Source organism: Bacillus sp. V26 (genome assembly GCF_034296245.1).
Classification (GTDB): Bacteria; Bacillota; Bacilli; order Bacillales; family Bacillaceae; genus Bacillus; species Bacillus halotolerans.
This window is the reverse complement of the sequence record NZ_JAXKQF010000009.1, coordinates 1-57,039: the sequence shown is the minus strand read 5'-3', so window position 1 is coordinate 57,039 and position 57,039 is coordinate 1. Positions and strand designations below refer to the sequence as shown.

Genomic DNA, 57,039 nt, shown 5'->3' with positions numbered 1-57,039 from the left:
CACTCTATTTTTTCATTATACGGAGGACGCAGGTTATTTAAATACCCGTAAACCACCGGCACAAATACCGCCGCACTGATACCGAAAGAAATGAGTCCCGAGACTAAAAACATTCTGCATTGAACCCATTTTTTCACTTCATGATCTTCCAGCTTGATCAGCCATCTGAACAAAATATAAATTCCAATAAAAATCAGATTTATGTATGCAAAGTAAAAATTGTTGATTAAGCTCAGTGAGCAAGCAATGATAAACCATGCCGGACGCCGCTCCCTGATGATTTTTTCCGCTCCGAGCACGAGAAGCGGGAGCCAAATCATTGTATCGGTGAAAAATTCCCAATACGCTTCGTGGCGAAAGTAAATAATCGATACTCCGTATAGTACAGCACCCGTAAACGCTGCTGCTCTGCGTTTGAGCAAATAGCTGAAAACACAAGCTGCTGTAAAAATAATCAGACTCAGCTTAATAATGCTGATAAAAACGGCTGACTGCGCCCAAAAAAGCGTGTCCGCCTCACCGATGAGATGAACGGATTGCAGCAGCCATACTGCGGCGGCTGTCGCAAGAAAAAGGAAAGAAGCAGAAAAATAATAGCCAAGCTGACTGAATGTGCCGCCGCCGAGTCCGAATGAATAATCATAGAAAAAGTTTCCTTGCGTGTATTGTTCATATAATAATTTCTTAAATACGATCATTTGCGCCAGTCCGTCACCCGGACCTGTCATATATCTACCTTCCGCCCATTCTTTCACAAAAAAAGCGTGCGCAAGAACGGCTATGAACAGACTGGCCGCATAAATCATGACATGTTTTCTTTTTTTCATAAGGATTCTCCAGTCTTGCCGTTAACTGTAAGCATGCAAAAAAGCACTGCCAATGGCAATTGATTCATTTCAGTGCAGTTTGGTCAGGCGCCGCATGTTTTTCAATTCGTTCGTTTCAGGCAGATCTTTGCTCGGGATATTTGCTTCTTTGATCAAATAATGCGGACGTTTTTTTGTTTCGTAATAGATTCTGCCGATGTATTCTCCTATGATGCCAAGGCTTAACAGCTGAACCCCGCCAAGGAATAAGACCGCAGATATAATTGTGAAATATCCGGGTACAGAAATACCGTTTGTAAGAATTTTGACGAACGTGGCTATGATATAAATAAGAGAGAGCAGCAATACAAAAATGCCGGTGTAAAAGCATATTCTCAGCGGTTTATGGTTAAAGGAGACAACGCCGTCCATTCCGTAATTAAAAAGGCTGCTGAATGACCATTTTGATGTGCCGTTTTTTCTTTCGACATTTTCGTAAAAAACAATTTTCTGTTCGAAGCCTATCCAGCAAAACAGGCCTTTTGAAAAGCGGTTGCCTTCGCTCAATTTCAAAAGTGCATCCACAGCTTGGCGGCTTAACAGCCGAAAGTCTCCGACACCGTCACGCAAATCAACTTCCACCGCTTTATTAATGAACTTGTAGTAAAGGGACGAAAGAAGCGAACGCACGGGGTTATCCCCTTTTCTGTTCCTTTGGGCAATGACTTGATCATAGCCCTCCTCGTAGCCTTTGATAAAGTCCTTCAGCAAATAGGTCGGATGCTGCAAATCGGCGTCCATCACGACAACTGCCTCACCTTGAACATGTTCAAATCCGGCCAAGATCGCGGCTTCTTTTCCAAAGTTCCGCGAAAATGAAATGTATTTCACTCGGCTGCATTTGGATGCCAGGTCTTTGATCTGCTGAAGCGTGTCATCAATACTTCCGTCGTTAATGAAGAATATTTCATAATCATAATGAATGCTTTTGAATTCCTTTTTTAAAGATTCATGAATGAGTTTGACATTATAACCTTCATTGTAAGACGGGATAATAATCGAGATTAATCCTTGCTTCATTAAGGCACCTTCTTTTTATTATTCTTTTTTTGCCTTAGGGGAATTGTACACAAATCTTCAGTAAGGCTATTCCTTTTTTTAAAGTCGTTTAAACCTGTTTTTTGTTACATTTTTGGTATGACATTTGAGTATATGTAATGTTATTTTGTCAGGTTTAAAATAGAGTATGAAAAAAAAGCATAGAAAAAGTCTGCCATTTCGACAGACGGTGCAAAGAAAATCTGACTTATTGGTTTTCAAGATATTCTAAAATAAGCTGATTCACGATGGCCGGCTTTTCGTGGCTGATCCAATGGGACGCTTCATCCACAAATATTAAATGCCCGTTTGGACAGCGTCTTGCTGTTTCTTTTGCAAGCTTTCTGCTTAAAAAGCGGTCTTCCATTCCCCAGATCATCCGGTAAGGGGCTGTATGGCATTCGCGGGAATTTTCTGCAAGGCTGCCTTTTCTGAGGGCCCTGTACCAGTTCAGCATTGACGTCAGGGCGCCAGGCTGCTTCCACGCTTCTTTGTATTTATTGATATCCTCAGAAGAAAAAAGCTCCGGCCGATCAGATAGCCCGATGGCTTTATCTAATTTCTCATAGTCGTTTTCTGTTAACGCGGCCTCCGGTTTGTCCGGCAGCTGGAAGAAGGCAATGTATGAGCTTTTCAGCCATTGCGGAGGGTAGACTGGTGTTACGGTTTTCATGACGTGCGGATGCGGTATGTTAATGGCGATAAGCTTTTCAAGATATTCCGGACGTGTTGATGCCAAGTGCCAGGCTACTGCTCCTCCCCAGTCATGACCGATCACGATTGCTTTTTGATCAGTGAATTGCGAAATAAGCCCAATGATATCATCTCTTAATGTATCAATCCGATATGCCTCAATTCCTTCCGGTTTGTCACTGAGATTGTAACCTCGCTGATCAGGAACAATCACCCGGTACCCCGCGTCCGCAAGCGGTTTGATTTGGTTTTTCCAGCCATACCAAAACTCAGGAAATCCATGGAGCAGGACGATAAGCGGGCCGTCCTCCGGTCCTGCAGAAGCAACGTGGAGTGTGATTCCATTTGTTTTGACAAACTGGCTGTTAACTCCTTCCACTTAAATCTCCTCCTTGACTTTGCGTCATATGTTTCAGCCTTTTCTCTGTCAGTATAAAAGTGATGATACAAGCAGCAACAAGCAAGATCAGCTGAAGGATGATAAAGCTTGATCTCAGGAGCACCCCGGCCCCCAAGACAATCAAACCTGACAGGATCATGAGCGCCGCACTGTAACGGTTGGCTTCATTCCATAACTTTTGATCTGACATTGAGCGTCTCGTTCTGAATCCATATACACTGTTAATGGATTTTGGAGGGAACAATTTGATAAAAAGACCTGCAATGATCATGAGCCCTCCGCCGACTAAACATGCCATCTGATCATCTCCTCTCTCATTGTTACGTTCAGAAAGAAGAAATGTTTCAATATCCTGACAAAAAGACAAGCATGAGCCTGTCTATTTAGCGTATTTGTAAATCCTTTGTCGGAATATAGCCTTTTATCCCGCCGTGATCAACGAATGCCCAGCTGAAATCAAATCCTCCGTTTTCACTGAATCCCCAGCCGAGCAAAGTGACTTCTGTCCCCGAGGAAAGCTGCTTGGCTTTTCCATTTTCCGGTGTTGGAGAATAGAAGGCAGTCTGTTTTGCTGTTTTTGCTTGACTTGCGGTTTTCATTAAGAAGTGTGTTGAAATATATGCTTTTTTTCCTTTGAATTCAATTTGAGCCCAATCAGCATTAGCAAATCCCTTTACAGTGACTTTCTGTTCAGATGATACTGTGCCGAGAATCGCGCTTTTTTGTTTTGGCTCAGCCCGGACATTCAGTTTTCCTGCTTTAATCATATAAGAATCTGATGATGGCATAGAGACATTTATGGTCTGAAGGGTTGCAGCTTTTGCTGCGGGAGCAGTGCTACATGCTGTGAAACTCAGTCCTGCGGCGGCAGTTAAAGCGAGCAATACTTGTTTCTTTTTCATACATAGCTCCTCCTCGGATTTTGACAAGATATAAGAGGTATTCCCTGATTGCCTGGAGGATGAAACACTTTTTGTTTATTTTTTCTAACAGTTAAGGAAATTTTAAGGTTTGTAAGGTGTACATTACATTCAAATCTTTGTATGATACATTATGTAAGGTATACGTTACATAACGAGAGAGGATCAAATAAGATGAAGCACGGGGTTCGTAATTGTGTAAAAGAATACAGAAAAGCTAAAGGATGGACACAGGATCAGCTGGCAGAAAACATTCAAGTGACAAGACAGACGGTCATTGCAATTGAAAAACAAAGATATGAACCCTCGATAGGCACTGCAATTAAATTATCTTCAGTATTAGAGTGCTCATTAGATCAATTATTCTGGATAGAAGGAGACAAATAATATGAACATGACGTATCGTACCGGATTGTTTTTGCAAACTTTGCTTCCCATTTTATTGTATGTCCTTTATTGGCATTCACCTTCAACTTTAACACTTCTGTTAGCAGTCATCGGAACTGCACGAGTTCTTTATTCTGCCGCACATATTCATAGAAATAAACTCTGGGGAAACGTACACTTTCAGAATGACCAACGCACCCGCTCAAATGCTCATTTCGCGGGCTATATATCACATTGGGTGATGATTGTTATTTTGCTTATAGGTGTTGTTCTTATTCATCAATCCATGCTTCCTCTGTCCTATCTGCAGCTGATTGCATATACTGCTTTTCTTGGTTTTATGCTTAGAATGGTGATTAGTGATGTACTTAATACAAATGTGTAAAAAACAGCCTGCCGTACTTTGCCGGCAGGCTGTGTTAATGTAAAAGCCCTCTGCTTTGGTTTAAGTAATCATTCACGTCTTCACGGCCGCTTTGGAAAAGGTGGAGCTGGCCGCCATAGTTCTCAATCCACTGTGTGACGATTTTTTCGGTCATTTTTTCGCCTTGGTAGGCGTGTCCGGCTTTTGCATAGGTTGCTTCAAAGTCGCTCCATAACAATTCCACCCATGTTTTCGCCTGAATGTAGCTGATCATATCGTTTTTTTCCAGAAGCAGATTTGTCAGTTTCTCAATATACGTATTCATTTGGTGGTCTCCTTTCCTTCAGGAAAAAAATTACGCTTTAAAACTTCATGTTCTCCATATACTAACCTTACGTCTTCATCTGGCAAGACGCAACTTTTTGATCTCGAACCTAGGGGGATATGACATGGTCCGCAATAAAGAAAAAGGATTTCCTTACGAAAACGAAAACAAGTTTCAAGGTGAACCGAGAGCAAAGGACGACTATGCTTCAAAGCGTCCTGACGGGTCAATCAACCAGCATCCTCAGGAAAAAATGAGAGCCTCCGGCAAACGATAAAAGAAGAACAGCTGCACATGTGCAGCTGTTTTTTAGCCTTTATTGACTTGATACTCATAGACGCTTTTCTTTTCAGACAGATGCGCAAATGTTGAGAGCACCAGTCCGCACGCGGTCATCAGCGCTCCTCCCGCAAACAGCCAGGAATAAGAACCAGTTCCGCTTAAAATGATGCCGCCGATCCACGCGCCGAGCGCATTGGCCAGGTTAAATGCAGACACGCTCACAGCTGCGGCGATCGTTGTTCCGTTCTCAGATGAAGAAAGCACCTTTGTTTGCAAAAGAGGCGGTGTGCCGAATGCGCAAGCTCCAAATAAGAAAGTCGCGACAATGGCTGCGGCCGGATAAACGGCGATGTACGGGAATACCGCAAGTACGCCGATCAAACCGATCATGACGCCAATCATGGTCCGGGTCAGCAGAGGAAGCGGCACTTTTCCCGCAAAGAAGTTTCCCGCAACCCCTCCCAAACCATAGGCGAAGAGGGCGCCTGTAATGCCGACTGTGCTGAAACCCGCTGAATTTCTTAAAATCGGCTCGATAAACGTATACGCGATAAATACGCCTGAATAGCCTAAAATTGTAATCGCAAAGGAGTACAGCACCTGTTTGTGTTTAAATACTCCCCACTCATTCATGAGCATCGGGATGACTTTTGGTTTTCTGTTCGGCACGGTAGCCATCAGGCCTAAAAATCCGATCACTCCAAGCACCGTAATGATGGAAAACACGACTCTCCAGTTTAGGACATCACCCAAGTAGGAACCGAATGGAACACCCAGCATCAAAGCCACTGTTAAACCGCCGTTCATAGACGCAGCGGCTGCGGCGCGTTTTTCCGGCGGCACCATTTCACTAGCGAATACCATCGCAATCGCAAAGAAAGCGCCGTGAATGGAAGCAGATAAAATTCTTGAGACCGCCAATACCGCAAAATTCGGTGCCAGTGCGCTCATCAGGTTGGAAAGGATGAAAATCCCCATCAACCCAAGAAGTACCGGCTTTCTCGGGAGCTTGACAGAAAAAATCGTGACGAGCGGGCCTGTTACACAGACGCTTGCCGCATAAGCGGTGACAAGGAGTCCCGCAGAGGAAACATGTATATGAAAGTCATCGGCAATCGACGTCAAAATACCCATCACCGCATATTCTGTGTATCCAATTGAAAACGTGCAGATCATTAGAACAAAAATAATTAATTTTACTGATGGATTTTTCATACTCAACGTCATCGCCTCCTTTAATGTGAAAAAACAACGAGTTCCATCTTAAAAGAAATCCAGGGTGAATTCAATCATTTTTTCTCTAAAAATCGCCTTGAGTGTGCTCAAATAAAAAAGAGGCTGATATTCAGCCTCTCGGTTATCCCTGCTTCTTTTGCTGTAATACTGAGATTGGAAGCGCTTCTTCTTGATCGGGAGCCGATGTTCTGTATCCCCAAGCGAAAACGCCATTTAAATAGTTAATGTGAAACTCGTCCTCAGAGCCGTCCACAACATACGTTTCTCCCGGCGAGAAGTCCTCCGGGTTCAGCAAGTATGCCTTTGCCATCGCAATTTTCCGTTCGAGCACTGCCAGTTCATTTATGATTCCAAGCTGTTCCGCTTTTCTTGCTTTTTCAGAAAGTCCTGCGATTTCTGTATTGAGTTCGTGCGTTGTCATTTGACTGTATCGTTTCTCCATTTTTCAGCTACTCCTCTTCCTGCAGAAATTGATCGATTAAATCGAGTGAGAATCCTTTTCTGAATAAAAATTGTTTGACCTTCATAGCACTTTCATAGGAGCCGTCATAACGGTATTTTCTAAACGCTTTTTCCGCATGAAGACGCAGCGCTTCTTTTTCAGTATCTTCGTCATTTTCGTATTCAATCTGCTCCAGCGCCGCAGAGATGACATCAAATGAGAAGCCTTTGCGCTGCAGCTGCATCTGTGCTCGCTGTTTGATTTCTTTTGAAGAGAGTTTCTTGTCTTTCTTCAGAAGCTTTTCGATATGCTTAACTGCTTTGTCCGTCTGTTCTTCAAAGGAGAAAGAACTCAGCGTATCTTTGATGGTGTCGTCATCGATCCCCTTCGCTTTCAGCTCTCTGAACAAAACGTCAGGCCCTTTTCCGTTTGTTTTTTTGTGAGTGCTCACGTAGGCCGCCGCAAACTCTTGGTCATTTAAATAGTTGTAATCGTTCAGCTTATGAATCACTTCCGCAATGACGGGCGCCGAGGTTTCTTTTTTCTTTAAGTGGTCTTCTACCTCTTTCGTTGACCGCATTCGATAGGATAAAAAATCAATCGCACGGTTGAAGCCTTTTTTTACTTCATCTCCGTATTGAATCTCAATGATCTCGAGGTCATCAAGCTCTTTTCCCTTTGTAAGCTCAAATTTCACGAGAACATCTGCGTCAACACTGAAAGCATATTTTTCATCCAGAAAAATATTAAAGCGCTCCGTATTCTTCTTTTGCGCTGAAATCTTTGTAATAAATGGCATCTTAATCTCCCTTCTCCGGTCTCAAATGCGTTTTCTATGATCAAAATGAGGTAAAGTATAGGTATCAGAACGATGAGGAGAGATGTTTATGAATATTGCAATGACGGGCGGAACGGGTTTTCTCGGTACGCATCTGACTGGCGTCCTCACCCGCCAGGGACATCATGTTTATATTTTATCAAGAAACGCGCCAAAAACTGAACAAAAAAATATCACTTATGTCCAATGGCTGACTGAAGAAGCTGCGCCTGAACAAGAACTTCCTCATATTGATGTTTGGGTAAATCTTGCGGGAAAATCGATTTTTGGCCGCTGGAACGAAAAAACGAAGCAGCAAATTCTCTCCAGCCGGATCGATGCAACCCGGGAAGTACGGCGGCTTATTCATAAACAGGCGGAAAAACCAAAGGCGCTTATTCAAGCCAGTGCAGTGGGCATTTACGGCACTAGCCTTGAAAAAACCTTTACAGAAGACTCCCCCACGTCGGACGAGGATTTTCTCAGCCACACTGCACATATGTGGGAACGGGAAGGGCAAAATATAGAGGCGATGGGCATTCGAACGGTTTACGCGAGATTTGGCGTGATGCTCGGAGAAAAAGGCGCTCTCCCGCTGATGGTTCTGCCATATAAACTGCTGGCCGGCGGAACGATCGGGACGGGCCATCAGTGGCTGTCCTGGATTCACGTGGATGACGCCGCCCAGCTGATTGTATATGCAATCGAAAACGACAGCATCTCAGGTCCTGTTAATGTGACAGCACCTAATCCGGTTGAAATGAAGCAGTTCGGAAAAACGATTGCACGGGTGAAACACCGTCCCCACTGGCTCCCCGTTCCAGCATTCTTTTTATCAAAAGCATTGGGGGAAATGAGCCTGCTTATCGTGAAAGGACAGCGCGCTCTGCCGAAAAAAGCAATTACGTCCGGATTCCGTTTTACATATTCAGACCTTGAATTCGCCCTCTCGCAGCTGCTGACGGACCGAAAGGCTGTATAAAAACGGAAGGAAGCGTCAACCTTAAGAATAACATGGTTGAAGGAGGTCCTTTTATGGAAAAGAAGAGGGAGAAGCACCAGCAAGGAGCCAACCTGAAGAAAATGCAGGAAGTTCTTTATTCGAGTGAATTTAAAAAGGCGGAAAAAGCTGCTAAGCGGAAGTAGGGATACATAGCGCCGGAAAGCAAATACTATGTTTGTTTGATATCACTTTTTAGGGGGAATTTGATATGGGCAGAAATCATATCCACAAAAACCGTGATAAAAACAAACAAAAACTTCCTCAGGTTCCCGATGCGTTAAAACGAGAAACTGACGGCGTTTACGAGGAATATTCAAGCGAACTCGCTGATGCGGATGACCGCGAAGCGCAGGAGCGCGCAAAAGCGGCCGACAGCAGAGCGAAAAGCAAAAAACGTTAATGAAAAACCCCTTGTCTCTGCTTGAGACAGGGGGTTTTTTACAGCTCGGTGAACCGTTCCTTTATCGGTGTGCGTTTTTTCACTTCCGGCATTTCATCAGGATAGCCTGTTTGTATGATCGCGGCGAAGCGCTCGTTATCCTGTAAACCGAAGGCTTGATGTACGTCTTTATCATAGAGGATCTTTCCGCTTTTCCAAACCATGCCGATTCCTTTTTCCCAGGCAAGAAGCTGGAGGTTTTGAATCAATGAGCTGGTTGCCGCAAAATCATCATCTCTTGCTCTTTCGTTCTCATCTTCCTTAAATACAACGAGCAGAAATCCCGGCACACGGCTGAGTGTCTTTTTGAAGTTTTGGAGTTTTTCTTCCGTCATGTCCGGCTTTGATTTTTTAGAAAATGAAGCAAAGGTTTTAATCAAGCTTGCTTTTCCTGTTTCACTGGAAACGTAAATAAATCTCCAAGGCTCCGTCACTCTGTGATTTGGCGCATATTTTGCCGTTTCTAGCATGTCAAGGATGACAGCCGGAGGTACGGGATCATGTTTAAATTTACGGATTGATCTTCTGCTGCGTATGATATCCCGCAGTGCTGAATCTTGATTTATCTGTTCGGCTTGAGGCATACCGCTTCACCCTTTCTATCCAATTGAAAATGATTATCAATCATAATCATAACGGAAAGTGCAGCTTTTTGTAAACCGTCAGCCATATTAGATTTCAAGAATCCGAGTTTCTGAGTAAACAGCAGTCCCTGTCATGTTCACTTTGATGTGACCGTTATCTCCATTTATTTCAATTTCCACTCTTCCGTCTTTCCCCATCTCCTGTCCTTGTTCAATGATGAATGTACGCTGCCCGGACCGGCCGTATTGCTGCATGTAAGCTCCCATCACACCGGATGCTGTGCCAGTCACGGGATCTTCTATTGTTCCTGAATACGGCGACGAAAAGTGGCGCCCGTGCAGGTCGCTGTCAGAGTGAATCGTTTCAAAGGTAAACGGATGCACTGAGGCTTTTGGCAGATCAACTAGAACATCCGGAAATTGTTTGTTATTCGGCACCATTTTTTTAGAGGCTTCTAATGATTTGAGCGGAACGATCGCAGTCCATATGCCTGTGCTGCCAAAAACAATTGGAAGGTCCTCATGAAAGTCCTCGGCCGTAATTCCCAATGCGTCCGCGAGCTTTTCCCGGTCGCCCGTAAATGGTTTGAATTTCGGAGCAGCCTGTTCAAGTGTGATATGGATGCGCCCCTCTTTTTCAGAAATGTTTGCTGGCAGGATACCGGCTTTTGTCTGGATGCTGTACGTTTTACCAATCTCCAGCCTTCCTTTTTCACATAATGCGTATAGGGAAGCGACCGTCGCATGTCCGCATAAATTCATTTCGTGTCCAGGAGTGAAGTAACGGAGTTCAAGATCAGCCGCCTCGCTGTTCCGAATAAAGGAGGTTTCTGAGTATCCTGCGATTTCAGCTATTCTCTGCATTTCTTCTTCTGTATAATGGTCCCCGTGCAATACCACTCCCGCGGGGTTTCCTTTGTCGGGATTTTCCGTAAATGCTTCATATTTTAATACCTCTGCTTTCATTCGCCTGCCATCCTTTCTACATCAATGTCTCTGTCAGTATAACAAAATATTAGAGGGAATTTTCAGTCAATATCAAAAACCCATTTTCTTTGCAGAGAAAATGGGTTCTTACAATCAGGAATTTCTTGTTTTATAGAGCAAATAAATAAAATAGGGGGCGCCGATCGCCGCTGTAAAAACGCCTGCCGGAACTTCGACCGGGGCAAATAAGGTTCTGCCGATGATGTCTGCTCCTAATACGAGCAGAGCCCCGATCAGTGCAGATGCCGGGAGCAGCGCACCGTAAGACGAGCCGACGAGACGCCTTGCGATGTGCGGCGCCATCAGACCGACAAAACCAATCGTTCCGGCAACCGAAACCGCACAGCCCGTAAGAGCCGTACTCAGCAGCAGGAGGAAGAACCGGTTTCTTTGCACGGAGCTTCCCGCGCCTGCCGCAATATCTTCACCGAGCATCTGTATATTCATATTTTTAAGACAGATAAAACAAATGAATAAGAGAATGACAGACAGCAACACGGCTATTTTTACATGCTGCCAGTTAGATCCGTAGACCGAACCTGTTATGTATACATTGGCTTGGGACGCCCTGTAGATCGGGCCTTTGATCATGAGCAATGTGGTCATCGCTTGTGCAGACATTGAAAATCCGATTCCGATCAGCACCAGCCGAAACGTGGAGGCGCCATTTTTGTATGCGAGTAAATAAACGATAAGTCCAACAACCGATGCCCCGATAAATGCGGCAGCCGGAAGCCATGACAGACTGATCGTCAGTGAATCGCTTCGGTCTGAGAAGAACATTATGACAAGCACCACAGCCACAGCCGCTCCGCCCGTGATTCCGATAATATCCGGGGATGCGAGAGGGTTTCTGACCAGTCCCTGCAAAATTGCGCCTGCCGCAGCCAAGCAAACGCCGGCGCAGACAGCTGTCAATATTCTTGGCATGCGGAACGACATCACCATCATTTCATCGAGCTTTGAACCTGCACCGAAAAATGTTTTGGCCACATCCCAAGGAGGAATGAACCGCTGTCCGAGACCGGCGCTTATGATGAACACAGCCGCTGTTAAACCGAGTAAAACAAAAAAGACAATCCATGCTTTCTTTTCAGCCGCTGTAAAGCCAAAACGAAGTTTCATAGATTCGCCCCCCTTCTTGCGATGTAAACAAACACAGGCATGCCGATAATCGCCGTCATAACCCCGACAGGAACTTCCTGAGGCATAATGATATAGCGTGCCCCGATGTCCGCGGCAACAAGTAAAATCGCACCCAACACAGCGGAAAACGGCAGAACCCAGCGATAATCATTGCCGATGATAAAGCGGGCAAAGTGCGGGATGATGATGCCGATAAAGGAAATCGGCCCGGCAATGGCGACAGCCGAACCGGCAAGCAGGACAATGCATAGTGCCATAGCGAATTTCAGCAGTCCCGTTTTTTGACCAAGTCCTTTGGCAACATCTTCTCCCATGACAAGAAGATTAATTTTTCGGCCGAGGAAACAGCTGATCAAAAGCGCCGCCGCGGCATATGGAAGCATCGTCATCAGCAAATCGAGACTCCTGCCCTGCACAGAGCCCGTCAGCCAAAATAGCACCTGAGCCAGCTCAAGTTCATTGACGGAAAGCATGCCTTGTGTCAGCGAAGAAAACATTGCCGCCATCGCTGCTCCAGCCAGCGTCAATTTGATCGGCGTGAGCCCTTCCCTTCCAAGCGAACCTGCGGCATAGACAATCGCGGCGGTAAAGGAAGCACCGAGAAACGAGCTCCATACAAGCGCTTGGGGTGATTGAATATGCAGAAAAAATGATCCGGCAACAATAAAAAAGCCGGCCCCTGCATTGATTCCGAAAATCCCTGGTGATGCTAGCGGGTTTTTTGTCAGCGCCTGCATCAGAGCGCCTGCAGCCGCAAGGGAAGCGCCGACGACCGTGGCAACCAAGGCGCGCGGGAGCCTGACGTCTTTAATGATGACTTGCTCATTTGATCCGTTAAAAGATGTAAACGCTTGATAGACCTGTCCCCATGACGTACCGGTATAGCCGTATATGACACTTGCGCAGACAGCCGCCAGCAAAATGAAAAGCAGACATAATAACAAAATCCATTTCGAATAAGCCTTTTTGAAGATCATCATCCAATTCTCCTAGTGATTTACTATGTAACATTCTTCATCATGACTGCAGTAAATTGATTGTTTTTGAGAATCATCCTCAATTAATGATTGACACTCTCACCACTGCTTATTATGATCTAAATGATAATGAATTTCAATATTGGGAGGAAAAAGATGAAAAAGCATATCAGCATGCTATTTGTATTACTTATGGCCGTTATGATGCTTTCTGCCTGTAATAGTTCAGAAAGTTCCGGAAACAGCGAGGGGTCAAGCAGCAAAACAAGGACGGTTAAACATGCAATGGGGACATCAGACAACATTCCAGCCCATCCAAAACGGATTGTCGTCTTAACAAATGAAGGAACAGAGGCGCTTTTAGCGCTTGGCATTAAACCTGTCGGGGCCGTGAAGTCATGGAAGGGCGACCCGTGGTATGACTACCTGAAAGACGATATGGAAGGTGTTAAAAACGTCGGGCTAGAAACAGAACCGAATGTGGAAGCCATCGCGGAGTTAAAGCCTGATTTGATTATTGGAAATAAAGTGCGCCAAGAAAAGATTTATGATCAGTTAAATGCGATTGCGCCTACGGTTTTTGCTGAATCTTTAGCCGGGAACTGGAAGGATAACCTGACTCTTTATGCCGACGCGGTGAATAAGGCGGACAAAGGCAAAGAAGTCATTGCCGATTTTGATAAGCGCGTTGCCGATATGAAAGATAAGCTTGGCGATCAGACAAACAAAACCGTGTCTGTTGTACGCTTTCTGTCCGGCGAGTCGAGAATCTATTATAAAGATTCATTCTCTGGCATTATTTTAGACCAGCTGGGTTTTAAACGTCCTGAAAAGCAAGTGGAGCTATTCAAGAAACAAAAGGACCAATTCACGTTCTCAACAGACAGCAAAGAATCCATTCCCGATATGGATGGCGATGTGCTTTTTTATTTCACTTATAAAGCCGATAATGCAAAAGATAATGAAAAATGGGCCAATCAGTGGACGAGCAGTTCACTATGGAAAAACCTCAAAGCTGTGAAATCAGGGAACGCCCATGAGGTCGATGACGTCGTGTGGACAACCGCAGGCGGAATCAAAGCCGCAAACTATCTGCTTGACGATATTGAAACGTATTTCTTAAAGTCTAAATAAAAAAAGAACTCCGTCTGTTTAGACGGAGTCTTTTTTGCTTTTGCCGATCAGACGCGTGACGAGGAACATGGTGACAGAAAGAGATCTGTTTTTCCGATACGCCAAGTATTTTCCGCGCCATTCGGGTTTGTATTTTTCTTTAAATGCTCGGAGCCCGCTAAAGCTGTACATGTACCGAACATTATTAAAAATGACAGCCGCGAAGCGTTCTGACCAGAAGGATGTAAAGGCCGTGCCGACATTGGCCAAGGGCGCCATGCCCATGTTAAATGACGTGCACCCCTCCTCCTTCGCCCATAAAAACATGCGGATGAACAATGCATCCATAATACCGTTCGGGGCGTCGCTGCGATAGCGCATCAGATCGACCGAGATTTCGCCTTCCTGATACATTGGCATGATATTGGCGAAAGCTACAATGTCCCCTTCGGCATTTTTCATATAGGCGATCGGCGCTCTCTGTAAATATGACGAATCAAAGAACCCGAGTGAAAAGCCCTTCTCCTTTTTCGAGCCGAGCCAATCATCGGAGATTTGTTTGAGCTCTTCTAAAAACGCTTCTGAAAACGGAGGATGATCTACATGGAAAGTATATTCCTCCCGTTCAAACCGGTTATTGATCGCCCGCAGGCCGGCTTTTTTCTTCCCTGATATGGTAAACGTGTTTAAGTCCACATAGGCTTCCTCGCCAAGTTTAAAAAAGTTATAGCCAAAATCGTGGTACAGCGCCATGTCCTCTCGTTCGATTTGATAGAACAGAACACTGAACCCTTTTTGATGTGCTTCGTTAAGAAATTCTTCGAGCACAAGCGGGAACGACTCCTTTTGGCCGGACGGATCGCCGAGCACGACCAGCCGTCTTGCGATTTTCCCAAACAGAAGCAATGCATTGCCGTCGCTTGAGAAATAAAACCGCTTATCCCCCAGAAAGCCGAGATGGCTGAGCGCGTTACCGCCTTTTTCATTCAAAAACTCAGCAAGACGTTCTGGATCAGCTTTTTCCCCAATTGGTTTGGTTTTCTTATGATACACCACTGTAAAGATAAAGAAGAACAGCGGAACGGCGATGACTGCCATGATGGTCGCATGTGTAATATGGGAAGTGCTGTGGACGAAATATTCATGGCGCAGCACCTTTTTCATCCGATCCCAGATGAAGCTTGCGATAATGTTATAGTTAAACAGCGCCACAGTAAACAGGGCCGCAGCGAAAATCATTTGCCCGAGCGTATAGGAAGCCTGTTCTCTGACAAATTGTTTTTTCAACAGCACAAGCAAGACGATGATAATCGGCAATATGAATATTGCACTGATATTGAGCCCTTTTAAAAAGCTGAAAACAAACCCGCCGACAAGCGCTGTAATCGCCATTGTATAGGACCGTTTTGTCCGTTTATAAAGCTCGATCGGCAATATCAGCAAAATGAGCGCTGAGCTTAAGGACAGCCCGTTGAACAGCAAAAGGACCGGACGGGGAATGTGCGGAATGACTGTCAGCCTATCAATCGGCAGTGACACCGACGCAAGGACAATGAGACCGGCAACGAACACAATGAGTGAAAGCGATCCCTGCAAAATCCTCACTAACATGGCCCGCTGTACGACAAGCAGCACGTTTGTCGTTTCGATAGCCGGTGCAATTCGCGGGTTCGTTTCAAGCCGTTTCATCGTACTTTCGGTCAGGTCGCCGGCAGCAAAGAACAGTCCCAAAACGAACGGGATAAATGAATAGACGAGCCGGTACAGCACAATTGACGTAACAATGGCTTCCTGATGGTAGCCAAGCTGCTCCATTCCGAGCAAAAACAAAAGGTCAAACGAGCCGAAGCCGCCCGGAACAAGACTGATCATGCCTCCGATTGCTGCAATCACAAATACCCCGAACACATACCTGATGTCAGCATGAATCCCCATGGCGAACAGAGACAGATAGATTACGATTCCAGCCATAAGCCATTCTGCAACGGAAGCGCCCATATAAGCGAAAATCGGATTTTTCACTTTGTCTGCGCCCTCTTCATCCCCTGCTTTGCGGCCTTTTCGTTTAGCCGCCGCCAAAGAGACCGGCACAATCAGCGCGAAGCCGATAACAACCGCCCACAGCCATGGTTTTTCATTGATGACTTCATCCACGGGCAGCAATCTTGCGACAACGAAAATGCTGAAAACTGAAAGGCCGAGCAGCATAGAGGATGTAAGCCAGGCAATTCCTTTCACCAGCGCTTTATGGTCTTTTGTATGCTCCTTATAAAACATCATTCTTAACCCGACTCCGGCTAACCCTCCGAAGCCGAGGACATTATTAAATGAATTGGCAATCCAGGATACTCTGAACACCTTTCCGTTTGTGATCGAAAGGCGCAGCGAATATTTAAGAACGTAATCATATAGTGACATGGCCGCAACAGCAAGCAGGCCGATGAGCACAAGAATGAATAAGTCGGTCCGCTCCAGCCCGTTGATTACCATAAGCGTTCGTTTGAATGACAGGTTTGTCAATTCTTTTTTCGACTGATAAAACACAAATAGTAAAACAGCAACAGGAAAAACGATTTTTAAAATTGATAAAGCATTCTTTTTAATCAGCAATGGTCTCTCCAATCATATACAGTTCGATATTTCTTTCCCCAATAATCTCCAACTCATTATACACTACCGCTATTTTTCGGACAAAGTCTCATCTGCGGTTTATGCTGACTTTCTTTCAGCGGTTAAAATCGAGTAATATGGTAAGAGGAGCGAATGACGAGGAAGTGATCAAATGGAATATAACTTACATGATACAACAGTATTAAACGAAAATATTCTTTCATCTGAGGAACGTGAAATTTGGGTGCTTTATATGAAAGTCTTAACATCTGCCGGGCTCGGTGATGTATCTGAGTGGATGAAGCTGGATATGAGCATGCCGCAAATGAAAGTGCTCATGCTTTTAAACAATCACGGAACGCTGAAGGTCAGTGAAATTGCAGAGAAAATGGGGGCTTCCCTGTCAAATACAACCGGGCTGCTTGACCGTCTTGAGAAATCCGGCTTTGTTAAACGCTCACACTCTGAAGAGGACCGCCGTTCAGTGGTTGTTCATTTAACGGAGGATGCGAAAAATATTTTTCGCGGGCTTTATCAAAAGGGCCATATGAAATTGAAGCGTTCCTTGGAAATGCTGTCTCCTGATGAAAAGCAAGCTGTTTCCAAAGGGCTTTCTATTCTTTCCAGAGCGCTGGAGCAGGCTAAAAAAGAATAATGTCAGCGAAGTCTGTTTCACGCAAACTGCGGAGGCAGACTTTTTTATTTGACATTTAGTTCATTTTGAATGAATAATATATTCCGAGTGAAGTAAAAGGAGTGATGAATATGCATAAGGCATTGGCAGATCAAAAAAGCCAAAAGTGGGCGATCAGCCTGTTTACCATCGGTGTGTTTATGGCTGCGCTGGATAACGGGATCATCTCCGCTGCGCTGACCACGATAAACGAATCGTTTGCCGTTTCTCCGTCTTGGGGTTCATGGGGCATTACGCTTTATACGCTCGGTCTCAGCGTCAGTGTGCCGATCGTCGGAAAGCTTTCCGACCGCTACGGCAGAAAAAAGCTGTTTCTTATTGAAGTCGGCCTTTTCGGGCTTGGCTCTTTGCTTGTCGCTTTAAGCCAAAGCTTTCCGCTTTTTCTTATCTCACGGCTGATTCAGGCGCTTGGAGGCGGCGGGATTTTCATCATCGGAAGTTCTCACGTCCTTGCTACACTTCCAAAGGAAAAGCAAGGGAAGGCCCTTGGTTTGCTAGGGGCGATGAACGGGATGGCTGCTGTGCTCGGACCCAATATCGGAAGCTTTCTGCTTGATTGGACCGGGTCATGGCATTGGCTGTTTTTGATTAACCTGCCGATTGCAGTGCTGCTGGTTGTTTTCGGTGCATTTTTTATTGTGGAAACCAAAGCGCCGGAGGCCAAACGTCTCGACACGGCCGGAATTTTTCTTCTGTCCTTGTCAATTTTGGCTGTCATGTACGGCATGACAAACCTGGACGGGGCAAATCTCTTAAAAAGCCTGGGAGACCCTGAGGTTTATGGATGTATTGTTTTCGGTATTTTTTGTTTTGCGGCGCTCGTATGGTTTGAGAAGCGGATGGAAATGCGCGGGGGCGATCCCATTCTGGCGTATTCTTTACTTCGGAATCACATGTTTCAGCGAACGCTTATCATCGGTTTTTTATCCGGGGGCCTCTTGGCGGCGGTTATTTTTATTCCGTCATATGTTGAGCAATATTTAGGCGTACCTGCCGCAAAAGCGGGCTATTGGATGACACCTCTTGCCTTAGCTTCCGGAATCGGCGCTTGGCTTGGCGGAGCGCTCACCGACAAAAAAGGACCGGTGAAAACTGTTGTGCTATCAGGAATCATTTCATGCGTGGGATTTGCTTTATTTCCGCTTTGGGTGACGGAAAAATGGGAGTTTGTCATTGCAAGCGTGGCGGCCGGCATCGGTTTTGGCTTTCTGCTAGGCGCTCCGCTGAATGTTCTTGTATCAGAAGCAGCTAAAGCGAATAAGGGCACGGCGCTCGGCACGCTTTCATTAGTAAGGCAAATCGGACTGACATTGGCGCCTACTCTTTATGCAGGTTTTATCACAGCAGGGTTTGACCAAATCGGCGATGAAATCAGCAGCCGCTTATCGGACAGCGGACAGTCAGGAAAGGCTATGCAAATGATTCCCGAGATCGACAGTTCAGATGTTTCTTCTTTACAAGAACAAATCGAACGCATTCCTGTGCCTGAAGTCAAAACTGCGATAAGCGATGCCATTCATGCCAGTGTTGCCAGCGGCTATGATCATTTATATGCGGCGGCGGCTGTGATTTCTCTGCTGGTGATTGCAGCAATCAGTCTCCCGGCTTTCCGCCGGCAAAAGCGTTAAGACCACCCCATCCGTTTGGAAAGCTCCGTAATATGAGCGATATGGTGATGTGAGTGCCAGACATACAGCCCAAGCGCGTTCTCTAGGGTAATGATCTCTTTTGTATCGGGATGGTAAAATCCGCGCTGAAATTGCTGATCCGTCAGAGTGCGGAGAAGAGCCGTCCATCTTCCGTGTAGTTCCTGCAAAAGCGCGAGTGAACCGCTCGGCTCCGCTGTTTTGGAGTCTTTAAGCTCCGACCATGCTTTTTCATCATACGGACGGATGGCCGGCGTCTCTTCTGTCAAACTTAATTTAAAACGGATATAGCTATTCATATGACTGTCAGCCAGATGATGAACAACTTGCCGGACGGTCCATCCGCCGTCTCGGTACGGTGTATCAAGCTGGCTGTCCGTCATTCCCTCAACGGCTTGCTTCAGCTTAACCGGCACTTCCTCCAGCACTTGAATCCATTCTTCTTTCTGCTCGTTTGATATGAATTTCCTAGGTTTGTACTCTCCTAGCGGATAGCTTAAATTGGCTGTTGACATGGTTTGCTCTCCTTTCAATAAACAGGCATCTGCTGATCCTGCTCATTGGCATATATGAAAATTCACTTTTATTTTAAAGGAAATGGTGTAATAGTTGTTCTTTCATGTATAAATTTGCGTAAAAAAGGGCAGGAACGTTTCTCCTGCCGTGATTTTTCAGCCTGCGTGGTCTCGCACTTCCATTTTTACTTTTCGCCTCTTCGGCTGATAGATTTTCCCTACAAACAAATATCCATATTTAAACTTGTTCAGTGCCCAGGATGTCAGGATCGGGCCCGCTGTGCAGACGGCAAACAGCAAGAAAACGGCCGGCACGGCGGGAATGTCTGGCATATTTAACAGCAAAACATAGCCAATGATCATAAAATAAGCGTGCAGCAGATAAATCGAAAAGGAATAGTTACTGATAAACATAATGATTTTCGGCACCTGCTTTATGTTAGAAAACAGGTGAAAGCACAGGAAAATCATACTTGTTGAATAAAGCATGATGTCAGGCCGCTTTGAGCTGATCATGCCGACCTCTCCGAAATAAGAAACAGCCACAACCAACGCGGCGGACCCGACCGCAGCGCCGTATACCGCCCAGCGGTATTGATTCAGCAGCGCTAAAAACCGCTTGTACTCTTTTCCGCAGTAATAAGCGAGACAAAAGTAGAAAAGCCAGCCTGCAAACGGAACCCAGAAGAACGGAAATGAACCGTCTTGTTCAGAAGCGGGTGCCGGACTGACTGCTGAGAAATAGCCCAAATAAGCGGCTGTCACCACAAACGAAACAGACAGCACCCATTTTGGCGATGCTTTTTTCAAATACTCATGAAAGAGCATGTGCAGGATATAAAATTGGAAGATGACAAGAATGAAATATCCGATAAAGTTTCCTAAAAATACGTTTTCCAGATATTTCTGCATAAACGCCAGAAAAGTCAGCTTTCCCCCCATTGCACTGGCCATCAGCAAGGCATCAATGGCTGCGATAAACAAAAAGGGAATAAAAATCACTTTTCCTCTCTTCTTCAAAAACCCCTCCGGCACCCCGTCAGGATAAGAACGCGCCAGCAAAAACTCAGAGATGAAAATGAAAGCAGGCGTGCTGAACATCAGGAGTGTGCGCAAAGAATCAACCGTGTGAGAAATATCAGCAAGTGCTTCCGCCTGAAGCATCAGGACCATTGAAATGATATGGAGCAGAACGACACTTAAGCACGAAATGCAGCGGATCACAAAAATTTCTTTGATTTGCATAACAGCGCTCCTTTATTTCAAATTTTTAGAAATCGATGGTTGTACCATAACACACCTGCTTCAATTGAAAAAAGTGCCTGATTTCTTATCTTTCAGTATGCATGAACGACTAAGACCCATAAAGACCCATAACTTTTTGGCATACCGCCATCAGCCCTTTGTCCCGTACAGCCGGTCTGCTATGCTTGAGGCGCGGGAACAGTGTCCTGTTCACTTTTTTTGATAGTAATCCAATCCGCGATTTGTCGGCATCCACGAGTGAAATTACCAAAAAAGCCGGCGTTGCGGAAGGGACCATTTGTCATGAAGGTGGCGGCTCCCGCATTTGCGAAAAGCTTCAGCAGAAGTGTTTGAGCAGGATTATCCGTTATATGAAGTATTCATTCGGGAAGTGCTGAATAACTGGATTAGAACTTACAAAAAGGTCAGTTTTCATTCTGACTTTCTGCTCTTTTCAACCTGTCAGAATACAAAAAACCTGCTGTAACTGAACAGCAGGTTTTAACATAGCCGCATATCTTGAAGCATCAGTTCGTATTTAGTCCCCCGCCATTCAATCCTTCTTTGATATAGGCGTTGACCTGGCTATTAGAAAGCAATCCAATATGTCCAATGCCATACAGCTGGATGTTTCTGGCTCCTTGTAATCGAGACAAGCTATTGATTACAATTTCATCATTCAGACTGTAGATCGATGTATAGAGGATCTTTTGATTAGGATCTGTACCCGGCAGCGCAACAGATGACACTAAACCATTAGCCCCTCCGAGTGTGACAACATTTTGAATCTTATTGCCCCCGCCTAAATATTTTATAGCATACAGCGTATTGGCTCCTCCCATACTATGAGCCACGATATCTACTTTTTTAGCTCCTGTTTCTTTTAACACGCGATCAATATATGCTGCAAGCTGCGGGCCGTTATTTAGGTTATTCCCTGTTTTATCATAAAAATCAATTGCATACAGTTTATTGCTTTGCCAGCCCTGAGAGATTAAGTAATGTTTAATAGCAAAAAAATTGTATGATGCACCGCTAATCCCATGAACAAGAACAACAGGGTTATGTGCTGTTTCCGCCTTTGCACTTGAAGGCGGAGCTGCTAGAATAGACAAAATCATTGATAGACAAATAGTTGATGCAATAAGTAATCTTTTCATTTTCCGTTTCTCCTCAATCATGTATTTACCAAAATGATTATACAGTTAAATTTAAACTTGGTAAATATAAACTTATCAGAATCTTCAATTTTATTATTATTTTGATGAAAGCATAAATTTGTCTATTGGCAGTTGTCTTCCATACACTCGAAAGAAACTTGAAAGGATTATAAGCGTAAGGAGACATGCGGTTGTGTTCCCAGTCTCCCTTTCCTATAATATAGGGAACAGATGAAAGCTAGACATGAGAATAGATGGCATTCACTATTTTATATAAGAATTCACATTTGTTTTTGCCGGTATAAGAGAAAAGAACGATACGATTTTGCGGCGGCAGGGCATTTAAAAGTTTCTTTTTTGCAAAAACAGCCATAGACACGGAGGACAGCATGAGAGTATTAAAATACGCCATATTAGGGCTTTTACGAAAAGGCGAATTGAGCGGATATGATATTACAAGTTATTTCAAAGCGGAGCTCGGCCAGTTTTGGAGCGCCAAGCACAGCCAGATTTATCCGGAGCTCAAAAAACTGACAGATGAAGGCTTTATCACATTCCGGACAACGATTCAGGGCACAAAACTTGAGAAAAAAATGTATACCCTGACTGACAGCGGAAAACAGGAGCTTCACGTGTGGCTGACCCGCCACCACCCTATTCCGGAAACAGTGAAGGATGAATTTATGCTGAAGGCTTATTTCATTTCTTCTCTCTCACGCCAGGAGGCAGCCGACTTGTTTACAGACCAGCTGCTGAAACGCAAGGAGAAGCTCGCTGATCTGCAAGGAAGTTATGAAAAGCTAATGGCCTCAGCGGAGCCGATGTCGTTTTCTTCACCCGATTTCGGCCACTATCTGGTACTGACAAAAGCGCTGGAACGGGAGAAGAATTACGTATCCTGGCTGGAGCATATTTTAGCCATGATACAAGAGGATACCCAGGAGCGGCCTTAAGGCTGTTACAGCATTATCGGCCGTCCGGCAAACAATAATTGGAACATAGACTGAACCTGACAGAACACACGATATTATAATAATAAAAAGCATCTGCCCGGAGGCGGATGCTTTTACGTTCGGAGCGCTTTCAGCCCCGCTGTGAAGGTGACGGCGGCAAAAGCAAGCAAGATGCCGCAAATGCCGAGTATATCCGTAATGGTTGCCCCGTTAGCGATAATTTCTGTCAGTCCGCTCATCGCCCACTTTTGAGGGAGAAAGTCAGCAATGGACTGCATCAGCCTCGGCTCAATTTCTATCGGCCAATACATTCCGCTCACCATACACGTCGCAATAACGAACAAGTTGCCGAAAGCAAGCTGCTGTTCTGGTGTTCTGACATTGGCAGCAATCATCAGCCCGATGCCCACGACTGCTAACAGAAAAAAGGATACTAACACGATCAGTGCAGCCGGATTGCCCCAGCTGATTCCGAACAGCCAATGGGATGCGAGAAGCAGCATTCCAAATTGAATCCAGCCTATCACAAAGAACGACATCACATACCCCGCTCCGATTTCCGCGCGGCTGACAGACGCGGTGAGCAGTCTCGGCCAGACGCCGCTTTTTCGCGCTTCTAATATCGTGCCCGCTGCCCCCATCATTGTCAGCATCACAAACAGAATGGAAAAGCCTGCAGCTCGCGAAGCTGTGTCACTTACGCCCTTGCCTTCTTTTTTATCATTGAGAGATTCCCGTTCTACAGCTGGGGCGCTATCTTCATAGTCTTTGGCGATTACCGTTTTATAAGCCGATTTCCAGCTTTCCCCCGCCGCCTCGGCAGCTGTTTTTGCCGCGGTTACCTGAATGTTGAGCTTTGCCAGCTTGCTTTCGGCATACTGTTTAGCGACTGGCGCCTCTGTCAGCTCTGGACCGTGGCTGAAGACCAGCTCCGGCTTCTCTCCTTTTTCCAGCTTCTCTTGGAAAGTGCGGGAAAGGGTGATGACTCCGGCAATTTTCTTTTGTTTCAGTTTTTCTGAAGCTTTGCTTTTAGTCATCGTTTGAAATGTATACATATCATCATGTTGCTTGAGCTCCCGGATATAATGCTGTGAAAGAAGCGTGTCATCCTGATCGACGATCGCAAGCCGCACCTTATCATCATTTCCGCCGAGCAGACCGCCGAATACAAAGGTCAGCAGCAGCGGGGCAGCGAACATCATTAAATAGTTCTGTGGCTTCTTAAAAATGAGAGAAAGCTCAACGCCGCAAATGGCTATGATTTTTTTCACCGTGTTTTACCTCCTTATCTTGTGTGAAGCCTTCTGATGCCAACAGCCAGTGAACAAAGACCGATTGCCGCAAAAAGAAGGACCGGCGTTTGAAGTTCAGCCCAGCCTCCCCCCTCCATTAAGGAAAGAAAGCCCTCGAGCGCCCATCGATTTGGCACTGCCTTTGAAACAGATTGCAGAAAATCCGGAAATTGATAAAACGGAAGCATAGAACCGCCGAGAACAGCAAGCACCTGAATTCCAAAACCTCCTAAAACATCTGCTGACTTCATATCGCTGATGCACGAAGCAAGAAGCATTGAAATGCCGGATACAGCTGCTGCGAAGGAAAGCCCCAGCACGCACACAAACAAGAGATTGTCTCCCCAGTCCACATCAAATATATTGATGGTCACAATAAGAAAAATGAAAAATTGTATAATGGCAAACAAATAGGTTCCGAGCCACTTCCCTAAGAGAATGGCGTATTTTTGTGCAGGCGTCATCAGCAGTCTGGCAAGGGTTTCTGTTTCCTTTTCCAGCAAAAATGATTTCGCGCCGACCGTCATATGAAACAGCATAAACATGCAAAGCATTGCCGCCGAATAGTATTGAAAACTGGTAACTTCTTTTGCGCCGACTGATTTCTCAGTAACAGCAAGCCTGGCACCCGCTTCTTTTTCAAGCGTCTTAGCAAGATTTTCTGCAATGGGGGCAGGATTGAGCTTTCCTTGTTTTACAGCTTCCGTCTTGGTGACATATTCCATCGAGGCGGATGCCGCTTCTCGTACCGCCTTGTATTGGTCTATAAAAGACACTGCAGCCGTTTCTATGATAGAGCTTTTTAATTCCTGATCAGTGCCGGCATAGACAGCGGCCGGTTTCTTGCCGGATCCCCAATGTGCCGGGACGGCAATTCCGACATCAATTTTCTTTTCCGCCAGCAGCTTTTTCATTTCCTTTTTACTGCCGGCTTCTGTGACCTTGATCATCTTCATTTTTTCAAGTACATCTGTTTTAAACATCTTCGACGCGCCTGACTGATCAGACTGGACATAGCCGACTTTGATTTCATCAATCTCGCTGCCTCCGCCAAGGATTGATCCAAGAGCGGCCCCTAATATGGCTGTTAAGATCAGCGGCATTAGGATAAGCATCATAAACCCTTTTTTGTCCGTGATTCTGATTTTGACATCTTTCCATGCGATCCATATTGCTTTTTTCATCGCCGCCCCTCCTAATCCCGCAATGTGCGGCCTGTCAGATTCAGAAACAGCCGTTCCAGATTTGGTTCCTGAACCTGAAGAGACAGGAGATTCGTTTGATGGGCAGCGGCTTCCGCGAGCAGGCTGGTGACTACTTTCTCATGGTGCACCGCAGCAACCTCAATTTTGAGCTCTGATTCATTCACTGTTACATCATTCACATGGGCAAGCGAGCGGATAGCAGAAAGAAATCCTTCATCTGCCCCGCTGACAGTCATCTGGATGATCGTGTCTCCTCCAAGACGGCTGCACAAGTCGTTTTTTGTGCCGATCGCAATCATTTCTCCCTGATCAATAATGCCGATCCGGTCGCATAAATACTCGACCTCTTCCATGTAATGACTCGTATAGATCACGGTCATGCCTGTTTCGTTGAGCTGTTTGACCGTTTCTAAAATATGATTTCTCGCTTGGGGGTCGATGCCGACGGTCGGTTCATCCATGATTAGCAGCTCAGGCTTATGCATAAGGGCGGCGCCGATGTTGATTCTCCGTTTCATTCCGCCTGAGAAGGTTTCGATTTTATCTTTAGCCCGTTCAGTAAGCCCTACATATTCAAGGACTTCTGCTGATCTTTTTTTGGCCTCTCCATGCGTGAGTCCATACATTTTCCCCCAGAATACGAGATTTTCTTGAGCCGTCAGTGTCGGGTAAAGGGCGATTTCCTGCGGGACGATGCCGATTTTTTGTTTGGCTTTGTTCGTGTCTTTACCGATAACATACCCGCTGACTGTAATCTCCCCTCCGTCAAGCGGCACAAGTCCGGAAATCATAGAAATGGTTGTGGACTTCCCCGCTCCGTTCGGTCCGAGAAGTCCGAATGACTCACCCTTTCTCAAGGAAAAAGAGATTCCTTTGACAATTGCTTTTTTTCCGTATGCCTTTTTGATATTTTCTGCTTGAAGCACGCCGTTTCACTCCTTTTTTTATCCCATTGCCATTGTAGAAGAGATTGAGGCATGAAACACGTGGCGCCGGATAGAACATCGGGCATAAAAAAAAGGCCTGTGACAGGCCTTTTCAGGGCAACGCATATGCCAAACGTCATCTATCAAAAGACAGATACGCCATGTCTGACGGAATAAATGGCGGCTTGGGTTCTGTCTCTGACCGACAGTTTGCTGATAATGTTTGACACGTGATTTTTCACTGTTCCTTCTGTAATGTACAGCTTTTCGGCAATTTCTTTATTGTTCAGTCCGTACCCGAGCTCAGCCAGCACTTCCATTTCACGCTCGGTCAGGTCCAGCAGCTCCTTCGGTTTTTCTTTCTCTTCCGTTCCTTTCAGCTGTTTTTCCCGCTTCCATTCATTCAGCATTTGGGCTGTGAGTTCCGGCGGGAGCACCATTCCTCCCGATTGAACAGTCATCACCGCTTTCACAATCGTATCGGCTGACATGTCCTTTAACAGGTACCCGCTTGCCCCTTCTTCAAGTGCTTCGGCAATCAGCTCTGAATCTTTAAAGGTCGTCAGCATCAGCACCTTTACGCCCGGCAGCGAGCTGGTGATCAATTTTATTCCCTCCACCCCGTTAGACACCGGCATGCGGATGTCCATCAATACCATATCCGGCTCCAGCTCTTTCGCCTTTTCAAAGGCTTCCTGTCCGTTTCGCGCCGTGGCGATGACATCGAGCTCTTCCCGGAGCTGAAGCAGAGACGCCAGCCCTTCTCTGACGATATCCTGATCGTCGGTAATGATGATTTTAATCATGATAAACTCTCCTTTTGCTGTGCGGGCCCAAAGCTCCATTTTTTATTGGCCAAAGAAAATTCGGCAATCACGGTAAATCCTTGATCCCGCTCGCTTTCAAAACGGATCATCCCGCCATGCTCGGCCGCCCGCTTTTTCATATTCAAGAGACCAAATCCCAGCGCGGCCTCAGGATTTCCTTTTCCGTCATCTTTAATCAAAAGACTGACTGTTTCCGGTGAACACGTGAGCTGAATCGAGCAGGCAGTGGCGCCGCCGTGACGTTTTGCATTGGTCAGCGCCTCCTGCACCGTTCTGATCAAAGTCGGATGCAGAGACATCGGGACCAGCGCAGGATCGCCGCTGACCGTCAGTTCAGATGTGACGCCCGCATTTTTGTAAAAGTCTTCTGTCAGTTGTTTCAGCGATTCAATGAATGAGGGATCGTTCTCCGTTTGCAGGGTTCGGACTGATAAGCGGATATCGCCGAGTGCTTCACGGGCGAGCGTTTCACAGACACCGACTGTCTCCTCCGCTTTTTGGCTGTCTCTTTTTTGCCATTCACGCAGAAGCTGCAGCTGGACGAGGAGCGCCGTCATTTTATGCCCGACTGTATCATGGATGTCCCTTGCCATTCTGTTCCGCTCATGAATGGCAGTCAGTTCTTCAACCTGCTTCGCATATAAATGCAGCTCCTGGTGCGCAGCAGACAGCGCCAAGTGTGACTCCGTCAGTTCCTGAAACTGCTGTTTTGCCGTTTCCTGCGTATCCAACAGCTTGCGGATTAATTTACCGACAACTCCGCAAAAGACAACGAATGTCATACTGATACAATGATCCATCACATATTCATCGCCGAACATATGATATGTACGAATGAGCACAATCAGCCACATCATAAAACAAAAACAAAGGACAGACCATACTGTTTTCCGGTCAAACCCTTTCAAAAAAAAGGTAACAGCAACCGGGCTGAGCAATGTGATATATAAACCTGTACCCGGAAACATGAAACCGAACGAAAAGCCAACTGCAATATCAATCAGGCAAAACAAGATGCCATATTTCTCTACTCTTAATATAAGATGATTTGCTAAGAACACACCCGCACCGCCAGCGATGAACAAATACTCAAACCAGCGGTCATCTTTTACAAGAAAAAAGTAAACCGAACAACTTACCATTAAGGTGAAAATCCTAGTAAATATAAGAGCCCTCACACTCATCACTCCCGATACCCAATTCCTTTCTTATCATACCTGCCTCAGGTCATTTTTGACAGGAGTTTCTGGAAAATAAAAACCGCATATGAACTTAATGTCATATGCGGCGCTTTCGTTTATTTATTTAAATTCAACCCAGACTGATCCTTGGTCTGCTGAACGCACGCAATTCTCAATCCAGCGGATTCCCTCGATTCCTGCATCAATGTCAGGATACACCAAGTTGTTCAAGGTTTCTTGATCTTCGCGGTTTTTCGCATCAATCGCAACGGCAAACTTAAGATAAATATTGGCCCACGCGTCTGACAGCCCTTCACTGTGTAAGGCGCCCAGACGTTCATCAGCACTGCATGCACCGTCTAAATACGGCATGCCGCGAACGAGTGTCTGAATCGGCTCTCCCTGCACTTCATACGTTAGTTCGTTTGGCTTGCTGTCCCACCATTCGAGGCTTGCTTTTGAGCCGACAATCCGGATTCTATGGCCATCCATACACCCGGCATTGATTGATGATGTCCACATCGTTCCGACCGCTCCGTTTTCATAATGCATGAGCACATGTGCGTTGTCCTCCAGCGGCGCTCGGCTGCCGACGAAGCTTTGGCGGTCACACAGCAGTTCTTTGATTTTCATCTGCGGCATAATGAGCTGCGACATATAATACGTGTGGGTAGATAAATCGCCCAGCACAAAGCTTGGCCCGGCGATCGCAGGGTCGACACGCCATTTCTGTGCAGCGCTTATGTTTTCGCCTTCATCTGCTGCACAAAAACCGTGTGTGTACTGCAAGTCAACCACACGAATATCGCCGATCTTGCCCTGCTCAATCATCGCACGCATTTGAAGGAGCATTTGATTGCCGGAAAAACCGTATGTCACGCCGACAATTTTCCTTTTTTTCTCTGAGAGCGCTTTGATTTCATAGCCCTCTTCTGACGTGAAGAACAGCGGTTTTTCACAGATGACATGCAGATCTGCTTCAAGCGCCGCCTTACAGATCTCATAATGAGTGCCGTTCGGCGTAGCAATCGATACAACCTCTATGCCATCCTCTCTTTTCGCTTCCTCCGCAAACATTGTTTGATAGTCGGGATAACAGCGTTCCGCATCCACTCCGAGGTTCACCCCGAAATCTTTTCCTCTTTCGGCATCGATATCAAAGGCGCCTGCAGTTAATTGAAAGGCAGTATTGTCTCTCAGCGCTCCAATACGATGTTTATATCCAACCTGGCTGAGCCGCCCGCCGCCTACCATTGCCCAGCGCAGCGGTTTTGAAATGATTCTTTCTCCATTTAGCATCAGAAAAACCTCCTATTGGCTGATGGTTTGTTTTAAAGCTTCTATCGATGTGCGGATGCCCGCTTCCGGTGACATCGTTAAGTCCTCCATTTCTAAGGAAACTTCACCGTCATACCCCATCATTTTTACGACTGAAAAAAATTCCTTCCACCACTGTAAATCCTGTCCGCAGCCGACAGCTACATAATTCCATGCCCGGTTTGCAGGATCTGTCACTTCTTTTGTTTCTAACAGCCCGTTAACCGCAGCTAAATGTCTTTCAATTCTGACATCTTTTCCGTGAACATGGTGAATGGCTTCTCCGAGCTCCCTTGCTGCGATGATCGGGTCTGCGCCCATCCATAATAAATGGCTCGGATCAAGATTCAAACCGACCATCGGGCCGACTGCATTTCTGAGCCGAAAGAGAGTCTCAGGATTATAGACTAATTGAGAGCTGAAATTTTCAAGCGCAATTTTTTCAACACCGCAGGCTTCCGCTTTTTTGACAAGCTCCTTCCAATACGGAATCGCAACCTCTTCCCATTGATAGTTGAGGATATCTTTTAAAACGGGAGGCCAGCTCACTGTGTATGTGATCCAGTTCGGCACTTTGTCGTCCGGGCCGCCGGCTGGCAGGCCGCTCATCATGATCACTTTTTTGACGCCTAATAATCCAGCCAGCTCCATCGTTTTGTCCGTTACTTCTCTGTGCAATTTGCCCAGTTCGCCTGGATCCAAAGGATTCCCCGAGCAGTTTAAAGCGCAAAGTGTCATATTCCGCTTTTCCAGCGCTGCTGAAAACTCTTCTCTTTTGTGGCTGCTTTGCAGCAGTTCATCAAGATTCAAGTGAGGCGCAGGCGACCAGCCTCCGGTTGTCATTTCAAGCGTATCAATGCCAAGCTCCGCGGCAAAATCGAGCATTTCTTCAAAAGGCAAATGTCCTAAGCTGTCTGTTACATAAGATAGTTTCATTGATAGATTCCTCCTCATATCTGCAGATTACGATAAGTGAGTCGTTTGATTTTGGATTTCCTGATCAGCGCGGCGGCCATACTGGCGAAAGGAATGCTCAAGCTGTTCAAGTGACCGCCCTTTTGTCTCAGGCACATATTTTTTCACAAATAGAATCGCTAGAGTAAGACTAAATAAAGGATCGTTTTTCGGCGGCCGTGCCGATCGGACAGACGTCCTCCAAACATCGCCCCGAAGGCTGCCCCGAGAAGCAGGGAACTCGCAACCAGTCCTTCTGTAACAGGTGTAAGATTGAGTTGACCTGCAGTTGCCATAAAAGGAAGTGCCCCATTAATGACACCCGTATCATAACCGAACAACAGGCCGCCGAATGTAGATACCAATGTAATCGTTCGTAAAAGCCCTTTATGAGCTAAGCTTTCTTTTGCTTTTACAGCCTCTTTCTTTTTTGTACTCACGGCTTTCTTCCCCTTCTTTCAAGAATGGCAGAGCACCCGACACCAAGCATAAGCCAATGCATCCCTCCTTCAGCAACACCCATTGTTGTAACCGCTTTCTAAAATGATTATAAGACAACGAGATTTCTCGCGTCTTTATCATATGAAGACATTGTTTTGTCATTTCAGGACATCTTATTCGTGCGGCTTGGCCTGTTCGATTTTTTGAAAAGGTTTATTGATTTGAAATGCGGTCATTTTTGAATCTTTATAAAGGGAGCGGAAAAGCCCTGGTGAGCTGCCGATTTTGGCGGAAAATATGCGAGTGAAATAATGTACTGAGAAACCGATTTCTTCCGCTACTTCTTTAATCGATAGATTCGTTGATTTCAGCAGCTCGGCAGCTTTGTTTATTTTTTCATTTTGGACAAATTCTGAGTAGCTGACGCCCAGTTCTGCTGCAAATAAACGTGATAAGTGCCTCCCTGAGATATGAAAGTGGCTGGCGACATCCGTCAGCTTTAACTGCTGTGACAGATTGTCTTTTATGTGCAGTTTCACCTCTGTCAGCAAAGCAGAAGATGTGTGAATGGGCTGCTTTTGTTTCGGGCGATGGGCGGACGGGAGAAAGGTTTGGATTAATGACAGGATCAATGCATGCGACAAATGAGATAGGATCTCTTTGTCAAAAGCATTGACAGGCTGCGCCGCTTGCAGCATTAACGTTTTCCAAAGCAGGCCCGGCGGTTCGCCATCTTTCAATTGCATTGTGATAAAGGGGCTTTGTTTCACTTCTTCCATCACTTTGATCCACTCGGCGCTTGACTGATCCTCGCTCAGCTCGAAAGCGACGTAAAAAAGGAACAGCCCTGTTTCACTTTTGATTTGGTGCAAATGCTCCGGCTTTGACAAAAAAATCGTCTGTTCACGAAGCGGATATGTACGATCGCCTTCAAGGTAATATCCTTCACCTCTTACGACGTAACAAATTTCATAAAAGGAATGCTTATGAAGCAGTGTGTTATAGTGGTTCGTCATCGCTCCCCAATAGTGGACGTAAAATGAAACATCCTTTTGCTCTAAGCGATGCACATATTGATTTAATGCTATTTTGCCCGTCACAAGGTGGTTGAGTTCCATGTAAACGCCTCCTAACAAGTTGGTTCTCCCATCATAACAAGGCGGACAGAAATAAAAAATCCCCCTGCCGTTTTTTACGGCAAAGGGATTATAGTCAAATCACAAATCTAATATGGGCCCCGGAAACAGGATCTTTCACACGGAAGCTGTTTTCCGTTTCTTCAATGGAATATCCGGCACGTTTGACTCGGTCTGCCACTCGATCCAGTTCCTCCTGATGAGGCAGGACAACGGTGTAATAGTCGAGCCCGCTCGCATTTGCCGGCTTAGGCGGCGCATGTTTCCCAGCCCAGATGTTTAAGCCGATATGGTGGTGGTAGCCACCTGCTGAAATGAAGAGAGCAGACATGCCCGCATAGTCTCCGACAATGTCAAAGCCCAGCACATCTGTGTAAAACGCTTTTGCTTCTTTCAGATTGCTGACATGCAGATGAATGTGCCCGATGACCGTACCGTTTGGAAGTGTTGTTTTCCGCTCTTCTCCGGCCTCTTCCAAAAGGCCCTCGATGTCGACAGCAGTTGTTGTCATGACGTAGTTTCCTTCACGATCCCGCTGCCAAGTGCTGCGGGGGCGGTCAGCGTACATTTCAATTCCGTTTCCGTCAGGATCTGAGAGATAGAGCGCCTCGCTGACAGCGTGGTCCCCCTGTCCGAGGGCAATCCCGTTTTCAATCAAGCGGGCGAGCGCGATACCAAGTTCCTTTCTGTTGGGAAGCAGAATCGCAAAGTGATACAGGCCCGTTACCGTGCGTTCAGGCAGGACGACAGCGCTTGGATTTTCTTCCAGAATAAGCAGGGGGCGTTTTCCGTCAGCCGTTAATTCAGCTTGGCGGTCCGTCTTATTCAAGACTTGAAAGCCAATCACGTTACAGTAGAACTGAAGGGAGCGCTCCAGACTGCGGATTGTGAGTTTGACATAGCCAATGGTTGTATCCTCATGAATGCTGGTCATGCTGTATGCCTCTTTTCTTATGCTGATACGTTTTCGCTCTTTTTTGCTTTAAATACAAGCGAGTCTAGCGCAAGGAAACGGCTTCCAGAAAGAGCCAGGTGGATTGATGTCAAAAGCAGAAGGTAATCAAATTCTGCATTGCCCATGAATGGCGCTTTCAGCTTGACTGTAATGATGGCTCCGATCAGCGTGAGGGCAAACAGAACACCGACAATACGTGTAGCCAATCCGAAGAAGACAAGCACTCCGCCAACGAGTTCAATCGCTGCGATGACATATGCCATAAAGCTTGGAAGGCCTATGCTGCCGAAAAATTGGATCGTGCCCTCCATTGCCTGAAACTTTGATAAACCGTGAACAAAAAAGATAATACCTGTGATGACTCTTAAAAGTAATGTACCAATTTCAAATGATTTATTCATTTTTATCCTCCTTGATAAATGTTATCACTTACTTAATGTAAGCTAGTATATATACATAACTTGTTTACGTCAAGTAATTTTGTTACATTTTACGAAATTGAAATAAAAGTACTATAAATCTGTAACAAAAAAGACCTTTGTGCAGGACAAAGGTCTTTTTCTTTATTTCTGAAATTGGCTTTCGTATAAGCCACTGTAAAATCCTTTTTGGCGTACCAGCTCATCATGGCTGCCTTTTTCAATCATTTCGCCGTCTTTTAATACGACAATCTGATCCGCTCTTTGAATGGTATTCAGCCTGTGGGCAATGATGACGCTCGTTCTCCCCTCCATTAAACGGGCAAGCGCTTCTTGGATTTTCACTTCTGTTACGGTATCAATGTTGCTTGTCGCTTCATCCAAAATGAGCAGAACCGGATCGGCCAGCACGGCTCTTGCTATAGAGATCAATTGTTTCTGTCCTTGACTGATGCCCGAGCCGTTTTGCGTCAGCACTGTATCATATCCGTTTGGCATCCGCTCAATAAAGCTGTGGGCATTCGCTGTTTTTGCTGCGGCCTCGACTTCCTGATCGGAGGCATCGAGCCTGCCGTAGCGGATATTTTCTCTGATCGTGCCTTGGAACAAGAACGAATCCTGAAGCACAAACCCCATGTTTTTTCTCAGGCTGGCCCTTGTCAGCTTTTTAATATCAATCCCGTCAATTAAAATGCTCCCCTCATCGGGCTCATAAAAACGGGCAAGCAGATTGGTAACAGTGGTTTTTCCCGCTCCCGTCGGGCCGACAAAGGCGATTGACTGCCCGGCCGGCACTGTGAATTGGAGGTGTTTCAGTGTCTGATTGTTTTCCTCGTAGCCGAAGGAAACATTTCGGAATTCAATGCTGCCTGTTTGTATCGGCTGATGCAGGGCATTCTTTTCATCCTCACGCTCCTCTTTTTCATCCAGTACGTCAAACACCCGTTCAGCGCCGGCAATAGCGGACAGCATCGTATTAAACTGATTGGCCAGATCATTTAATGGACGCGTGAACTGTCTTGAGTACTCGGCAAAGACAACGATGGTGCCGATGGATATCCAGCCTTTCAGCGCAAACAGTCCGCCGATTGCAGCAATGATCGTAAAGCTTAAATTGTTTAAAGAGTTCATCACTTTCGGGATAAAGCCGGAAATCGTCTGTGCCCAGAAGCCTGAAGTCTTGAGTGCTGCGTTTTTTTCCAGAAACTCAGCTGTAATCTGGTCTTCCCGTGAATACGCTTTGATGACCTTTGCGCCTGAAATGCTTTCTTCAATATATCCGTTCAGCTCGCCAAGATTTTTTTGCTGTTCTTTAAACAGTTTTCCCGTACGGTTTGTAATCCATTTCAGACTCACCGCCATTACGGGAATGATCGTCAGCGTGATCACCGTCAGCAGCGGACTCATATACAGCATGACGGCAATCGTTCCGACGAAGGTGATGACACTCGACAGAATTTGAATCACCGACGTATTTAAAGTGGAGCTGACATTTTCGATGTCATTGGTCACCCGGCTCATCAGCTCGCCATGCCGCTGTTTATCAAAAAACGGGATCGGCAGCTCATGCAGATGGGTGAACAGCTCGCTTCGCATTCTAAAGACAGTGCCTTGCGAAATCGTGATCATCCAATAGTTTTGGAACCAGAGTGATAAAGATTGAATGAGATATATGCCAAGCAGAATGAGCAGAACGGGGATAAGCCCGCTGACCGTCTGGCCGACGATAAAATGGTCGATGGCCTTTCCGATCACAAAGGGTCCGAGGAGGCCGAATATCGCGCTGATTACGACCATCAGCATAACGAGTATGAGCAGCCCTTTTCGTTCTGCCAGGTAAGACCAGATTCGTCTCAGGGTGCCTTTTGTATCCTTTGCCTTCGCTCTCTTTTTGGCGCGTTCTTTTTTATCGATTGGGATTTTGGGATATTGGAAAGGCTTGCGGATGTCTTTCAGCATGACTCGCTCCCCTCCCTTCCGAATTGCGACTCGTAAATGCGCTTATATAAATGTGAGTCAGAAAGCAGCTGGCTGTGTGTACCTTTCTCTATCAGCTCTCCATCCTCGAGCAGCAAGATTTCATCAGCTTTCATGGCCGTTGTTATTTTTTGTGTAATGATTAAGGTTGTGCACTCATATGTGCTAATCGCCTCAAGCAGCTTCGCCTCCGTTTGCAGGTCAAGCGCGCTTGTGCTGTCATCCAAAAGAAGGATGGATGGATTTCTGATCAGTGCCCTTGCAATAGAAATCCGCTGCTTTTGGCCGCCGGACAAATTGACGCCTCTTTGTCCCAGGACGGTATCATATCCCTTCGGAAGCTTCATGATCGTTTCATGGATTTGCGCGTGTTTGGCCGCTTCCATTATTTCATCAAGTGAAGCATTTTCTTTGCCCCAAGCAATATTTTCTTTGATAGTGCCTGAGAACAAGAGCACTTCCTGGGGCACAAATCCAATTTGTTTGCGAAGGCCCTCCGCCGGAAAGTCATCAATAGGCTTTTCATCTATGTAAATGCTGCCCGAATCCGGCTGATAAAGCCGCGGAATGAGCTGAAAAAGCGTCGATTTCCCTGATCCCGTCGCTCCGAGAATCGCGATCGTTTCTTTCGGCTTTGCGGAAAATGAGACATTGCGCAGCGCTTCTCTGTCCATATCCGGATATCGGAAGGACACATCCTGAAAGTCAATTCGGCCTGACAAGCGAGCTGAGAGTAATCCTTCCTCCTGCTCGTCACCTTCTGTGTCAAGCACCTCGCCGATTCTGTCGCCTGAGGCTTTTGCCCGGGTGAAAATCATAATCAAAAACGGGAACATAGAAAGCGCACCCGTAATTCGTGTCGCATAGTTAATAACCGCAACGACATCGCCGACCTGAGAACCTCCGCTTGTGATGCTGTGAGCTCCCGCCCATAAAATAAAAAGAATACAGAGGTTCATCAGCAGCATCAGCACAGGCATCGTAAATTCTACAAGCTGAAATGCCGAGACCGTTTTTTGCATCAGCATCGTGTTTGCTTTGATAAATCTCTTGACCTCATGGCTTCCGCGCAGCAGCGCTTTAATCAGCTTGATCGCGGTTAAATTCTCCTGCATGATCGTATTTACCTGATCCAGCCGTTTCTGCACAGACCGGAACAGCGCCCCGCCCTTTTTCAGTACCCAAAGCAAAAACAAAATCAGGATCGGAATCGTCACAAGAAGAAAAAAGCCGAGCTTCACATTAACGGCGAGTGACAGCGCAATGCCGCCCACAATCATTAGCGGCGCACGCAGCATAAACCTCAGACTCATAAAAATCAGGTTTTGCACCTGTGTCACATCGTTTGTCAGTCTTGTCATATAGGATGAGGACGAAAACTGTCCAAATGTTGAATAAGAGAAGGACTGGATTTTTTGAAAAAGCCCTTTTCTCGTGTCATAGGAAAAGCTTTGGCTCACATGGGCAGCGTAAAAGGAATTCAGCATACCCGCCGCAAATGATAAAATGGTCAGGCCGATCATGACCGCACCCCATATCCAAACGTGCCGCATGTCTTGCTTCAAAATCCCATCGTCGATGATTTTTGCGATCAATAGAGGCTGTACCAGTTCAACCGCGAGTTCCGTCAGCATGAGAATCAGCGCAATTCCCACCAGAAGTGAGTATGGTTTTAAATATGATAAAGCCTTTGACATGTAAAAGCCTCCAAATCCCTTATACTCGATTGTCTCTTACTTTACTTTACTATGATGGTCTTTTTGACGGCAAACGAAAACCCTCCCAAAAAGGAGGGTCTGCTTTATTGATCTAATAGTTTTTCCACACGCTCCCGCATCTGCGGCACACTCAATCCGATAATCACCTGAAACGCTTTTCCGTTTCTGACGACGCCGTGTGCGCCAAGCGCGCGGAAGACGCTGTCGGGTTCGACCTTTTTTTCATCCTTGACGCTGACTCTGAGGCGGGTTGCGCAGTTTGTGACCTCGGTGATGTTGTCTTTTCCGCCTAACGCTTCGATGTACAATGCAGCGGTTTCATCTGCCGTTTCTGCCGCGGAGGCTGTTTCATCCTTTTTGTTTTTTCTTTCTCTGTATTCTTGTTTCGAATACAGCTTTGTTTCCTGCTGATCGTCAATTTCCCGTCCCGGTGTGGCAATATTGAATTTGAGGATCAGAAATCGGAAGACGAAAAAATAAATGGCAGTAAATGAGAGTCCAATCAGAATTTGATACACATACGTCATACCGTGGCTGCCAAAGAGCGGAATCCAGTTCAGGGTAACCGCCTCAATTAACCCGCCCCCCATGTTTCCGACAACACCGGCCATATACATGACCGTCGACATTGTCGCGGCGAGTACGGCGTGAACCGCAAATAGGAAAGGAGAGATGAATAAGAAAGTAAACTCAATCGGCTCTGTGATGCCGGCGACGATCGCCGTGAGTGTGACAGGAATCAGCAGGCCAGCAACGAGTTTTTTCTTTTCCTTTTTGGCTGTGACATAAAACGCGAGCGCAATCCCCGGAATGCCGAAGATTTTTGAATTGCCGTGAAGCGCGAATCCGCCTTGCGGGAACAGCTCCTTCAGCGGTTTGGCGCTTTGTGAATATTCACCGAGGTGCTGCGCCCAATACGTGACGATCCCGCCTTCCGCCACAGCCGGGCCGTAGATGAACGGCGTGTAAATAAAATGATGAAGACCGGTCGGAATCAAAATCCGTTCCAAAAATGTGTAAATCCAAACGCCCACCGCCCCGGAAGCGACAAGAAAGCTTTGAAGCGACCCGATTCCCGTTTGGACCATCGGCCAGATAAAAGACACGGCCAGAGCGACCGGAATCATAATGAAGAAGGAAATCATGACGATATACGTGGAGCCTTGAAAGATGCCGAGAAAATCAGGCAGTTTTTTATCAAAATAGCGGTTATGCAAAAATACGACAATGGAAGAAATAAAGATTGCCCCAATAATGTTGGTATCAAGCGTTTTAATGCCGGCAATCATCGTTAATCCGCTCGTTCCGCCGACCTCTTGATTCATATCAACGCCAAAGGCGCCTCCCCAGACTGTCAGGATCGAGCTGACAAAATAATTAAACGTCAAATAAACCGTAAGCGCTTCCAAACAAGCGCGTGCCTGAGCTTTTTTCGCCAAAGCGACTGGAATGCCGATGGCGAATAAAAGCGGCATTTGATTAAATACCGTCCAGCCGCCTTGCTCAATGATATACCAGCACTGATACCAAAACCCGTCAGGATCAGCGAGCGGCCCCATCAGGGTTTCGTTTTTGAAAAGCGTGCTGACACCCACGATAATGCCGGCGAACGCAAATAATAATACAGGCACAAACATCGCGCTTCCAAAGCGCTGGACTTTTTGCATCATACCAAAACCCCCTGCTACTCAATGTCGTTTTTTTCAGCTTCTTTGTAATCAACATATGCGCGGAACAATGCTTCGCCAACGAGAAAAAACGGCGCAAAAGCGACAATTTCTTTTTTATCACTCAATGTCACGGGCTTGCTTGTCGCATAAAGATTATGCGGTGTGAGCTGGGCGAGGACATTGTTTTTCAAATTCGTAATGGAAATAAAGGGAACTCCCTTTGCGGAAAGCATCCTTGCCTGCGGAATCAGTTCAGGCGTTTCTCCGGACAGCGAAATGATGATAAACAGGTCATTCACCTTAAAATCATCCTGCATCTGGTCAAATTCATTTCTGCCCTCAATTAAAATCAGATACTTATTGAGAGGGATAAACATTCTTTGCAAATCATGGGCACATATCTTTTGCGCCGTTCCGGACCCGTACACGAAAATGCGGTCCGCTTCATCAATCAGCTGGCACATGTCCGTCATGTCCTTTGTCCTTATAAATTTCAAATTTGCTTCAATATCATCCAGCAGCTTTTGAAAACTCATACTCTCGCCTTCTTCCGGCTGATCTTCCCACTTCAAAAAAACGCGAAATTCACTGTAGCCGCTGAAACCGAGCTTTTGGGCAAGACGCAAAATCGAGGAACGCGATACGCTGCATGCTTTCGCAAGGGCATCGATTCCAAGACGATAGCACGTGTTCTTGTGATTCAATATATATTTCAAAATATGAAAATCATTGTCATTTAATTTACTGTAATGCTGATTAATCAATTCTTCGAGCTGCATATCAGATCCCCCCATTTTCTTTCTATTATATACAATATAGATTTCGAAAATGGGGGATTTTTCAGTTATGAGATACGGCTCGGGCTTTGATCAAGCTCAGGCCAGAAATCTTTGTTGGCCTCCAATAAATCTTCGAGAATAAGTCTTGCCACACGGGCGTTCGGCACTGTTTTTGAGAGAATGAGCGCCTGCCATAGCTTTTGGAAGGATTTTTCCGTCCACGCCTCAACTGTCAATTTCTCAACTGATACCTGCTGTTCCATCAGTCCTTTTTGGAACTGCGGAATGTTTCCGACTGTGATCGGTTCAGGCCCGTTTGAGCCGACAATACACGGCACCTCTACCATCGCTGTCGGGTCAAAGTTTGCGATTGCGCCGTTATTTTCAACGATTAAAAGCATTCTTTCACCTGTATTGTAGGCAATGGCGCGGGCAAGATCGACGATATATGACGCGTGATCGTCTATTTGGATTTCGCTGTTTTTAGAGGACTGCTCGCGTGCAATCATGTCGCATTGGCTGAAAATAAAGGCTTCGCGTCCTTCCATGACTTCGTTTGCCCGCGTATGGTTCGGATTTGATTTTTTCACCATGTCATCCGGGAATAGATAATATTGTAAATACGTATTCGGCAATGTGTCCGGATCGGCGGCCTGCACGTCACGCGCTTTTGCGAACGTGTCATTCCAGCTCGCCTCCACCGCTTCGGACTCTGCATTCGGAATATACCCGTACTGAGACACATGTTCCTTCAGCTTCGGCATTAAATCATTGCCCTCTTGATCCTGAATGGATGTCCACCAGCCAAAATGATTTAATCCATAATACCGGACCTTCATTTCTTTTCTTGAGGACAGGCCGAGAATTTGCGCCATACGGTCTTCGATACCGACCGGCATATCACAGATGTTGAGGATTTTCGAGTTCGGTCTGAGGCGTCTCGTTGCTTCCGCCACAATCGCCGCCGGGTTGGAGTAATTCAGCATCCACGCATCTGGCGAGTATGTTTCCATGTAATCTAATATTTCAAGCACGCCGCCAATTGAACGCATACCGTATGCGATACCGCCCGGTCCGCACGTCTCCTGGCCCACAACTCCGTACTTCAGCGGAATTTGCTCATCAAGCGCACGCATCGCGTATTTCCCTACCCTGATGTGTGCCATGACAAAATCAACGTCTGTAAAAGCTTCTTCCGGGTCAGTCGTCGCTGTAAATTCAATTTCAGGTGCTTTTTCTCTGATAAAAACGTCACAGGCCCCCGCGATCCGCTCCTGTCTTTCCTTATCATTGTCATACAGCTTCAGCTTTCTGATCGGAAACTCATCCAAATGGTCTAAGAGCATCAGAACAATCCCGGGAGTAAATGTGCTCCCTCCGCCCGCTATTACGATTGAGAATGATTTTTTCTTCATATGACGACCTCCTTGATAACGTTTACATTTTATTTATATCATGTGACAGCTTGTCTCGTAATGCTTTTGGCGCACTTAGGTCATTTGATCAGTTTTAGTTTTTTTTCCCATCGAGCGGGAAATTTCTCACTTATCTATCAGTTCAACAATTTGATTTTTTTACCTTTTTTGTAATCTCAAAGTCTCATCATCTGTGAAATTTGAGCGAATATACGCCCTTCCAATTCTTATGAAAAGGTTCTTTTGTACGATTCGGATACATGCCGAATTATTTATAATCATTTATATAAAACATCCATTTGTGCGTTAATTTAGGAAAGGCAGGGGACAAAAGTTGGACTCACATAAAGTCATCGAGCTTGCAAATCAGTACAGTGCAGCCGCAGAAGAGGTCAGAAGCTCAAAAATGCTCCTTGACTCCCGGTTATCTGCATTGGGCGATGCGTGGCAGGGAAAAGCAAGAGACACATTCGACCAGGATTTCGAGGAAACAAAAGCCGCCTACGATCAGTTCGAACAGGAGCTGCTTGAAACAAGCCAGGAACTTAAGGCAGCTGCCGTAAAAATAGAAGAACGAAAAGCTGAGATTGCCAGAATGGAAGAATTAGAAAGAAAAGCAAGAGAGGAAAGACATAAACTCGAGAGGTGAATAGCGTGTCAGGAAACATTGCAGTTGATCCGGATAAGCTTGAACAGCTGGCAAATGATGTGGTCACAGAATTAACTGATATGGAAAACAAATATAAGGATTTGCATGCGGAGCTGGGACAGCTGATTTTACAATGCGATCCCCGCTACAGCAGCTGTTTTTCGGGTGTTGGGGATGCTTGGAGCTCAGGAAAAGCACTCGTCAGCAAGCTGAGTGACAATGAAATATTCATCAGAAAAACGAGCGACAAATTTGTTGAGCAGGACAATATTTTACGAAAGCTTTATAACGCTTACGACAAATACGGAACGATGACAAGCTTAACCGCCCTGATGCTGACCCAGGGAAAATACTACGGATTAGGGCTTACAAAGTTTGTGAAACAACCAAGCGGCTTACATACTGCCCGGCATTCAAAGCTTCTATTGGACATTTCCAGAGCAGTAGACAGCTCCCGTTATCAAAAAGCAGCCAGAGTGCTTTTGAACCCAAAATATCTGTTTAAAAAGACAAACCGGCCATTTTCTGATTTGGTACATAAAAAGTTTACAAAATACTTTCCGCAGGACACGGTGGATTTTTCAAACAGCGTAAGGAGCTATACAAGAGGCTTTGTTAATGAAGCCGGCGTACGCTCAACACTGAAGGATGTCGGAAAAACAGGTTTGAAATTCGCAAAAGGAAATGCCATTACAGCGACACTGATAACCGGAGCGACAGAAACGTTTGGAGCAGGCTTAAAGATCGCAGAAAATTACGCGAAATACGAAGACAAACCCGAAGTGCTCAAACGGGAAAATGCAAAAGCTGTTGGCAATGCAGTGAATAACACGATTTTTGTCGCTGGCGGCGCAACGGCAGGCGCTGTAATAGGCGGGGCGATCGGAAGTTTTGCAGGCCCTGTTGGTACTGTCCTCCTTGGCGCAGCTGGCTCTTATGTTGGCGGAGTGGTAGGAGAACAAATTGCCAAATTTACGGCAGGTTTCGCCGAAAAGGCAGCCTTAAAGCTGAAAGAACCGATTCATGCTGTTGTAAATACTGCCAAAAAGGGGCTGGAAGCGGCCGGCAAAGTCGTAAAAACGGTGAATGACGGCATAGATGCGGCCAATAAAACAATTCATAAAGGAATGGCCAAAGCAAAGAAAACGGCGGACTCGCTCATACACGGCGCAACCCATTTCCTTAAAGGCAAACTTTCATTCGGATAGGAGAATAAAACATGAATCAGTTTACGATCAGCTTAGAGGAGCTCATATTTTGTTTTTACAGCGAAGGCTTTTTTGAACAGGGCATGTCACTGAAGCAAGCCTATTTTCCTGAAATAGAAGATGAGCAGCTCGGATTTTTATTTGAAGCGGCCTGCCGTTCGCTTTTGGCGAAGGATGCTGCTGAATATCGGAATCATCAATACAGGTTAAAGGACGAGTACTGCCCGTTTATCCACGTATTAAATGACGCGGACTATACAGTGAAGCTTTCCAAGTTTGACGAGCAAGGCAGCGAACGGAATGTTTCCTGCCATGTTTCAAAATTTGGCACCTACTCCCATGAGCTTCTTTTTGATGAGCAAGTACATAGTATAAAAAAAATGGAATCAAGCGACGGATTACTTACAAAAACAGCTGAGTTTTTAAATATAATAGATACCGAGGATAAAAGCGAATCTATCCTGACTTTGACATCAAAAGAATTTGAAGCACTTCTGGAAGGTGCTTCCGAGACCCCCTCATACCTGAAGGAATTCCTTGGAAAGCACGACTACCAGGAGGACATTACCCGGTTTATAAATGATTTGTCATTACGTAAAGGAAAGATGGATACGCTGATGCGCCTGTCTTACGATAAAGATAACGCACCGGAAGTGGATGACATGGCTTTTATCCTGCCCGGCACCCGCCATACTTGGCTTGTAACAGGTATCACCCAGAATGAATTTACTGTCATGGCTGCTCATAAGGATGTTGTAAATCAAATCATTTCAAAACCGAACGAGAATCTGAATTGATAAAAGGAGAAGAGCATTGGAAAATCAAGTAGTCGAAGTCAAAAGCAGAATGTTCCTGAGAATATGGGCTTTTGTCGGATCTGCCGGTATGGGGCTTGCTTGTTTATGGCTGTTTTATATGGGGATTACCTTTCAAACGAAATATTATCTCCTAGCCATTCCAGCAGGTTTTCTATTCACCTTGTTTTGTTTATATTTATTTATCATCTTTTTTCCTGCCTTTACCCCTAGGGGAAATATCATCTTCCGTATTAAAACCGGAAAAGATGGTGAGATATTCACTGACAAAGCGGCTGTGAAATTTGCCGATATCAAGAAAATTGAAATGAATCGCAATAAATACCGCTTAAAAGGGATTTTTCAGGAAGATGTCATAATTCAAACAACTGACCACAAGACAATTCGCATTCCGACTTGGAACATCATTCCAAACCCTTTGTTTTTTGAAGCGGTTGAACGTTATATTGTCCCACATATGAATGATGAAGCGAAAACGAATTGGATCGGTCAGTTTACAGAGATTCAGCGCAATGTGTATTTAAAAGAATTTGAGAATCATCCGAAGCTTTAGGAGCAGCACATTGGAATCACATGATATCGAAGTCAAAAGCAGAATGTTTTTCAGAATCTGGCTGTTTCTCGCAACAGGCGGCGCCGTGATTGCAGGCGTGTGGCTGGTGTCAGAAGCCATTACGTTCGAATCCAAGTACTCTCTGCTTTATTTGGGCGGCGGATTGATGGCGATTGTCTATGGCTTGATCACATTTTCTATGGTTTTACCGGCGTTCACAAGCCGAGGACATGTTATTTTTCGTATTAAACAAGGGCCTGATGGGGAAATCTTCACAAAAAAACGCAGCGTGCCTTTTGCTGAAATCAAGCGCATTTATATGGGACGCCATCAATACAGTTTGAAAGGGATTTTCTTTGAGGATATTATCATTGAGAAGAAAGACGGCAAGATCGTTCGTATTCCGACTTGGAACATCATAGCTAATCCATTATTTTTCGAAGCGGTTGAACGTTATATGCTGCCCCATATGACGGAAGAGGCGAAAAACAATTGGATCAGCCAGTTTACAGAGATTCAGCGCAGTGTGTATTTGAAGGAATTTGAAGAGAATCCAAAGCTTTAACACCTCTCTCTCCTTTATAATGAAATGTAATTGAAGTTTGAGGGGTGCGCGTGATGCTGATGACCATTCTTTTATTTCTCGCGGCGGGACTTGCTGAAATTGGCGGAGGCTATTTGATTTGGCTGTGGCTGAGAGAAGCGAAGCCCGTCGGATACGGGGCAGCCGGGGCGCTGATATTGATTGTATACGGCATTCTCCCGACGTTTCAATCCTTCCCTTCCTTCGGCCGTGTATACGCCGCTTATGGAGGGGTGTTCATCGTACTAGCTGTCTTTTGGGGGTGGCTTGTCGATCGGAAAACTCCAGATCTGTATGACTGGATCGGCGCACTGATTTGTCTGATCGGTGTTTGTGTGATCTTATTTGCGCCGCGAGCATAACAAAATGGCCTGCTTATGAAAGCGGGCCACGTTTGTTTAATCCTCTTTTAAGTTGTTCAGCAGCACTTCATGCTCCTGCTGCGGTTCATCCAGCGGATAAATTCTTGCTGTTCCGGTTTCTTCATTCACATGCTGAATGTAAATCGGAACTCCGTTATACGTTACTTTCTTCATATCCGGTGATTCCACGATTTCTTTCGCTCTCTGTATATTCATCTCAACACCCTCCTTCACCCATAACGTTTCCATTTCTTGAAAGAAGTATGCTTTATGATCCAGCGGTCATATTAAATTTTTTCAATCGTTTGTAGAAGGTGCTGCGCGGAATGCCGCTGATTTTCGCAGCTTGGGAGACGTTTCCTTTTGCCGTTTCCAGCGCATTGATAAGGATATCTTTTTGAATTTGCTCACGGAGATTAAGCGCCTTTGTTTCAGCCCCCTTTTCTTTTACGGGGCCGATCGGCAAGCCCGCCGCTTCGAGCAATAAGGAAAGCGGCTCGTCACTCAGCCGTCCGTCCGGAAACCTGATGGAAAGGCGTTCAAAGACGTTAAACAGCTCGCGAATATTCCCTGGCCACTTCCATTGCTTCAGTACGTCCAAAAAGGCAGGCGGAAGCTCTCCCGGCCATCCATTTTTCTGTGTGTAGTACGTAAAGAGGGCCTCAATATCTTCGAGACGGTTCCGCAGCGGAGGAAGCTGAATCGGATAGACATGAAGGCGATAAAACAGGTCCTCTCTGATTTTTCCGCTTTCTGCGAGTTCACGCAAATCACAATGTGTGGCAGCAATCACTCTGATATCAACCGGGATTTCTTTTGTCCCGCCGACCGGTGTAATCTTGCGTTCCTGAAGCACCCGTAAAAGCGCCACCTGCATCGAGTGGGAAATTTCTCCGATTTCATCTAGAAATAAGGTGCCGTGATTCGCTTTTTGGAAGGCGCCTTTGTATCCATCTCGTTTCGCTCCTGTAAAAGCGCCTTCTGTATAGCCGAACAGCTCGCTTTCGATTAAATCCGCCGGGATCGCTCCGCAATTCACGGCTACAAACGGGCCGTTCTTACGGTCGCTGTTTTCATGAAGCGCGCGGGCCGCGACTTCCTTCCCCGTGCCGGTTTCACCCGACAGGCAAACTGTCGCATCAGCCGCGGCCGCTCGTTCAAGGCTTTTGAGCATCGCTTGCGATTGCCTGCTTTGTCCGAGGACTCCATTGAATCGAAAGGCCGGCTTTTTCTTTTGTTCCGATAAATAAAAACAAGTGCCGCTGTCCCCCATGGTGACCGCTTTTTCGATCGTAAAACCTCTTTCCTTCAACTCATAAAGATGCCGGCCTTGCCAATCCGGTATTGACGTTCGTATTGGCAGGCTTGCACCGATGATGTGCTGTTTGGCATTACAAAGCACGATCGGCACACGGGATGCTGTCCTATCAGCAAAGCGGCTGAGCAGTTCAAGCTCTTTCTCCCTGCTTTTGGCTGCCAATTCCCTTTCCGCGGCAAAGGCAATGGCCGCGGCAATGCCGAGCATATTTGGCTGTGCGTGCGCTGCCGGGCAAGAGATATCAATCACCCCCGCAAGACTGCCGTCCTCATAATGAATCGGTGCTGCTGAGCAATTCCAGTGATGGGAGGCGACTGAATAATGCTCTGATCCTTGAATGACAACCGGCTCGCTAATGTGAAGAGCCGTACCGATTGCATTGGTGCCAACCGCCGTTTCTGTCCAGCAGGCGCCTTCGACAAAGTTAATGCGTTTGGCTTCATGCAGCGCACGGCGATGGCCGTCAAGCGCCAGCACCACGCCGTCCGCATCAATCAATAGCGCCATCATTTCCATTTCTTTTATTGCGGGCAGCAGTTTTTCCAGGTAAGGCATTGCGGTCGACAGAAAGAATGAATGCTTGTTTGACTGCTGATCCAGTTCCGTTTGCTGCAAAACCTTCGGGCCTTTTTCTAAATAAGGGTTAACCTCAGCCTTTCTGCAGCGGTGCCAAGACTCGGCTATCCTTTTTCTTATTCGGGCTTCGTCCAGCACGCCGTCTTTTACAAAACGTTTCCAGGTTTGCAAATCGTTCGGGATCGAATTCATTCCTTGATCGTTCCTCCCTTACACGCCGTTTTCATCTATTGTAGGGGAAAAATAAAGCGCTTTCAACAATAAAAAAAGCCGGCGCATTCGCCAGCTTTTCTTGTTATGCATGCACCGCAAGCCCAATTGTGCTTAACAATGCTTCGTGCAGCGTTTCCGACAGCGTCGGATGGGCCGCGATAAAATGCTCTGCCATATCCGCCGTCATTTCTCCGTTCATGATAGCAGCCGCCTGCCCGATAAGCTCGGTCACATCCGGTCCGATCATTGAGACTCCGACGATTTCGCCGAACTCCGGTTCCGCCACGATCTTGACCTTTCCTTCCGCTTGGTGTTTGATGAGCGCCTTCCCGTTTGCGGAAAAAGGAAATTCACCAATCTGTACATCTCCGTAAACGTGTCTTGCCTGTTTTTCCGTCAATCCGATACATGCGATTTCCGGCGATGTGTAAATACATCGGGGCACGTTTTTTTCGTTCATTTTGATGTCGCGTCCTGAAGCGTGTGAAGCGGCGATGATCCCTTCATGGAAAGCAGCATGGGCCAGCTGAATGCCGCCGATCGCGTCCCCGCATGCGTAGATATGAGGCACATTGGTCTGCATTTGCTCATTTACGGGAATACCTTTTTGGGAAAAATCAATTCCCGCCTGGTCAAGTTGTAATCCATCCAGACGAGGTTTTCTGCCGATCGCCACCAGCACATAATCGGCCTTCGTCTTAAACTCACGCTGTCCGCTTTTCCATATCGCCGTTTTGGCTGCTTGATCAACACGCTCTAACCGGGAGGAGGTGTGAACTTCAACTCCGTCTTCCTCAAGCTTTTCCTGAAAGAGACGGGCGATATCCTCGTCCTCTGCCGGGATCAGCTGGCCGGCCGTTTCAATGATCGTCACCTTCGATCCAAGTCTGGCGAACAATCCGGCATACTCGCAGCCGATCACACCGCCGCCGACAATCACAAGCGAACCGGGAATTTCAGAAAGGCCGAGTGCATCTTTGCTGTCGATCACCCAATTGCCGTCAAACGGGGCAAAGGGCAGCTGGATTGGCTCTGACCCGGAAGCAATCAATATTTGTTCAGCCTCTCTGATTTCTTTTCCGTTCTCCCCTTCGATCAAGAGCTTCTTGTCAGAAAGAAAGGAGGCCTCTCCCTTCACGACTTGTATTTGATTTTTTTTCATTAAGTACTGTACGCCTTGGACAAGCTGGCTGACAACCTGCTGTTTTCGGCTCTGCATTTTGTTCCAATCAACCGATATTGCACCGGGCGGAAGTTCAATGCCGAAGCGCCCGGCATGTTTGATTTTATCGAGCACATTTGCGCTTTCTAACAAAGACTTCGTCGGAATGCAGCCTTCATTCAGGCAGGTTCCTCCAAGTGAGCCTTTGTCAATGAGCAGCACCTTTTTTCCCTGCTGTGCCGCTGAGACTGCTGCCGCATAGCCCGCTGGTCCCCCTCCGATAATGGCTAGTGTCATGTTCTCACCTGCTTTTCTATAAAATTAACGCTGCCGGTTCCTCCAGATATGTTTTGATCGTCTTCAGAAAGTCAGCTGCCGGAGCGCCGTCACAGGTTCTGTGATCAAACGTCAGGCTGAGCGGCAGTATCGTACCTCTGACAATCTCCTCCCCTTGAAAAACCGGCGTGTCATAGCTTGCTCCGATGCCGAGAATGCCTGTTTCGGGCGGATTTAATATCGGCGTAAAATGCTCCACGCCGGATGCGCCAAGGTTTGTGATTGAGAAGGTCGAGCCTTGCAATTCTTCGCTCCCCGCACGTCCCTCGCGTGCTTTTTTGGCGTTTTCTGAAATGGTTTTGGCCAGCTCAATCAGCGGCAGTTTTTCAGCATGACGAATGACAGGCACAACCAATCCTTTTTCAAGAGCAACAGCCATTCCGAGATGAACATGAGGATGTGTGATAATGCGCTCATTTTTGTAGAAGCTGTTCAGCATAGGGTGTGCTTGGAGAGCGAGCACCGCAGCTCTTGAGACAAAATGAGTGATCGTTAATTTCGTGCCGTGCCGTTCCTCAGCTGTCGGCGAAAGCTGTTTTTGAAGAGCTGCCAGCTTCGTGATATCAGCCTTCATTGTAATCGTCAGCTGGGCGCTGTTTGCCAAGCTTTCCTGCATTCGGGACGCGATCACTTTTCTCATACCTGTAACTGCAGTTTCCTGCGCCTTTTGTTCGGAAACTGGCTCAGCCTGTTCCCTTTTTTGTTCAGAAAGCGCCTTTGTGACATCATCCTTTACGATTCGTCCGCCCGGTCCCGTGCCCTTCAGATTTTTCAGGTCTAACCCTGCTTTTTCCGCTATTTTTCTGGCGACTGGAGAGATTTTCAGTCTGTCTTTTTTAGTGTTTGCGGGTTTGTTCTCCTGTTTAGGAGGCTGGGGATTGGCTTGCCTATTAGCTTCAGCGGCTGGCTCTTCCGTTTCTTCCTGTACCGATTCATTAGCGTCCCCGATGTAGCAAATGGCCGTACCGGGCGGAACCTCTTCCCCTTCTTTCACCTTAATATCAATCAGCGTGCCCTTTTCAGGCGCTTCGATTTCCATTTCAATTTTCTCCGACTGGATGCTGGCGATGCTTTCTCCCTTTTCAACCGGATCTCCCACTTTTTTGTTCCAAATCGATACTTCTCCTTGTTTCATGGCCATTCCCAACTTTGGCATCACTACTTTGACCGCCATATGTGTCCCCCCTTTAATTCACTGCCGGCTCGCCAAGCAATTCAAGCGTGACGCTGACGATTTTATCTGGTGTCGGCAAATATTGGTCTTCAAGCACTGGCGAAAACGGCACAGGTGTGTGCGGCGCTGTAATCCGCTTAATCGGCGCATCCAGCAGATCAAAGCCTTTGTCGGCCACAATTGCGGCTATATCTGTGGCTATGCTGCATCGCGGGTTGGCTTCGTCAATGATGATCAGCCGGTTTGTTTTTTCTAACGATGTGAAAATCGCTTCCTCATCCAGAGGAGACAGACTGCGCGGGTCAAGCACCTCGGCTTCAATGCCTTTTTCTGATAATTGTGCTGCCGCTTCGAGTGCGGTATTGACCTGCTTGCCGATCGCAAACAGCGTAATGTCGCTGCCCTCGCGTTTGATGTCCGCTTTTCCGAGCGGAATTGTATAATACTCTTCCGGCACTTCGCCTTTCATGTTGTAGGACGTTTTGTCTTCAAAAAAGAACACCGGATCGTTGTCTTCGATCGCCGCAAGCAGCAGACCTTTGGCATCATACGGATTCGACGGAACAACCGTCTTCAGCCCCGGAATGCTTGTGAAAAGGCCGTACAGCGACTGAGAGTGCTGTGCCGCAGCCCGGAAACCCGCTCCGTATGTGGTGCGGACGGTAATCGGCACTTGCGCTTTTCCGCCGAACATATAGCGGAATTTTGCCCCTTGGTTGATGACCTGGTCAAAGCACGTGCCGATAAAGTCGTTAAACATCAGCTCCGCAATCGGTCTCAGCCCTGTTGATGCCGCAGCCATAGCGGCGCCCATATAGCCCGCTTCAGAAATGGGCGTATCCAGCACCCTGCTCCGTCCAAATTCCTGAACGAGCCCTTTGGTGACGCCTAATACGCCGCCCCATGCTTCGTCATCCTGCAAATGATCGACTGCCGCTCCTCCGGCTACATCCTCACCGATCAACAGCACATTTTCGTCCCTTCTCATCGCAAGTTTCATTGCCTCGTTGATCGCGTCTGACATGCTTATGACTCTAGCCATCTTACATTCCTCCTTTTTCGTATGAGACATATACATCTGCCAGCAGCTCTGATGCTTTCGGATATGGGCTGTCTTGGCTGAAGGAGACTGCTTTTTCAATCGATTCTTTGACGCTTTGTTCAATGTCTGCCAGTTTTTTTTCATCCGCCTCTTTTAACAGATCGTTTTTGAAGCCTTGTATGGCATCCTTTTCTTCAAGGTGCTCAGCTCTTTCATCCTTTGTTTTATAGGTTTGGGCATCTCCTTCGAAATGGCCGTAGTTTCTGTAGGTCATGCATTCAATCAAAGATGGGCCTCCGCCGTTTCTTGCTCGTTCAATCGCTTCCCCTGCTGCCTGATAAACTGCTAAAATATCTTTTCCGTCCACGGTTACTCCCGGCATGTTATAGGCAGCTGCCCGATCAGCGATTGAATCACAGGCTGACGCGTACTCAAATGGCGTGGCTTCGCCGTAGCCGTTGTTTTCAGCGATAAACACAACTGGAAGATTCCATACAGCCGCTAAGTTGAGGCCTTCATGGAAGGTTCCTTGGTTATTTGCTCCGTCCCCAAAAAAGCAAACGCTTACATTTTTAGTCTGTTTATATTTAGCCGTGAGCGCTGACCCGCATGCGAGCGTAAATCCGCCCCCGACGATTCCATTTGCCCCTAACATGCCTTTATCGAGATCGGCAATGTGCATCGACCCGCCTTTGCCTTTACAAAGCCCAGTCGCTTTCCCGAAAATTTCAGCCATCATCCCGTTCAGATCACAGCCCTTGGCGATACAATGCCCATGCCCTCTATGTGTGCTTGTAATGCTGTCGCCATCATCTAAGTGAGCGCACACGCCTACAGCTACCGCTTCTTCACCGGCATACAAATGGACGAATCCGGGAAGCACTCCCTCTGCGAACAGTTCATGCACTTTGTCCTCAAAGCCCCTGATTTCCAGCATCTTTTGGTACATCCACAGCGCTTTTTCCTCAGTTAATGACAAGCCTTCTCGTTTTAACAGTTCCATTGTGTGTGCCTCCTTCTATTTAGGGTTCGCCTTAATGAATGCAAGAAGTGTGCCAGCCATTGGATGCCCGTAAAATCAGTCTTCTATGTTGATACCAGGAGACAGTTTGAGACAGGTGTCTCATTTTGTCTCGATATGAAACCATGTGTCTCGTTTTATTCCAAATAAAAAAAACCGGGCACCTGCCCGGTCTTTTGACGTCGATCGACATATTTATTTCCTCGGAAATCTTATCAACTTCCTAATGCCTCTGCATCGTTTGTCTGAATGGCGATTTCGAGGGTAAAGTCAATTGAATATTTTACATAACCAAAGCCGCCGTCCCCATCCTTCTGCATGCAGTCTATCGTGCCTCTGAAATATGTATACCCTTTTTGATTTAGCGTTTTTCTGACGGTTTCCGCCATCGCCGCGGCATCTGTTTTTGTTTTTCCGCTTGCATCTAACTGAATCGTCAAACTCAGCGACGCTCTTTCAGCCAATTGCTTGCTCCAGCTTGTATCTAATGTAAACTGAGCGTGTTCAACGCTGATATCTGCTTCGGCTTTTATAAGTTGCGGAACGGCTTTTTTCAAATCCGCTTCGATTTCCTTTGATGCTTCTTGATTTAGATGTTTTGCAACAGACTCGGTATAGGCTTCTTCAATCCCATCGCAGGTTACCTTAGGATGGAGAAACCCCATCGCGCACATTTAGTAGCTTTGAGATTGGGTGTTTGCTTGAAACACATATTCCGAGGTTTTCGCGTTATAAACTCCATTCGTGATCTTGATTTCTTTTTGAGGATAGGTCTGTTTCACATATGATGTGAGCTTTTGCTCTTCGGCATTTTTTGAAAATGGATCACCGAATAAAATATGATAGATATAAAAGCCGCTTCCACATACCGCAATGGCAAGGAAGCCAAATACCATTTTTTTCATTTTCACACCCTTTTCGGGTTATGTACGTATTACAGTTCTTGTTTTTCTTCAACCGCCCTGTTCAGTGCCTGAAGCATGTAACCAATGCCTTTGTACGGTGCCAGCGGCCAGCTGATATGCTGATGATTTCCGACGACCGTGTTAAGGACTTTACGATATTTTTTCCCGCCGAGCATGACGAGCTCTTCTTTTTCAAGAAAACCCTTTTCATGAAATTGGCGCCTTAACTTCTCCCCTGTCATAATCTCTGGATGACCGCTCCCGAATGCCACATCGTAGTTTTCCGGCACGATGTCATCAGGACGCAGGAACCCATGCTTTGCCGACAAAATGACCCAGTCGTCAAAAAAAGCTTTCGCATACCGCTCGCACGCCTGATGAAACGGGCTCAGGTAAGCATCTTCCGCCCTTACCGGACCTGTATCTGGCCGGATGTCCCATATTTTTTTCTTGCCGCAGGGGATGATGCATAGTCGTTTCATTTTTCTCTTCCCCCTATTTCTGTTTCATATAATAGTTGAAATAACAAGTGCCCCTGTTTCATTTTCCATATCCCGGGCAGTTAGTTCCTGTGAAAGAGGCATTAGTTAAAATTTATTTTTATCTTTTCCCAAACCAGCTGTAAAATCTCCTTTGATCATTGAATACATATATAAATCTTCAAATTTACCACAAGCGAATTCATAATGTCTCAACAAACCCTCTCTGCTAAAACCTTGTTTTTCTACTAGTTTTATCGATGGGATATTAGAAGGTTCAATAAGAGCTTCAACTCTTTCCAGCTGCAAGTGGTTATATCCATATTTGACAACAGCCTCTAATGCTTCACTGACGATTCCTTTTCTCCAGTAATCTTTGCTTAATTCGTACCCAACTTCAGCTCGATAATGTTTTGCAAGTCTATTAAGAAATCCACAACTTCCTATTACGATGCCAGAATCTTTAAGGGTAATTCCCCATCTGATTCCTGTACCTTTTTCATATATGGATTTATACCACCTGATCTCTTCCCACACATCTTTAGTTGTTTCAAAGGGGTCTAACCCCATCGGCTTAACAACATGTTGATCTGAAAGATATGGTAGCATATCTTTGGCATCTTCAAAGTTTACTTCTCTTAAACATAATCTTTTTGTTTCAATTATAGGAAATTCTTTCACCGTAAACTCCCCCTTCATTGTTTCCGCACCATCTCCTGTTATTACCATGTATTTTATCTTATCCATAGATAAAAAAAGATAGCAAGGACAATTTCCCTGCTATCTTGATTCTTATAATACTTCAACAGCTTCTAGGCAGCATGTCTCCCTGAATATCGAGATGAAAATTTGCAGGAATAATCCGGCGCAATACCGCATTCACACCAGTTTAATGTCCCCACTTCACTCTCACCTTGAATTGGAACACTTTTTACTTTGGCTCCGCCCCATCAAGATACTTCCTCTCAAATTCATCGAGCAATGCACGCACTTCGTCTGTTGATTTTGTGTTCATGCATTGGTTTCTTAATTCACTTGCCCCACGGAATCCACGGAGATATATCTTGAAAAAGCGAGGAAGCGGTTTGTATGCTCGAGCTTCTGTTTTTGAATATTCATCATGGAGATCCAGATGCAGTCTCAAAAGATCAATCAATTCCTTACTGCTATGCTCTTTCGGCTCTTTTTCAAAAGCAAATGGATTTGTAAAAATACCGCGCCCTATCATAATTCCATCGACACCGTATTGTTCAGCAAGTTTCAAGCCAGTTTGACGGTCAGGAATATCCCCATTGATCGTCAACAGTGTATCTGGCGCTACCTCATCACGAAGTTTCTTAATCTCCGGGATGAGTTCCCAATGCGCATCCACTTTGCTCATTTCCGCTCTTGTGCGCAAATGAATGGAAAGATTAGCAATGTCCTGTTTCAATACGTGTGTCAGCCAGTCGCGCCATTCATCTATATCCGTGTAACCTAGTCTAGTTTTCACGCTTACTGGCAATCCGCCTGCTTTTGCTGCTTGTATTAGTTCTGCTGCAACTTCTGGACGACAAATAAGGCCGCTTCCCTTTCCATTTCCCGCAACATTAGGTACAGGACAGCCCATATTGATATCTAGGCCCTTAAACCCTAATTCCGCCATACCAATACTCATTTGGCGAAAGTTCTCAGGCTTGTCTCCCCATATATGAGCTACCATTGGCTGTTCATCCTCTGTAAAAGTCAAACGGCCGCGCACACTGTCCTTCCCATCCGGGTGACAATAGCTCTCCGAGTTTGTAAATTCCGTAAAGAACACATCAGGTCTTCCTGCTTCACTCACTACATGGCGAAACACAACATCCGTCACATCTTCCATTGGTGCCAGTACAAAAAAAGGCCGTGGTAATTCACGCCAGAAATTATCTGTCATAACAAAAATCAAATCCTTTCATTAGGGGATACGGCTATACCTTTATCTCAATATAAAAAGACTGACCATGCTTTTTTTACACTATCGCATGCGAAAGCATTTCTTATCAATCTATAGTAAATTTTGAACATTTCACGTGGGATGATTATCTACACCTATTTTTTATATTGTGGCTAACACTGGCACCGACCTTCGTCTTTCTTAGTGGCCTTACTTTTGAACTTTTTGGATAAATAGTATTCCAACCTAAATAGAATATCATATGAGTTCTCCATATTACCAACGCAAAATAATTGTCCTGTTATTGAAGATAAGATATTTAACGCTACACCATATCCGTATCTCAATATCATATTTGCGGAAAAACTAATTCAAGAGATAAACTTTGATTAAGCAAATTGAGTTGGGGGTGGTATAACTGAGTACTCAAGAGAATGAAAAAACCTCTACTTAAGCTTGCTACCACTTATGAATCACATGGAGTAAAGAGGATGAGAAGAGAAAATAAACTCCTACTAAAAAAATGCAAGAACTTTAATCTGAACCATTTGGGATTTGCTCATGATTTAGAAAATAACCAACGCAGCAAGTGGCAACCTACTATATATTTGTATAGGATTATAATACGGTAATCCTGATCCAGAACCAATAAAATAGACTGCTGACTAAGTGTCGCAGTCTTCACTCATAAGATAATTAAGAAAGTGTTCATTTTCTTTCATCATTAAATAAGGCATCAGAAGTTATTGCTTTAATTTCGAATATCCTTTGTTATCCCTGTAATTATTTGTATAATAGTGAAAACTCCCAAGAAAACAGTAATAATATTAAACCATGGATTATCATAGAATGAAAGATATGTTTGAAAGAAATCTAGTTCAACTATGTTTGCTGGGAATCCATTCATTTCTCTATACTTAGGACCCCATCCCGTTAATTCTACAAAATTAAAATAAAGCTGAGATACTAAAAATGCCAAAAATGTTTGAAACCAACTTCTTTTATATAACGGTCGTTTTTTATATACTTTATCCATTTAGTTATCCATTTCCTTCTCTGCAATACTTTTTAGCCAAGTGTCAATCTAAAATCATTATATTATGAAGCATGATTGTCGCAATAATTACTTATTAAGGATATAACCATTGTAGGTATTACTGTAATAGTTGTTATGGTTGGTCCCACTTGCGGTTCCACCTCAGCACTATTATTTAATTGTTGTAATGCTAAAACATTATTCATTAATATTCCTCCATTCTTCATTTTATAAATTTAGCATTTTTGATTTTAGTTCTACATATAAATGAAGAACTAAGTCCCTTCATTCATTTTCCATTGACAATAAAAAAGAAGTATGGGATAGTAAAAAGAATTTATACGAAAGCTAAATTTGTTCCTTTTTTTGGAAACAGGAAAAGGATTGGGGTCCTTTTCCTGTTCAGGCTTTCATATAATGTATAACGACCAAGCATACTTTTTTAGTGTGTTTGGTCTTTTATCCACAGTTGTTGCTAATAGTAGATGTGCCAACTACCGTTGTGATTAGCGTAAGCAAGCCACCTTTGCCTTTTGAAGCTTCTACGTCAGATCCTTCATTGAGTTGTTGAAGTTCCAATACATCTTTCATTTGGTTTGACCTCCTTTTTATCATTTATTACAACTTTGCTAATAGTA

General features: G+C 45.7%; 60 protein-coding genes and 2 pseudogenes (1 of these 62 only partly in view). 16 read left to right on the top strand and 46 right to left on the bottom strand.

Annotation, left to right across the window (positions count from 1 at the left end; translation table 11 throughout):
* The 5 genes from UJ203_RS19825 to UJ203_RS19805 form a co-directional block, all read right to left on the bottom strand.
* Positions 1–827, bottom strand: partial view of a YfhO family protein gene (locus tag UJ203_RS19825; RefSeq protein ID WP_322013451.1) — the 5' end (the start) only. The gene continues 1,759 nt to the left of window position 1, outside the view; the window shows 827 of its 2,586 coding nt (coding positions 1–827); the start codon lies at positions 825–827; its stop codon lies beyond the left edge, outside the window.
* Positions 828–896: 69 nt separating this feature from the next.
* A complete protein-coding gene (locus UJ203_RS19820) occupies positions 897–1,886 on the bottom strand; it encodes a glycosyltransferase family 2 protein (protein WP_322013449.1) in 990 nt (329 codons plus the stop codon).
* Between the two features lie 226 nt (positions 1,887–2,112).
* Positions 2,113–2,976 carry an alpha/beta fold hydrolase gene (locus tag UJ203_RS19815; protein WP_105954867.1) on the bottom strand — a complete coding sequence of 288 codons (864 nt, stop codon included), beginning with the start codon at positions 2,974–2,976 and terminating at the stop codon, positions 2,113–2,115.
* The gene (locus UJ203_RS19810) at positions 2,963–3,295 is read right to left on the bottom strand and encodes an SdpI family protein (protein ID WP_024120653.1); all 333 of its coding nucleotides are present in this window, start codon (positions 3,293–3,295) and stop codon (positions 2,963–2,965) included. The genes UJ203_RS19815 and UJ203_RS19810 overlap by 14 nt, the downstream gene beginning before the upstream one ends.
* Before the next feature lie 85 nt (positions 3,296–3,380).
* The gene (locus UJ203_RS19805; RefSeq protein ID WP_322013445.1) at positions 3,381–3,899 is read right to left on the bottom strand and encodes an SH3 domain-containing protein; all 519 of its coding nucleotides are present in this window, start codon (positions 3,897–3,899) and stop codon (positions 3,381–3,383) included.
* 192 nt (positions 3,900–4,091) lie between these two features.
* On the opposite strand from UJ203_RS19805, the gene UJ203_RS19800 reads away from it, so the two are divergent.
* Together UJ203_RS19800 and UJ203_RS19795 are read left to right on the top strand one after the other, a co-directional pair.
* Positions 4,092–4,304 (top strand): helix-turn-helix transcriptional regulator, encoded by a 213-nt coding sequence (locus UJ203_RS19800; protein WP_010333455.1) that lies wholly within the window; start codon positions 4,092–4,094, stop codon positions 4,302–4,304.
* 1 nt (position 4,305) lies between these two features.
* On the top strand, positions 4,306–4,689 hold the full coding sequence (locus tag UJ203_RS19795; RefSeq protein ID WP_095714802.1) for a hypothetical protein: 384 nt from the start codon (positions 4,306–4,308) through the stop codon (positions 4,687–4,689).
* Between the two features lie 34 nt (positions 4,690–4,723).
* Here the strand turns inward: UJ203_RS19795 and UJ203_RS19790 are convergent, their stop codons facing one another.
* Positions 4,724–4,993, bottom strand: coding sequence for a YfhJ family protein (locus UJ203_RS19790; RefSeq protein WP_024120650.1), 270 nt, complete (start codon positions 4,991–4,993; stop codon positions 4,724–4,726).
* A 124-nt stretch (positions 4,994–5,117) separates the two neighbouring features.
* On the opposite strand from UJ203_RS19790, the gene UJ203_RS19785 reads away from it, so the two are divergent.
* On the top strand, positions 5,118–5,270 hold the full coding sequence (locus UJ203_RS19785) for a small, acid-soluble spore protein K (protein WP_010333452.1): 153 nt from the start codon (positions 5,118–5,120) through the stop codon (positions 5,268–5,270).
* A gap of 32 nt (positions 5,271–5,302) precedes the next feature.
* Here the strand turns inward: UJ203_RS19785 and UJ203_RS19780 are convergent, their stop codons facing one another.
* The 3 genes from UJ203_RS19780 to recX form a co-directional block, all read right to left on the bottom strand.
* Positions 5,303–6,496 carry an MFS transporter gene (locus tag UJ203_RS19780; protein WP_322013435.1) on the bottom strand — a complete coding sequence of 398 codons (1,194 nt, stop codon included), beginning with the start codon at positions 6,494–6,496 and terminating at the stop codon, positions 5,303–5,305.
* Positions 6,497–6,632: 136 nt separating this feature from the next.
* Positions 6,633–6,953: a YfhH family protein gene (locus UJ203_RS19775; protein ID WP_105954865.1), complete on the bottom strand. Its 321-nt coding sequence runs from the start codon at positions 6,951–6,953 to the stop codon at positions 6,633–6,635.
* Between the two features lie 7 nt (positions 6,954–6,960).
* A complete protein-coding gene (gene recX / locus UJ203_RS19770) occupies positions 6,961–7,752 on the bottom strand; it encodes a recombination regulator RecX (protein ID WP_105954864.1) in 792 nt (263 codons plus the stop codon).
* Positions 7,753–7,840: 88 nt separating this feature from the next.
* Between recX and UJ203_RS19765 the strand changes: the two genes are divergently transcribed.
* The 3 genes from UJ203_RS19765 to UJ203_RS19755 all read left to right on the top strand — a co-directional run bounded on the left by UJ203_RS19765 (position 7,841) and on the right by UJ203_RS19755 (position 9,173).
* Entirely contained in the window at positions 7,841–8,752 is a 912-nt protein-coding gene (locus UJ203_RS19765; protein ID WP_322013432.1) for a TIGR01777 family oxidoreductase, read from the top strand.
* A gap of 53 nt (positions 8,753–8,805) precedes the next feature.
* Positions 8,806–8,916: a YfhE family protein gene (locus UJ203_RS19760; protein ID WP_010333447.1), complete on the top strand. Its 111-nt coding sequence runs from the start codon at positions 8,806–8,808 to the stop codon at positions 8,914–8,916.
* Between the two features lie 65 nt (positions 8,917–8,981).
* Positions 8,982–9,173 (top strand): YfhD family protein, encoded by a 192-nt coding sequence (locus UJ203_RS19755; RefSeq protein WP_044163723.1) that lies wholly within the window; start codon positions 8,982–8,984, stop codon positions 9,171–9,173.
* Between the two features lie 38 nt (positions 9,174–9,211).
* Here UJ203_RS19755 and UJ203_RS19750 read toward each other — a convergent pair whose 3' ends face one another.
* The 4 genes from UJ203_RS19750 to UJ203_RS19735 all read right to left on the bottom strand — a co-directional run bounded on the left by UJ203_RS19750 (position 9,212) and on the right by UJ203_RS19735 (position 12,906).
* Complete coding sequence (locus UJ203_RS19750) at positions 9,212–9,796, bottom strand: nitroreductase (RefSeq protein WP_322013424.1); 585 nt, start codon at positions 9,794–9,796, stop codon at positions 9,212–9,214.
* Between the two features lie 87 nt (positions 9,797–9,883).
* Positions 9,884–10,762, bottom strand: coding sequence for a PhzF family phenazine biosynthesis isomerase (locus UJ203_RS19745; RefSeq protein ID WP_322013422.1), 879 nt, complete (start codon positions 10,760–10,762; stop codon positions 9,884–9,886).
* Positions 10,763–10,876: 114 nt separating this feature from the next.
* Complete coding sequence (locus tag UJ203_RS19740; protein WP_322013420.1) at positions 10,877–11,908, bottom strand: iron ABC transporter permease; 1,032 nt, start codon at positions 11,906–11,908, stop codon at positions 10,877–10,879.
* Positions 11,905–12,906, bottom strand: coding sequence for a FecCD family ABC transporter permease (locus tag UJ203_RS19735; RefSeq protein ID WP_105954859.1), 1,002 nt, complete (start codon positions 12,904–12,906; stop codon positions 11,905–11,907). Before UJ203_RS19735 ends, UJ203_RS19740 begins: the two co-directional genes overlap by 4 nt.
* 156 nt (positions 12,907–13,062) lie before the next feature.
* Here UJ203_RS19735 and UJ203_RS19730 point away from each other — a divergent pair, with 156 nt between their 5' ends.
* Positions 13,063–14,040 (top strand): iron-siderophore ABC transporter substrate-binding protein, encoded by a 978-nt coding sequence (locus UJ203_RS19730; RefSeq protein WP_322013417.1) that lies wholly within the window; start codon positions 13,063–13,065, stop codon positions 14,038–14,040.
* A gap of 18 nt (positions 14,041–14,058) precedes the next feature.
* Here the strand turns inward: UJ203_RS19730 and mprF are convergent, their stop codons facing one another.
* Positions 14,059–16,629 carry a bifunctional lysylphosphatidylglycerol flippase/synthetase MprF gene (gene mprF / locus UJ203_RS19725; RefSeq protein WP_322013415.1) on the bottom strand — a complete coding sequence of 857 codons (2,571 nt, stop codon included), beginning with the start codon at positions 16,627–16,629 and terminating at the stop codon, positions 14,059–14,061.
* Positions 16,630–16,801: 172 nt separating this feature from the next.
* Here mprF and UJ203_RS19720 point away from each other — a divergent pair, with 172 nt between their 5' ends.
* A complete protein-coding gene (locus UJ203_RS19720; protein ID WP_105954856.1) occupies positions 16,802–17,284 on the top strand; it encodes a MarR family transcriptional regulator in 483 nt (160 codons plus the stop codon).
* 110 nt (positions 17,285–17,394) lie between these two features.
* Positions 17,395–18,951, top strand: a complete 1,557-nt coding sequence (locus UJ203_RS19715) for an MFS transporter (protein ID WP_322013412.1) — start codon at positions 17,395–17,397, stop codon at positions 18,949–18,951.
* Here the strand turns inward: UJ203_RS19715 and bstA are convergent.
* The 3 genes from bstA to UJ203_RS19700 form a co-directional block, all read right to left on the bottom strand.
* Complete coding sequence (bstA, locus tag UJ203_RS19710; protein ID WP_322013410.1) at positions 18,948–19,484, bottom strand: bacillithiol transferase BstA; 537 nt, start codon at positions 19,482–19,484, stop codon at positions 18,948–18,950. The genes UJ203_RS19715 and bstA overlap by 4 nt on opposite strands.
* A 156-nt stretch (positions 19,485–19,640) precedes the next feature.
* Positions 19,641–20,729 carry an acyltransferase family protein gene (locus tag UJ203_RS19705; protein ID WP_322013408.1) on the bottom strand — a complete coding sequence of 363 codons (1,089 nt, stop codon included), beginning with the start codon at positions 20,727–20,729 and terminating at the stop codon, positions 19,641–19,643.
* A 527-nt stretch (positions 20,730–21,256) separates the two neighbouring features.
* Positions 21,257–21,889 (bottom strand): esterase/lipase family protein, encoded by a 633-nt coding sequence (locus UJ203_RS19700; protein WP_105991388.1) that lies wholly within the window; start codon positions 21,887–21,889, stop codon positions 21,257–21,259.
* A gap of 389 nt (positions 21,890–22,278) precedes the next feature.
* Between UJ203_RS19700 and UJ203_RS19695 the strand changes: the two genes are divergently transcribed.
* Positions 22,279–22,842, top strand: coding sequence for a PadR family transcriptional regulator (locus UJ203_RS19695; RefSeq protein WP_248339856.1), 564 nt, complete (start codon positions 22,279–22,281; stop codon positions 22,840–22,842).
* 113 nt (positions 22,843–22,955) lie between these two features.
* Here UJ203_RS19695 and UJ203_RS19690 read toward each other — a convergent pair whose 3' ends face one another.
* The 16 genes and pseudogenes from UJ203_RS19690 to glvA form a co-directional block, all read right to left on the bottom strand.
* Positions 22,956–24,113 (bottom strand): ABC transporter permease, encoded by a 1,158-nt coding sequence (locus UJ203_RS19690; protein WP_322013403.1) that lies wholly within the window; start codon positions 24,111–24,113, stop codon positions 22,956–22,958.
* 14 nt (positions 24,114–24,127) lie between these two features.
* The gene (locus tag UJ203_RS19685) at positions 24,128–25,318 is read right to left on the bottom strand and encodes an ABC transporter permease (RefSeq protein ID WP_322013401.1); all 1,191 of its coding nucleotides are present in this window, start codon (positions 25,316–25,318) and stop codon (positions 24,128–24,130) included.
* 11 nt (positions 25,319–25,329) lie between these two features.
* Complete coding sequence (locus tag UJ203_RS19680; RefSeq protein ID WP_322013399.1) at positions 25,330–26,265, bottom strand: ABC transporter ATP-binding protein; 936 nt, start codon at positions 26,263–26,265, stop codon at positions 25,330–25,332.
* Between the two features lie 143 nt (positions 26,266–26,408).
* Positions 26,409–27,071 carry a two-component system response regulator LnrK gene (gene lnrK, locus UJ203_RS19675; protein WP_322013397.1) on the bottom strand — a complete coding sequence of 221 codons (663 nt, stop codon included), beginning with the start codon at positions 27,069–27,071 and terminating at the stop codon, positions 26,409–26,411.
* Positions 27,068–28,270, bottom strand: a complete 1,203-nt coding sequence (locus UJ203_RS19670; RefSeq protein WP_322013394.1) for a sensor histidine kinase — start codon at positions 28,268–28,270, stop codon at positions 27,068–27,070. Before UJ203_RS19670 ends, lnrK begins: the two co-directional genes overlap by 4 nt.
* A gap of 123 nt (positions 28,271–28,393) precedes the next feature.
* Positions 28,394–29,575, bottom strand: a complete 1,182-nt coding sequence (locus tag UJ203_RS19665; protein ID WP_322013475.1) for a Gfo/Idh/MocA family oxidoreductase — start codon at positions 29,573–29,575, stop codon at positions 28,394–28,396.
* A 9-nt stretch (positions 29,576–29,584) separates the two neighbouring features.
* Complete coding sequence (locus UJ203_RS19660; protein ID WP_268281309.1) at positions 29,585–30,526, bottom strand: sugar phosphate isomerase/epimerase family protein; 942 nt, start codon at positions 30,524–30,526, stop codon at positions 29,585–29,587.
* A gap of 161 nt (positions 30,527–30,687) precedes the next feature.
* Positions 30,688–30,984: pseudogene (locus tag UJ203_RS19655) on the bottom strand (MFS transporter); the annotation flags it as partial.
* Positions 30,985–31,158: 174 nt separating this feature from the next.
* Positions 31,159–32,103: an AraC family transcriptional regulator gene (locus UJ203_RS19650; protein WP_322013390.1), complete on the bottom strand. Its 945-nt coding sequence runs from the start codon at positions 32,101–32,103 to the stop codon at positions 31,159–31,161.
* Positions 32,104–32,197: 94 nt separating this feature from the next.
* Positions 32,198–33,055 carry a VOC family protein gene (locus UJ203_RS19645; RefSeq protein WP_202853461.1) on the bottom strand — a complete coding sequence of 286 codons (858 nt, stop codon included), beginning with the start codon at positions 33,053–33,055 and terminating at the stop codon, positions 32,198–32,200.
* Between the two features lie 17 nt (positions 33,056–33,072).
* Positions 33,073–33,477, bottom strand: coding sequence for a DoxX family oxidoreductase CatD (gene catD / locus UJ203_RS19640; RefSeq protein WP_105954844.1), 405 nt, complete (start codon positions 33,475–33,477; stop codon positions 33,073–33,075).
* A 162-nt stretch (positions 33,478–33,639) separates the two neighbouring features.
* Complete coding sequence (locus tag UJ203_RS19635; RefSeq protein WP_322013385.1) at positions 33,640–35,454, bottom strand: ABC transporter ATP-binding protein; 1,815 nt, start codon at positions 35,452–35,454, stop codon at positions 33,640–33,642.
* Complete coding sequence (locus UJ203_RS19630) at positions 35,448–37,169, bottom strand: ABC transporter ATP-binding protein (RefSeq protein ID WP_322013383.1); 1,722 nt, start codon at positions 37,167–37,169, stop codon at positions 35,448–35,450. The genes UJ203_RS19635 and UJ203_RS19630 overlap by 7 nt, the downstream gene beginning before the upstream one ends.
* Before the next feature lie 104 nt (positions 37,170–37,273).
* Positions 37,274–38,860 (bottom strand): PTS maltose transporter subunit IIBC, encoded by a 1,587-nt coding sequence (malP, locus tag UJ203_RS19625; RefSeq protein WP_059291626.1) that lies wholly within the window; start codon positions 38,858–38,860, stop codon positions 37,274–37,276.
* Positions 38,861–38,874: 14 nt separating this feature from the next.
* Positions 38,875–39,639, bottom strand: a complete 765-nt coding sequence (locus tag UJ203_RS19620) for a MurR/RpiR family transcriptional regulator (RefSeq protein WP_024120616.1) — start codon at positions 39,637–39,639, stop codon at positions 38,875–38,877.
* 65 nt (positions 39,640–39,704) lie between these two features.
* Entirely contained in the window at positions 39,705–41,054 is a 1,350-nt protein-coding gene (glvA, locus tag UJ203_RS19615; protein ID WP_322013379.1) for a maltose-6'-phosphate glucosidase, read from the bottom strand.
* Positions 41,055–41,388: 334 nt separating this feature from the next.
* On the opposite strand from glvA, the gene UJ203_RS19610 reads away from it, so the two are divergent.
* Genes UJ203_RS19610 through UJ203_RS19585 form a run of 6 tightly spaced genes read left to right on the top strand, consistent with a single transcriptional unit; the run spans position 41,389 to position 45,224 of the window.
* Complete coding sequence (locus tag UJ203_RS19610) at positions 41,389–41,703, top strand: WXG100 family type VII secretion target (protein WP_024120614.1); 315 nt, start codon at positions 41,389–41,391, stop codon at positions 41,701–41,703.
* Positions 41,704–41,708: 5 nt separating this feature from the next.
* Positions 41,709–42,911, top strand: a complete 1,203-nt coding sequence (locus UJ203_RS19605; RefSeq protein WP_024120613.1) for a hypothetical protein — start codon at positions 41,709–41,711, stop codon at positions 42,909–42,911.
* Between the two features lie 11 nt (positions 42,912–42,922).
* Entirely contained in the window at positions 42,923–43,708 is a 786-nt protein-coding gene (locus tag UJ203_RS19600; protein ID WP_059353378.1) for a hypothetical protein, read from the top strand.
* A 16-nt stretch (positions 43,709–43,724) separates the two neighbouring features.
* Complete coding sequence (locus UJ203_RS19595; protein WP_082687921.1) at positions 43,725–44,279, top strand: YfjD family protein; 555 nt, start codon at positions 43,725–43,727, stop codon at positions 44,277–44,279.
* A 10-nt stretch (positions 44,280–44,289) separates the two neighbouring features.
* Positions 44,290–44,844, top strand: a complete 555-nt coding sequence (locus UJ203_RS19590; protein WP_258182229.1) for a YfjD family protein — start codon at positions 44,290–44,292, stop codon at positions 44,842–44,844.
* A gap of 50 nt (positions 44,845–44,894) precedes the next feature.
* On the top strand, positions 44,895–45,224 hold the full coding sequence (locus UJ203_RS19585) for a YnfA family protein (RefSeq protein WP_081638253.1): 330 nt from the start codon (positions 44,895–44,897) through the stop codon (positions 45,222–45,224).
* A gap of 36 nt (positions 45,225–45,260) precedes the next feature.
* Here UJ203_RS19585 and UJ203_RS19580 read toward each other — a convergent pair whose 3' ends face one another.
* The 13 genes and pseudogenes from UJ203_RS19580 to UJ203_RS19520 form a co-directional block, all read right to left on the bottom strand.
* The gene (locus tag UJ203_RS19580) at positions 45,261–45,440 is read right to left on the bottom strand and encodes a small acid-soluble spore protein H (protein ID WP_010333419.1); all 180 of its coding nucleotides are present in this window, start codon (positions 45,438–45,440) and stop codon (positions 45,261–45,263) included.
* Positions 45,441–45,492: 52 nt separating this feature from the next.
* A complete protein-coding gene (locus tag UJ203_RS19575; protein WP_322013373.1) occupies positions 45,493–47,310 on the bottom strand; it encodes a sigma-54-dependent Fis family transcriptional regulator in 1,818 nt (605 codons plus the stop codon).
* A gap of 103 nt (positions 47,311–47,413) precedes the next feature.
* On the bottom strand, positions 47,414–48,790 hold the full coding sequence (gene lpdA / locus UJ203_RS19570; RefSeq protein WP_322013371.1) for a dihydrolipoyl dehydrogenase: 1,377 nt from the start codon (positions 48,788–48,790) through the stop codon (positions 47,414–47,416).
* Positions 48,791–48,806: 16 nt separating this feature from the next.
* Positions 48,807–50,003 carry a dihydrolipoamide acetyltransferase family protein gene (locus UJ203_RS19565; RefSeq protein ID WP_322013369.1) on the bottom strand — a complete coding sequence of 399 codons (1,197 nt, stop codon included), beginning with the start codon at positions 50,001–50,003 and terminating at the stop codon, positions 48,807–48,809.
* 13 nt (positions 50,004–50,016) lie between these two features.
* Positions 50,017–51,045 (bottom strand): alpha-ketoacid dehydrogenase subunit beta, encoded by a 1,029-nt coding sequence (gene acoB, locus UJ203_RS19560; protein ID WP_248338770.1) that lies wholly within the window; start codon positions 51,043–51,045, stop codon positions 50,017–50,019.
* A gap of 1 nt (position 51,046) precedes the next feature.
* On the bottom strand, positions 51,047–52,048 hold the full coding sequence (gene acoA / locus UJ203_RS19555) for an acetoin:2,6-dichlorophenolindophenol oxidoreductase subunit alpha (protein WP_322013365.1): 1,002 nt from the start codon (positions 52,046–52,048) through the stop codon (positions 51,047–51,049).
* Between the two features lie 233 nt (positions 52,049–52,281).
* Positions 52,282–52,971 (bottom strand): annotated as a pseudogene (locus UJ203_RS19550) (hypothetical protein).
* Between the two features lie 29 nt (positions 52,972–53,000).
* The gene (locus UJ203_RS19545) at positions 53,001–53,453 is read right to left on the bottom strand and encodes a DUF6884 domain-containing protein (protein ID WP_322013363.1); all 453 of its coding nucleotides are present in this window, start codon (positions 53,451–53,453) and stop codon (positions 53,001–53,003) included.
* Between the two features lie 105 nt (positions 53,454–53,558).
* A complete protein-coding gene (locus tag UJ203_RS19540) occupies positions 53,559–54,131 on the bottom strand; it encodes a GNAT family protein (protein WP_322013361.1) in 573 nt (190 codons plus the stop codon).
* A 250-nt stretch (positions 54,132–54,381) separates the two neighbouring features.
* Positions 54,382–55,365 (bottom strand): tRNA-dihydrouridine synthase, encoded by a 984-nt coding sequence (locus UJ203_RS19535; RefSeq protein ID WP_322013360.1) that lies wholly within the window; start codon positions 55,363–55,365, stop codon positions 54,382–54,384.
* A gap of 751 nt (positions 55,366–56,116) precedes the next feature.
* Positions 56,117–56,401, bottom strand: a complete 285-nt coding sequence (locus UJ203_RS19530) for a YfzA family protein (protein WP_021481197.1) — start codon at positions 56,399–56,401, stop codon at positions 56,117–56,119.
* A 62-nt stretch (positions 56,402–56,463) separates the two neighbouring features.
* Positions 56,464–56,607, bottom strand: coding sequence for a class III lanthipeptide (locus UJ203_RS19525; protein ID WP_181185673.1), 144 nt, complete (start codon positions 56,605–56,607; stop codon positions 56,464–56,466).
* Positions 56,608–56,860: 253 nt separating this feature from the next.
* Entirely contained in the window at positions 56,861–56,992 is a 132-nt protein-coding gene (locus tag UJ203_RS19520) for a class III lanthipeptide (protein ID WP_188323621.1), read from the bottom strand.
* Positions 56,993–57,039: the final 47 nt, after the last annotated feature.

Excerpts from the sequence above, each read along its gene's own strand:
- UJ203_RS19820 (WP_322013449.1), bottom strand. The coding sequence starts at position 1,886 with ATGAAGCAAGGATTAATCTCGATTATTATCCCGTCTTACAATGAAGGT.
- UJ203_RS19810 (WP_024120653.1), bottom strand. The coding sequence starts at position 3,295 with ATGGCATGTTTAGTCGGCGGAGGGCTCATGATCATTGCAGGTCTTTTT.
- UJ203_RS19805 (WP_322013445.1), bottom strand. The coding sequence starts at position 3,899 with ATGAAAAAGAAACAAGTATTGCTCGCTTTAACTGCCGCCGCAGGACTG.
- UJ203_RS19800 (WP_010333455.1), top strand. The coding sequence starts at position 4,092 with ATGAAGCACGGGGTTCGTAATTGTGTAAAAGAATACAGAAAAGCTAAA.
- UJ203_RS19795 (WP_095714802.1), top strand. The coding sequence starts at position 4,306 with ATGAACATGACGTATCGTACCGGATTGTTTTTGCAAACTTTGCTTCCC.
- UJ203_RS19790 (WP_024120650.1), bottom strand. The coding sequence starts at position 4,993 with ATGAATACGTATATTGAGAAACTGACAAATCTGCTTCTGGAAAAAAAC.
- UJ203_RS19785 (WP_010333452.1), top strand. The coding sequence starts at position 5,118 with ATGGTCCGCAATAAAGAAAAAGGATTTCCTTACGAAAACGAAAACAAG.
- UJ203_RS19775 (WP_105954865.1), bottom strand. The coding sequence starts at position 6,953 with ATGGAGAAACGATACAGTCAAATGACAACGCACGAACTCAATACAGAA.
- recX (WP_105954864.1), bottom strand. The coding sequence starts at position 7,752 with ATGCCATTTATTACAAAGATTTCAGCGCAAAAGAAGAATACGGAGCGC.
- UJ203_RS19765 (WP_322013432.1), top strand. The coding sequence starts at position 7,841 with ATGAATATTGCAATGACGGGCGGAACGGGTTTTCTCGGTACGCATCTG.
- UJ203_RS19760 (WP_010333447.1), top strand. The coding sequence starts at position 8,806 with ATGGAAAAGAAGAGGGAGAAGCACCAGCAAGGAGCCAACCTGAAGAAA.
- UJ203_RS19755 (WP_044163723.1), top strand. The coding sequence starts at position 8,982 with ATGGGCAGAAATCATATCCACAAAAACCGTGATAAAAACAAACAAAAA.
- UJ203_RS19750 (WP_322013424.1), bottom strand. The coding sequence starts at position 9,796 with ATGCCTCAAGCCGAACAGATAAATCAAGATTCAGCACTGCGGGATATC.
- UJ203_RS19745 (WP_322013422.1), bottom strand. The coding sequence starts at position 10,762 with ATGAAAGCAGAGGTATTAAAATATGAAGCATTTACGGAAAATCCCGAC.
- UJ203_RS19740 (WP_322013420.1), bottom strand. The coding sequence starts at position 11,908 with ATGAAACTTCGTTTTGGCTTTACAGCGGCTGAAAAGAAAGCATGGATT.
- UJ203_RS19735 (WP_105954859.1), bottom strand. The coding sequence starts at position 12,906 with ATGATCTTCAAAAAGGCTTATTCGAAATGGATTTTGTTATTATGTCTG.
- UJ203_RS19730 (WP_322013417.1), top strand. The coding sequence starts at position 13,063 with ATGAAAAAGCATATCAGCATGCTATTTGTATTACTTATGGCCGTTATG.
- UJ203_RS19720 (WP_105954856.1), top strand. The coding sequence starts at position 16,802 with ATGGAATATAACTTACATGATACAACAGTATTAAACGAAAATATTCTT.
- UJ203_RS19715 (WP_322013412.1), top strand. The coding sequence starts at position 17,395 with ATGCATAAGGCATTGGCAGATCAAAAAAGCCAAAAGTGGGCGATCAGC.
- bstA (WP_322013410.1), bottom strand. The coding sequence starts at position 19,484 with ATGTCAACAGCCAATTTAAGCTATCCGCTAGGAGAGTACAAACCTAGG.
- UJ203_RS19705 (WP_322013408.1), bottom strand. The coding sequence starts at position 20,729 with ATGCAAATCAAAGAAATTTTTGTGATCCGCTGCATTTCGTGCTTAAGT.
- UJ203_RS19700 (WP_105991388.1), bottom strand. The coding sequence starts at position 21,889 with ATGAAAAGATTACTTATTGCATCAACTATTTGTCTATCAATGATTTTG.
- UJ203_RS19695 (WP_248339856.1), top strand. The coding sequence starts at position 22,279 with ATGAGAGTATTAAAATACGCCATATTAGGGCTTTTACGAAAAGGCGAA.
- UJ203_RS19685 (WP_322013401.1), bottom strand. The coding sequence starts at position 25,318 with ATGAAAAAAGCAATATGGATCGCATGGAAAGATGTCAAAATCAGAATC.
- lnrK (WP_322013397.1), bottom strand. The coding sequence starts at position 27,071 with ATGATTAAAATCATCATTACCGACGATCAGGATATCGTCAGAGAAGGG.
- UJ203_RS19660 (WP_268281309.1), bottom strand. The coding sequence starts at position 30,526 with ATGAAACTATCTTATGTAACAGACAGCTTAGGACATTTGCCTTTTGAA.
- UJ203_RS19650 (WP_322013390.1), bottom strand. The coding sequence starts at position 32,103 with ATGGAACTCAACCACCTTGTGACGGGCAAAATAGCATTAAATCAATAT.
- UJ203_RS19645 (WP_202853461.1), bottom strand. The coding sequence starts at position 33,055 with ATGACCAGCATTCATGAGGATACAACCATTGGCTATGTCAAACTCACA.
- catD (WP_105954844.1), bottom strand. The coding sequence starts at position 33,477 with ATGAATAAATCATTTGAAATTGGTACATTACTTTTAAGAGTCATCACA.
- UJ203_RS19635 (WP_322013385.1), bottom strand. The coding sequence starts at position 35,454 with ATGCTGAAAGACATCCGCAAGCCTTTCCAATATCCCAAAATCCCAATC.
- UJ203_RS19630 (WP_322013383.1), bottom strand. The coding sequence starts at position 37,169 with ATGTCAAAGGCTTTATCATATTTAAAACCATACTCACTTCTGGTGGGA.
- malP (WP_059291626.1), bottom strand. The coding sequence starts at position 38,860 with ATGATGCAAAAAGTCCAGCGCTTTGGAAGCGCGATGTTTGTGCCTGTA.
- UJ203_RS19620 (WP_024120616.1), bottom strand. The coding sequence starts at position 39,639 with ATGCAGCTCGAAGAATTGATTAATCAGCATTACAGTAAATTAAATGAC.
- glvA (WP_322013379.1), bottom strand. The coding sequence starts at position 41,054 with ATGAAGAAAAAATCATTCTCAATCGTAATAGCGGGCGGAGGGAGCACA.
- UJ203_RS19600 (WP_059353378.1), top strand. The coding sequence starts at position 42,923 with ATGAATCAGTTTACGATCAGCTTAGAGGAGCTCATATTTTGTTTTTAC.
- UJ203_RS19580 (WP_010333419.1), bottom strand. The coding sequence starts at position 45,440 with ATGAATATACAGAGAGCGAAAGAAATCGTGGAATCACCGGATATGAAG.
- UJ203_RS19575 (WP_322013373.1), bottom strand. The coding sequence starts at position 47,310 with ATGAATTCGATCCCGAACGATTTGCAAACCTGGAAACGTTTTGTAAAA.
- lpdA (WP_322013371.1), bottom strand. The coding sequence starts at position 48,790 with ATGACACTAGCCATTATCGGAGGGGGACCAGCGGGCTATGCGGCAGCA.
- UJ203_RS19565 (WP_322013369.1), bottom strand. The coding sequence starts at position 50,003 with ATGGCGGTCAAAGTAGTGATGCCAAAGTTGGGAATGGCCATGAAACAA.
- acoB (WP_248338770.1), bottom strand. The coding sequence starts at position 51,045 with ATGGCTAGAGTCATAAGCATGTCAGACGCGATCAACGAGGCAATGAAA.
- acoA (WP_322013365.1), bottom strand. The coding sequence starts at position 52,048 with ATGGAACTGTTAAAACGAGAAGGCTTGTCATTAACTGAGGAAAAAGCG.
- UJ203_RS19545 (WP_322013363.1), bottom strand. The coding sequence starts at position 53,453 with ATGAAACGACTATGCATCATCCCCTGCGGCAAGAAAAAAATATGGGAC.
- UJ203_RS19535 (WP_322013360.1), bottom strand. The coding sequence starts at position 55,365 with ATGACAGATAATTTCTGGCGTGAATTACCACGGCCTTTTTTTGTACTG.
- UJ203_RS19530 (WP_021481197.1), bottom strand. The coding sequence starts at position 56,401 with ATGGATAAAGTATATAAAAAACGACCGTTATATAAAAGAAGTTGGTTT.
- UJ203_RS19525 (WP_181185673.1), bottom strand. The coding sequence starts at position 56,607 with ATGAATAATGTTTTAGCATTACAACAATTAAATAATAGTGCTGAGGTG.
- UJ203_RS19520 (WP_188323621.1), bottom strand. The coding sequence starts at position 56,992 with ATGAAAGATGTATTGGAACTTCAACAACTCAATGAAGGATCTGACGTA.